This is a genomic window from Arthrobacter oryzae, from assembly GCF_030718995.1.
Classification (GTDB): domain Bacteria; phylum Actinomycetota; class Actinomycetes; order Actinomycetales; family Micrococcaceae; genus Arthrobacter; species Arthrobacter oryzae_C.
Genome location: NZ_CP132204.1, coordinates 4,548,231 through 4,603,449 on the forward strand (window position 1 = coordinate 4,548,231; position 55,219 = coordinate 4,603,449).

54 protein-coding genes (2 of these 54 only partly in view) are annotated in these 55,219 nt (G+C 66.1%); 14 read left to right on the forward strand and 40 right to left on the reverse strand.

Annotated features, from left to right (window positions below):
- The 3 genes from nadA to Q8Z05_RS20975 form a co-directional block, all read right to left on the reverse strand.
- A protein-coding gene (gene nadA / locus Q8Z05_RS20965) for a quinolinate synthase NadA (protein ID WP_305941435.1) crosses the window boundary here: on the reverse strand, positions 1–662 show its 5' portion. The gene continues 652 nt to the left of window position 1, outside the view; only the first 662 of its 1,314 coding nucleotides appear in the window; its start codon is at positions 660–662; its stop codon lies off the left edge, out of view.
- Positions 659–1,369 carry an NUDIX hydrolase gene (locus Q8Z05_RS20970; RefSeq protein WP_305941436.1) on the reverse strand — a complete coding sequence of 237 codons (711 nt, stop codon included), beginning with the start codon at positions 1,367–1,369 and terminating at the stop codon, positions 659–661. Before Q8Z05_RS20970 ends, nadA begins: the two co-directional genes overlap by 4 nt.
- Positions 1,370–1,515: 146 nt before the next feature.
- Complete coding sequence (locus tag Q8Z05_RS20975) at positions 1,516–1,986, reverse strand: Lrp/AsnC family transcriptional regulator (RefSeq protein ID WP_305941437.1); 471 nt, start codon at positions 1,984–1,986, stop codon at positions 1,516–1,518.
- A gap of 172 nt (positions 1,987–2,158) precedes the next feature.
- Between Q8Z05_RS20975 and Q8Z05_RS20980 the strand changes: the two genes are divergently transcribed.
- From Q8Z05_RS20980 to Q8Z05_RS21000, 5 genes are all read left to right on the forward strand, one after another.
- Positions 2,159–3,544 (forward strand): amino acid permease, encoded by a 1,386-nt coding sequence (locus Q8Z05_RS20980; RefSeq protein WP_305941438.1) that lies wholly within the window; start codon positions 2,159–2,161, stop codon positions 3,542–3,544.
- Between the two features lie 224 nt (positions 3,545–3,768).
- Positions 3,769–4,737, forward strand: coding sequence for a thiamine pyrophosphate-dependent enzyme (locus tag Q8Z05_RS20985; protein ID WP_371745991.1), 969 nt, complete (start codon positions 3,769–3,771; stop codon positions 4,735–4,737).
- On the forward strand, positions 4,730–5,782 hold the full coding sequence (locus Q8Z05_RS20990; protein WP_371745897.1) for an alpha-ketoacid dehydrogenase subunit beta: 1,053 nt from the start codon (positions 4,730–4,732) through the stop codon (positions 5,780–5,782). The genes Q8Z05_RS20985 and Q8Z05_RS20990 overlap by 8 nt, the downstream gene beginning before the upstream one ends.
- Complete coding sequence (locus tag Q8Z05_RS20995) at positions 5,775–6,104, forward strand: biotin/lipoyl-containing protein (RefSeq protein ID WP_043482513.1); 330 nt, start codon at positions 5,775–5,777, stop codon at positions 6,102–6,104. Before Q8Z05_RS20990 ends, Q8Z05_RS20995 begins: the two co-directional genes overlap by 8 nt.
- Before the next feature lie 4 nt (positions 6,105–6,108).
- Positions 6,109–6,936, forward strand: coding sequence for an alpha/beta fold hydrolase (locus Q8Z05_RS21000; protein ID WP_305941440.1), 828 nt, complete (start codon positions 6,109–6,111; stop codon positions 6,934–6,936).
- An 83-nt stretch (positions 6,937–7,019) separates the two neighbouring features.
- Here Q8Z05_RS21000 and Q8Z05_RS21005 read toward each other — a convergent pair whose 3' ends face one another.
- The 3 genes from Q8Z05_RS21005 to Q8Z05_RS21015 form a co-directional block, all read right to left on the reverse strand.
- Complete coding sequence (locus Q8Z05_RS21005) at positions 7,020–8,354, reverse strand: MFS transporter (RefSeq protein ID WP_305941441.1); 1,335 nt, start codon at positions 8,352–8,354, stop codon at positions 7,020–7,022.
- Between the two features lie 185 nt (positions 8,355–8,539).
- On the reverse strand, positions 8,540–9,994 hold the full coding sequence (hpaB, locus tag Q8Z05_RS21010) for a 4-hydroxyphenylacetate 3-monooxygenase, oxygenase component (protein ID WP_305941442.1): 1,455 nt from the start codon (positions 9,992–9,994) through the stop codon (positions 8,540–8,542).
- A gap of 55 nt (positions 9,995–10,049) precedes the next feature.
- Positions 10,050–10,586, reverse strand: a complete 537-nt coding sequence (locus tag Q8Z05_RS21015; protein ID WP_305941443.1) for a flavin reductase family protein — start codon at positions 10,584–10,586, stop codon at positions 10,050–10,052.
- Positions 10,587–10,748: 162 nt separating this feature from the next.
- On the opposite strand from Q8Z05_RS21015, the gene Q8Z05_RS21020 reads away from it, so the two are divergent.
- On the forward strand, positions 10,749–11,483 hold the full coding sequence (locus tag Q8Z05_RS21020; protein WP_305941444.1) for an IclR family transcriptional regulator: 735 nt from the start codon (positions 10,749–10,751) through the stop codon (positions 11,481–11,483).
- A gap of 8 nt (positions 11,484–11,491) precedes the next feature.
- Here Q8Z05_RS21020 and Q8Z05_RS21025 read toward each other — a convergent pair whose 3' ends face one another.
- The 4 genes from Q8Z05_RS21025 to Q8Z05_RS21040 form a co-directional block, all read right to left on the reverse strand.
- On the reverse strand, positions 11,492–12,880 hold the full coding sequence (locus Q8Z05_RS21025) for an MFS transporter (RefSeq protein ID WP_305941445.1): 1,389 nt from the start codon (positions 12,878–12,880) through the stop codon (positions 11,492–11,494).
- Positions 12,881–12,992: 112 nt separating this feature from the next.
- A complete protein-coding gene (locus Q8Z05_RS21030) occupies positions 12,993–16,079 on the reverse strand; it encodes an AAA family ATPase (protein ID WP_305941446.1) in 3,087 nt (1,028 codons plus the stop codon).
- Entirely contained in the window at positions 16,076–17,248 is a 1,173-nt protein-coding gene (locus tag Q8Z05_RS21035) for an exonuclease SbcCD subunit D (RefSeq protein ID WP_305941447.1), read from the reverse strand. The genes Q8Z05_RS21030 and Q8Z05_RS21035 overlap by 4 nt, the downstream gene beginning before the upstream one ends.
- Before the next feature lie 59 nt (positions 17,249–17,307).
- A complete protein-coding gene (locus tag Q8Z05_RS21040; RefSeq protein WP_305941448.1) occupies positions 17,308–18,267 on the reverse strand; it encodes an MIP/aquaporin family protein in 960 nt (319 codons plus the stop codon).
- A gap of 219 nt (positions 18,268–18,486) precedes the next feature.
- On the opposite strand from Q8Z05_RS21040, the gene Q8Z05_RS21045 reads away from it, so the two are divergent.
- Positions 18,487–19,620, forward strand: a complete 1,134-nt coding sequence (locus tag Q8Z05_RS21045; RefSeq protein ID WP_305941449.1) for an ADP-ribosylglycohydrolase family protein — start codon at positions 18,487–18,489, stop codon at positions 19,618–19,620.
- On the opposite strand, the gene Q8Z05_RS21050 is transcribed toward Q8Z05_RS21045, so the two are convergent.
- The gene (locus tag Q8Z05_RS21050; protein WP_305941450.1) at positions 19,607–20,191 is read right to left on the reverse strand and encodes a DUF4395 domain-containing protein; all 585 of its coding nucleotides are present in this window, start codon (positions 20,189–20,191) and stop codon (positions 19,607–19,609) included. The genes Q8Z05_RS21045 and Q8Z05_RS21050 overlap by 14 nt on opposite strands.
- A 290-nt stretch (positions 20,192–20,481) precedes the next feature.
- On the opposite strand from Q8Z05_RS21050, the gene Q8Z05_RS21055 reads away from it, so the two are divergent.
- A complete protein-coding gene (locus Q8Z05_RS21055) occupies positions 20,482–21,183 on the forward strand; it encodes an alpha/beta fold hydrolase (RefSeq protein ID WP_305941451.1) in 702 nt (233 codons plus the stop codon).
- A gap of 37 nt (positions 21,184–21,220) precedes the next feature.
- Here the strand turns inward: Q8Z05_RS21055 and Q8Z05_RS21060 are convergent, their stop codons facing one another.
- Both Q8Z05_RS21060 and Q8Z05_RS21065 read right to left on the reverse strand, forming a co-directional pair.
- Complete coding sequence (locus Q8Z05_RS21060) at positions 21,221–21,583, reverse strand: hypothetical protein (protein WP_305941452.1); 363 nt, start codon at positions 21,581–21,583, stop codon at positions 21,221–21,223.
- A gap of 117 nt (positions 21,584–21,700) precedes the next feature.
- Complete coding sequence (locus Q8Z05_RS21065; protein WP_305941453.1) at positions 21,701–22,717, reverse strand: exonuclease domain-containing protein; 1,017 nt, start codon at positions 22,715–22,717, stop codon at positions 21,701–21,703.
- Positions 22,718–22,857: 140 nt separating this feature from the next.
- On the opposite strand from Q8Z05_RS21065, the gene Q8Z05_RS21070 reads away from it, so the two are divergent.
- Complete coding sequence (locus Q8Z05_RS21070) at positions 22,858–23,628, forward strand: VTT domain-containing protein (RefSeq protein WP_305941454.1); 771 nt, start codon at positions 22,858–22,860, stop codon at positions 23,626–23,628.
- 56 nt (positions 23,629–23,684) lie between these two features.
- Here Q8Z05_RS21070 and rdgB read toward each other — a convergent pair whose 3' ends face one another.
- The 6 genes from rdgB to clpS all read right to left on the reverse strand — a co-directional run bounded on the left by rdgB (position 23,685) and on the right by clpS (position 28,107).
- Positions 23,685–24,371: an RdgB/HAM1 family non-canonical purine NTP pyrophosphatase gene (gene rdgB / locus Q8Z05_RS21075; RefSeq protein ID WP_305941455.1), complete on the reverse strand. Its 687-nt coding sequence runs from the start codon at positions 24,369–24,371 to the stop codon at positions 23,685–23,687.
- Positions 24,368–25,126, reverse strand: coding sequence for a ribonuclease PH (gene rph, locus Q8Z05_RS21080; RefSeq protein WP_104172370.1), 759 nt, complete (start codon positions 25,124–25,126; stop codon positions 24,368–24,370). Before rph ends, rdgB begins: the two co-directional genes overlap by 4 nt.
- A gap of 109 nt (positions 25,127–25,235) precedes the next feature.
- The gene (locus Q8Z05_RS21085) at positions 25,236–26,033 is read right to left on the reverse strand and encodes an MBL fold metallo-hydrolase (RefSeq protein ID WP_305941456.1); all 798 of its coding nucleotides are present in this window, start codon (positions 26,031–26,033) and stop codon (positions 25,236–25,238) included.
- A complete protein-coding gene (gene murI / locus Q8Z05_RS21090) occupies positions 26,030–27,085 on the reverse strand; it encodes a glutamate racemase (RefSeq protein WP_305941457.1) in 1,056 nt (351 codons plus the stop codon). The genes Q8Z05_RS21085 and murI overlap by 4 nt, the downstream gene beginning before the upstream one ends.
- A gap of 94 nt (positions 27,086–27,179) precedes the next feature.
- The gene (locus Q8Z05_RS21095; RefSeq protein WP_305941458.1) at positions 27,180–27,746 is read right to left on the reverse strand and encodes a DUF2017 domain-containing protein; all 567 of its coding nucleotides are present in this window, start codon (positions 27,744–27,746) and stop codon (positions 27,180–27,182) included.
- Complete coding sequence (gene clpS, locus Q8Z05_RS21100) at positions 27,739–28,107, reverse strand: ATP-dependent Clp protease adapter ClpS (protein ID WP_028270073.1); 369 nt, start codon at positions 28,105–28,107, stop codon at positions 27,739–27,741. Before clpS ends, Q8Z05_RS21095 begins: the two co-directional genes overlap by 8 nt.
- Before the next feature lie 94 nt (positions 28,108–28,201).
- On the opposite strand from clpS, the gene Q8Z05_RS21105 reads away from it, so the two are divergent.
- Positions 28,202–29,530 carry a nicotinate phosphoribosyltransferase gene (locus Q8Z05_RS21105; RefSeq protein WP_305941459.1) on the forward strand — a complete coding sequence of 443 codons (1,329 nt, stop codon included), beginning with the start codon at positions 28,202–28,204 and terminating at the stop codon, positions 29,528–29,530.
- On the forward strand, positions 29,530–30,180 hold the full coding sequence (locus Q8Z05_RS21110; protein WP_305941460.1) for an isochorismatase family protein: 651 nt from the start codon (positions 29,530–29,532) through the stop codon (positions 30,178–30,180). The genes Q8Z05_RS21105 and Q8Z05_RS21110 overlap by 1 nt, the downstream gene beginning before the upstream one ends.
- A 24-nt stretch (positions 30,181–30,204) precedes the next feature.
- Here the strand turns inward: Q8Z05_RS21110 and Q8Z05_RS21115 are convergent, their stop codons facing one another.
- The 8 genes from Q8Z05_RS21115 to Q8Z05_RS21150 all read right to left on the reverse strand — a co-directional run bounded on the left by Q8Z05_RS21115 (position 30,205) and on the right by Q8Z05_RS21150 (position 39,834).
- Positions 30,205–31,980, reverse strand: coding sequence for a DEAD/DEAH box helicase (locus Q8Z05_RS21115; protein WP_305941461.1), 1,776 nt, complete (start codon positions 31,978–31,980; stop codon positions 30,205–30,207).
- 215 nt (positions 31,981–32,195) lie between these two features.
- Positions 32,196–32,531 carry a DUF3039 domain-containing protein gene (locus Q8Z05_RS21120; protein ID WP_305941462.1) on the reverse strand — a complete coding sequence of 112 codons (336 nt, stop codon included), beginning with the start codon at positions 32,529–32,531 and terminating at the stop codon, positions 32,196–32,198.
- 38 nt (positions 32,532–32,569) lie between these two features.
- Complete coding sequence (gene nagB / locus Q8Z05_RS21125) at positions 32,570–33,352, reverse strand: glucosamine-6-phosphate deaminase (RefSeq protein ID WP_305941463.1); 783 nt, start codon at positions 33,350–33,352, stop codon at positions 32,570–32,572.
- A gap of 61 nt (positions 33,353–33,413) precedes the next feature.
- Positions 33,414–34,985, reverse strand: a complete 1,572-nt coding sequence (locus Q8Z05_RS21130; protein ID WP_305941464.1) for a transporter — start codon at positions 34,983–34,985, stop codon at positions 33,414–33,416.
- Complete coding sequence (locus Q8Z05_RS21135; protein WP_305941465.1) at positions 34,967–35,773, reverse strand: ABC transporter ATP-binding protein; 807 nt, start codon at positions 35,771–35,773, stop codon at positions 34,967–34,969. Before Q8Z05_RS21135 ends, Q8Z05_RS21130 begins: the two co-directional genes overlap by 19 nt.
- 74 nt (positions 35,774–35,847) lie before the next feature.
- Complete coding sequence (locus Q8Z05_RS21140) at positions 35,848–36,948, reverse strand: NADH:flavin oxidoreductase/NADH oxidase (RefSeq protein WP_305941466.1); 1,101 nt, start codon at positions 36,946–36,948, stop codon at positions 35,848–35,850.
- Positions 36,948–37,982: a tetratricopeptide repeat protein gene (locus Q8Z05_RS21145; RefSeq protein WP_305941467.1), complete on the reverse strand. Its 1,035-nt coding sequence runs from the start codon at positions 37,980–37,982 to the stop codon at positions 36,948–36,950. The genes Q8Z05_RS21140 and Q8Z05_RS21145 overlap by 1 nt, the downstream gene beginning before the upstream one ends.
- A gap of 49 nt (positions 37,983–38,031) precedes the next feature.
- Positions 38,032–39,834, reverse strand: coding sequence for a hypothetical protein (locus tag Q8Z05_RS21150; RefSeq protein WP_305941468.1), 1,803 nt, complete (start codon positions 39,832–39,834; stop codon positions 38,032–38,034).
- A gap of 235 nt (positions 39,835–40,069) precedes the next feature.
- Between Q8Z05_RS21150 and Q8Z05_RS21155 the strand changes: the two genes are divergently transcribed.
- A complete protein-coding gene (locus Q8Z05_RS21155) occupies positions 40,070–41,326 on the forward strand; it encodes an AI-2E family transporter (RefSeq protein ID WP_371745992.1) in 1,257 nt (418 codons plus the stop codon).
- A gap of 48 nt (positions 41,327–41,374) precedes the next feature.
- Here the strand turns inward: Q8Z05_RS21155 and Q8Z05_RS21160 are convergent, their stop codons facing one another.
- Both Q8Z05_RS21160 and Q8Z05_RS21165 read right to left on the reverse strand, forming a co-directional pair.
- Positions 41,375–42,175, reverse strand: a complete 801-nt coding sequence (locus tag Q8Z05_RS21160; protein ID WP_305941470.1) for an alpha/beta hydrolase — start codon at positions 42,173–42,175, stop codon at positions 41,375–41,377.
- Positions 42,176–42,185: 10 nt separating this feature from the next.
- Positions 42,186–42,530 (reverse strand): ATP/GTP-binding protein, encoded by a 345-nt coding sequence (locus tag Q8Z05_RS21165; protein ID WP_305941471.1) that lies wholly within the window; start codon positions 42,528–42,530, stop codon positions 42,186–42,188.
- Between the two features lie 71 nt (positions 42,531–42,601).
- Here Q8Z05_RS21165 and nucS point away from each other — a divergent pair, with 71 nt between their 5' ends.
- Complete coding sequence (gene nucS, locus Q8Z05_RS21170) at positions 42,602–43,297, forward strand: endonuclease NucS (RefSeq protein WP_305941472.1); 696 nt, start codon at positions 42,602–42,604, stop codon at positions 43,295–43,297.
- Positions 43,298–43,592: 295 nt separating this feature from the next.
- Positions 43,593–43,796 carry a cold-shock protein gene (locus Q8Z05_RS21175; RefSeq protein ID WP_011692441.1) on the forward strand — a complete coding sequence of 68 codons (204 nt, stop codon included), beginning with the start codon at positions 43,593–43,595 and terminating at the stop codon, positions 43,794–43,796.
- A gap of 177 nt (positions 43,797–43,973) precedes the next feature.
- Here Q8Z05_RS21175 and Q8Z05_RS21180 read toward each other — a convergent pair whose 3' ends face one another.
- From Q8Z05_RS21180 to atpB, 11 genes are all read right to left on the reverse strand, one after another.
- Positions 43,974–46,484: a bifunctional lysylphosphatidylglycerol flippase/synthetase MprF gene (locus Q8Z05_RS21180; protein ID WP_305943655.1), complete on the reverse strand. Its 2,511-nt coding sequence runs from the start codon at positions 46,482–46,484 to the stop codon at positions 43,974–43,976.
- 77 nt (positions 46,485–46,561) lie between these two features.
- Positions 46,562–47,950 (reverse strand): alpha/beta hydrolase, encoded by a 1,389-nt coding sequence (locus Q8Z05_RS21185; protein ID WP_305941473.1) that lies wholly within the window; start codon positions 47,948–47,950, stop codon positions 46,562–46,564.
- A gap of 5 nt (positions 47,951–47,955) precedes the next feature.
- Positions 47,956–48,387: a DUF2550 domain-containing protein gene (locus Q8Z05_RS21190; protein WP_305941474.1), complete on the reverse strand. Its 432-nt coding sequence runs from the start codon at positions 48,385–48,387 to the stop codon at positions 47,956–47,958.
- 10 nt (positions 48,388–48,397) lie between these two features.
- Positions 48,398–48,682: a F0F1 ATP synthase subunit epsilon gene (locus Q8Z05_RS21195; protein WP_011692445.1), complete on the reverse strand. Its 285-nt coding sequence runs from the start codon at positions 48,680–48,682 to the stop codon at positions 48,398–48,400.
- Position 48,683: 1 nt separating this feature from the next.
- Positions 48,684–50,138, reverse strand: a complete 1,455-nt coding sequence (gene atpD / locus Q8Z05_RS21200; RefSeq protein ID WP_305941475.1) for a F0F1 ATP synthase subunit beta — start codon at positions 50,136–50,138, stop codon at positions 48,684–48,686.
- Positions 50,139–50,220: 82 nt separating this feature from the next.
- On the reverse strand, positions 50,221–51,114 hold the full coding sequence (locus Q8Z05_RS21205) for a F0F1 ATP synthase subunit gamma (protein ID WP_305941476.1): 894 nt from the start codon (positions 51,112–51,114) through the stop codon (positions 50,221–50,223).
- Between the two features lie 76 nt (positions 51,115–51,190).
- Positions 51,191–52,828: a F0F1 ATP synthase subunit alpha gene (atpA, locus tag Q8Z05_RS21210; protein WP_305943656.1), complete on the reverse strand. Its 1,638-nt coding sequence runs from the start codon at positions 52,826–52,828 to the stop codon at positions 51,191–51,193.
- A gap of 82 nt (positions 52,829–52,910) precedes the next feature.
- Positions 52,911–53,738 carry a F0F1 ATP synthase subunit delta gene (locus Q8Z05_RS21215; protein WP_305941477.1) on the reverse strand — a complete coding sequence of 276 codons (828 nt, stop codon included), beginning with the start codon at positions 53,736–53,738 and terminating at the stop codon, positions 52,911–52,913.
- A complete protein-coding gene (locus Q8Z05_RS21220; RefSeq protein ID WP_305941478.1) occupies positions 53,738–54,286 on the reverse strand; it encodes a F0F1 ATP synthase subunit B in 549 nt (182 codons plus the stop codon). The genes Q8Z05_RS21215 and Q8Z05_RS21220 overlap by 1 nt, the downstream gene beginning before the upstream one ends.
- 53 nt (positions 54,287–54,339) lie before the next feature.
- Positions 54,340–54,558 (reverse strand): ATP synthase F0 subunit C, encoded by a 219-nt coding sequence (gene atpE, locus Q8Z05_RS21225; RefSeq protein ID WP_011692451.1) that lies wholly within the window; start codon positions 54,556–54,558, stop codon positions 54,340–54,342.
- A gap of 80 nt (positions 54,559–54,638) precedes the next feature.
- A protein-coding gene (gene atpB / locus Q8Z05_RS21230; protein WP_028270094.1) for a F0F1 ATP synthase subunit A crosses the window boundary here: on the reverse strand, positions 54,639–55,219 show its 3' portion. 220 nt of this gene lie beyond the right edge of the window; only the last 581 of its 801 coding nucleotides appear in the window; its start codon lies off the right edge, out of view; the stop codon is at positions 54,639–54,641.

Sequence of the window (55,219 nt, forward strand, 5' to 3'; positions counted from 1 at the left end):
TCCCCGCAGAAGCCCTTGAGCGCTGCGGAAGAGTTCATGTAGGTGACGGGGATGACCGGAACCCGGCCGTCGGCGTCGGGTTCTGTGCCGTAGAGCTCTTCCAGCTGCTCCCAGCATTCGGTCACGGAATCGATGTCGGCCATGTCCGCCATCGAGCAGCCGGCGGCGAGGTTCGGCAGGATGACGGCCTGGCCGGGGTTGGACAGGATGTCCGCGGTTTCCGCCATGAAGTGCACGCCGCAGAAGATGATGGCTTCGGCGTCCGGTTTGGTCAGTGCGGCATTGGCCAGCTGGAACGAGTCACCCACAAAATCGGCGTACTCAATGACCTCGTCGCGCTGGTAGAAGTGTCCCAGGATGACGGCTTTGTCCCCGAGGGCAGCTTTGGCCGCCCGGATGCGGACGTCCAGTTCGGCGTCCGTGGCCTTTTTGTATTCCTCGGGCAGCTGGCCCTGGCGCGGGGTGGCGGCAGGGGCGATATCTGCGCTGGACGCGCCCGGACCGTAAGCGGGCACACCGGCGAGGGCCTCTGCGAGGTCGTAGTCCCAGGGCCCGCGGGCCAGCGCCGGGCTGCAGGTCGAAGCGCCTGCCGCGATGGCTGTGGCACTGCTGGCGGCCTGTTCGCGAGTGATCAACTGGATTGCCGTGTTGACGCTGCTCATGGTGTGCTCCTGTTATCTGGGTCAAGGCCGGGGCGGCCGGTAAAGCGGTAGAGGCGGGGAGGGCGGTGTTTTCCGCCCTGCAGGTATTCGCCGGTTTCTTCGATTTCCGGCGTGGACTTGAGCTGGCGGCGGAAGTTCGCCGGATCCAGCTCGCGGTCAAGGACGGCTTCGTAGACCTCCCGGACCTGGGCCAGGGTGAAGTACTCCCCCAGCAGGTGGTAGGCCACCGAACCGTAGGCCAGCTTGTTCCGCAGGCGCCCGAGGGCGTAGTCCACGATGGCATTGTGGTCGAAGGCCAGGTCTCCCAGGCGGTCGGCCCGGAACCACTTGACGTTTTCGGACTCGTCGGCGAGCGCGGCTTCCGTGGGCTGGACCAGCGCCCAGTACACGATGGACACCACGCGCTGCGTCGGAGAGCGGTGCAGGCCGCCGAAGGCGTACAGCTGCTCCAGGTAGTTTGGCGCCAGTCCGGTGGTTTCCCGCAGGTTCCGCGATGCGGCGTCCTGCAGGGATTCAGCGTGGGTCAGCGGGCCTCCGGGCAGCGCCCACAGGTCCTTGAAGGGCTCCCGGATCCGTCGCACCAGCGGGAGCCAGAGCGTGGGCCGCCCGGTCTTCTCGCTGGGGCGGAGGGCGAAGATCACCGTGGAAATAGCGAGCGACGGCGGTGCGGACTGCCGCTCGGCAACGTTGAAAGAGCTCGTGTACACGGCGGTCCACCCCGCTTTCCTCGCGCCGAAGCGGCGCCCCTGGGCTTCAGCCTGTGGTCCCGCCCGCGGGCCCCTCCGGCTAGTTATAGTCAACATGACTAGAACTAATGGTACGGCTGCCGGCCGCCTGCGCAAAATGCGGCAGGTCACATTCCGGCGGCGGCCTCGAGCAACGGCAGCGTACGCCCCTGGAAGTGGGTGTTGAGGACGATCACGGACGAGGACCTCAGCACGGTCTTCGTGGCGATCATGGCGTCCAGGACCCGCTGCAGGTCCGGGTTGGACCGTGCCGCGATCCGGGCCATGAGGTCTGAACTTCCGGAAACCGTGTGGATCTCGATCAGTTCAGGGATGCGGGCCAGCGCCTCCACCACCGCGTCGTGGCCCAGGTCCTGGTTGATGGTGAGCGAGCAGAACGCCACCACGGGGTAGCCGAAGCGGGAGGGGTCCGGCTGCGGAACCCATGAACCGATCACGCCGGCGTCCGCCATCCGGTCGAGCCGCGACTGCACCGTGGCACGGGCGATCTTCAGGACCCGCGAGGCTTCGAGCACCGAGGCCCTGGGTGAATCGGTAAAGAATCGGACAATTTTGGCGTCCATTGCGTCCACATTCATCGAAGTCCCCCTCAGATCCGCCATCCGGCTTACAAATCGCCACAAAAAACGGAAATCAATCCGCAAACTGCCACCATATTCTCACGGAAGCTGCGCGGAAGGGCCGGCTCGGGACGGTAAATTCAATATGTCCCAAAAGGACCAACCACCGACCACAAGAAGGTTCGCAAGCATGACGATGAAGTCCACCGCAGAGCGCCCATCCACTTCGCTCGGCCACAGCATGAAACCCCGCCAGCTCACCATGATGGGGCTGGGAAGCGCCATCGGGGCCGGACTCTTCCTCGGCTCGGGAGCGGGCGTCCAGGCCGCCGGACCCGCCGTCCTGATCTCCTACCTCGTGGCCGGCACCCTCATCATCCTGGTGATGTGGGCGCTGGGCGAGATGGCCGCCGCCAATCCGAACAGCGGCGCGTTCTCCGTCTACGCGGAGAAGGCAATGGGCAGGACTGCGGGCGCCACAGTGGGGTGGTTGTGGTGGCTGCAACTGGTAGTGGTGATTGCGGCGGAGGCCCTCGGCGCGGCCGGCCTTCTGTTCACGGTCTGGCCGGTAGTGCCCGTCTGGGTCATGGCACTGGTGTTCATGGCCCTCTTCACCGCCATCAACCTGGCGGGCGTCAACAACTTCGGCGAATTCGAGTTCTGGTTCGCCATCCTCAAGGTGGCCGCAATCCTGATGTTCCTGGGCATCGGCACAGCCCTGCTCCTTGGCCTGCTGCCTGACGTAGCAAGCCCGGGCCTGGGCAACATCACCAACGACTTCGCCCCGGCAGGCCTCGGCGGAATCGCCACCGCGCTCTTCGTGGTCATCTTCGCCTTTGGCGGCACCGAGATCGTCAGCGTTGCCGCCGCCGAGACCGAGAACCCCCGCCACAGCGTGGGCCAGGCCATCCGCACGGTGCTGTGGCGGATCCTGGTGTTCTACATCGGCTCCGTCTTTGTCATTGCCGCCGTCCTGCCTGCGACCTCCGAATCCCTGGCCTCGCCGTTCGCCGGCGTCCTTGACGCCGCCCGGATCCCGGGAGCGGGCACCGCCATCACCCTGGTGGCCGTCATTGCGCTGCTGTCCGCCCTCAACGCAAACCTGTACGGCGCCTCCCGCATGATCTACTCCCTGGCCGGACGCGGCGAAGCACCGGGCTTCCTGTCGAGGCTGAACAAGGCCAGGGTGCCCGTGGTTGCCGTAGGAGTGTCAGTTGCCTTCGGCTTCCTGGCCGCCGTCCTGGAGCTCCTGTTCCCTGAACAGATCCTGCCGGCACTCTTCCAGCTGGTGGGCTCAACCTGCCTCATGGTGTGGGGCTCCGCCCTGGTCTCCCAGCTGATCCTGCGCCGCAGGGCGGACCGCGAGGGCACCGAGCTTCCGCTGCGGATGAAGGGTTTCCCGGGCCTGACAATCTTCGGGCTGGTCCTCCTGGCGCTGATCTTCGCCGTGGGCTTCAGCAGTGCCGAGAGCAGCCGCCAGCTGGTGAGCACCATCATCCTTGTCGCCGCCATTGCCGCGGCCTGCAGGATCGGCGCCAAGGTGTCGGCGTCACGCCAGGACAGGGCGGCGAGGTAGGCACCCCAGCTGGACAAACTGCTATGCGATGCAGCCACATCCTTGGCAGCTTTCGGCAATCTGCCCGGTCCAACCTGGGCTGATTGCCCAGCCTTCCGCCGGTGACTAGGGTCACAATCATGGATACCTCGCCTTCCCCGTTCAGCAGCAACGACGCCGGGCAGCTGTCGGGACCACTTCCCGAACCCCTGTCCGCCGAGCAGCTTCGCGAACTGTATTCGCTGATGGCGGCCGTCCGGCATCTGGACACCTCAGCCATCGCCTGGCAGCGCCAGGGGCTCATCCCGGGCTACGCCCCGGAACTTGGCCAGGAGGCCGCCCAGGTGGGCAGCGGCTACGCCGTGGACACCACCCGCGACTTCGTCTTCCCCACCTACCGCGAAATGGGCGTGGCCCGGGCCATGGGAGTGGACATGGTGGCGTACATGTCCACCCACAAGGCCACCTGGCACGGCGGACTCTACAACCCGCTGGAGTCCCGGCTGGCTCCGATCCAGGCCGTGGTTGGCGGGTCGGTGCTCCACGCCGTGGGCTGGGCCCACGGGCAGACGCTGGCCGGCAACGCCGACGGCAGGCTCGGCGTGGCCATGACGTACTTCGGCGACGGCGCGTCGTCCCAGGGCGATATCCATGAGGCCATGAACTTCGCGGCCGTCATGAAGGCTCCCGTCGTCTTCTTCGTACAGAACAACGGCTGGGCCATCTCGGTCCCCACGGAGCACCAGGTGGCCGGCGGATCCGTGGCGGCCCGCGCCGCCGGCTACGGCATCCCGGCCCAGCGGATTGACGGGAACGACGTCGTTGCCGTGGTCGAGGCGACCCGGCACGCGTTCGCGCACGCCCGCGCCGGCAACGGCCCGGCACTCATCGAGGCCATGACCTACCGCCGCGGCCCGCACTCCACCTCAGACGATCCGGGCCGGTACCGCTCGCTCAACGAAGAGCGCGACGACGCCGGGGAAGACCCTCTGGAGCGGTTCCGGAAGCGGCTGCTCGCCGACGGGGTCGCCGACGAGGCCTTCTTTGCCGAAGCCCTGGCAGCTGCCAAGGCTGAAGAAGAACTCCTCCGCGCCGGTGTCCAGGAACTCGGGTCCCGGCCCGGCAACGAAATGTTCGACCTGGTCTTCCAGGAAACCACCCCTGCGCTGCAGGCCCAGGCCGCTAACTGGCGCGAGGAGTCCGAACATGTCTAATGCAACCCTTGAGAGCGGGGCCGACATGGCCGACGGAACTGCACGCCACGGCGTTGAACAGCTTTCCATGCAGCAGGCACTCAACCGTGCCCTCGATGAGGTACTGGCTGAACACCCGAAAACGCTGGTCTTCGGTGAGGACTGCGGACGGCTGGGCGGCGTGTTCCGCGTTACGGACGGCCTCCAGGCGAAGCACGGCAGCGGCCGGGTGTTTGACACACCGCTGGCCGAGTCAGGAATCCTGGGTATGTCCGTGGGCCTGGCGATGGCCGGCTTCCACCCCATCCCGGAGGTCCAGTTCGACGGCTTCGCCTACCCGGCGATCAACCAGATCGTCTGCCAGATCGCACGGATGAACTACCGCAGCCGCGGCACCCTGCCGATGCCCATCACGCTGCGGGTTCCCAGCTTCGGCGGCATCCGAGCCCCCGAACACCACGGCGAAAGCCTGGAGGCGCTCTTCGCGCACGTCCCGGGACTCAAGGTGGTCTCGCCGTCGAACCCGCACGAGGCCTACCACCTGTTCAAGTACGCAGCCACGCGGCCGGACCCGGTGATCTTCATGGAGCCGAAGTCGCGGTACTGGCAAAAGGGCGAGGTGGACCTCGCCAATGCCGAGGCCGGCGGCGGCTCCCCCACCGACGCGAAGGTCATGCGTGAAGGCCGCCACCTGACGCTCGTGGCATGGGGGGCGATGGTGGCGCGGTGCCTGCAGGTGGCAGGGCTCGCCGCCGAGGACGGAATCGACGTCGAAGTCCTGGACCTTCGCTGGCTCAAGCCGATCGATGAAGCCGCCCTGGCGGCGTCCGTGCGGAAGACGCGGCGTGCCGTCGTCGTCCATGAGGCGCCACTGACCTCGGGCCTCGGCGCAGAGGTGGCCCAACTGATCACCCAGGCCTGCTTCGACACCCTCAAGGCTCCCGTGGAGCGAATCACCGGCTTCGACGTCCCGTATCCATCCGGGGACCTTGAAGACGAATACATCCCGAACGTTGACCGGATCCTCTTTGGCATCCAGCGAGTATTGGAGTACCGCCGTGGCTGAAATTTCCTTCCCGCTTCCCGACCTCGGCGAGGGCCTCATCGAGGCAACCGTGCTGGAATGGCTGGTTTCACCCGGTGACCAGGTGGAACGGAACCAGCCCCTCGTGGAGGTTGAAACCACCAAATCCGCTGTTGAACTGCCCAGTCCGCAGGCAGGTAAAGTGGTGCGTATCCACGGCGGGCCCGGTGACAAGATCAATGTCGGCGAGCCCTTGATTGTGTTTGAGGTGCCGGACAACACTGCCGGCATCGTGGGCACGGTCCCGAAGGAAGAGGCACCGAAGCGCCGGGTCCGCCTGAGCGCCGTACTTGATGAGGACTGACACCATGAGCGGCAGGCACACCGGCGAGCAGCACCACCACACCGTGGAGGGCACCGACCCCCAGCTTTACGTGGAGGTGCACGAGCCTGAGTCGGACGCCGGCCTCCGGCCCGTCCTGCTGCTGCACGGATTCTCCTCGTCCACCAAACTGAACTGGCAGGACACCGGCTGGCTGGCCGCCCTGCTGGAGGCCGGCCGCCGCGTCATCACCGTGGACCTGCCCGGCCACGGCCGCAGCGGAGCCCCGGAAGACATGGACTCATACAGCCCCAGCAGGATCCGCGCGGACCTCCTGCAAGTGGCGTTCGACGCCGGCGTCCGTCCTTTGCGGGACGGCGACCCTGCCAGCGGGCTCGATGTGATCGGCTACTCCCTGGGGTCCCGGCTCGCCTGGGAATTCGGCGCCACCCAGCCTGAACTGGTTCACCGGCTGGTGCTCGGCGGCCCCAACGTCGCAGACCCGCTGGCGGCCTTTGACCTGGTGGCGGCGCAGCGCTACCTGGCGGACGGCACGCCCATCGCTGACGAGTCCACCGCCGGCCTGCTGAAGATGGCGCAGGGATTGCCCAGCAACAATATCTTTGCACTGTTGTCGCTGGTGGAAGCGATCAAGGGCGAGCCCTTCGATCCGGCGGAAGCCGTCCCGCACATGCCCATGCTGCTGGTGGCCGGCGACAAGGATGACCGCGCCGCAACCATCCCGGAGCTCGCCGAACTGGGCGCAAAATCAGGGGCGCTCGTGGAGCAGCTGCTGATTCCCGGCCGGAACCACAGCAATGTGATCACCAGCAGGGCGTTCAAGCAGGCGGCAACGGAGTTCCTGGGCGTCTAGTTGGGGCGCAAAAAGGCGGGCACGGACCGAAGTGGTCCGTGCCCGCCGTCGAGCCTGTCAGGAAGGCTGCAGTCAGCCTGCCATTAGTGGTGGCTGCTGACGCCCAGGGGGCGGCCCTTGGTCTCCCCGGCCAGGAGTACACCGACCGCGGAAATGACACACAGGATCATGATGTAGATGCCGATGGAGCCGGTCCACTTGGTAGTCTGCATCAGCGACTCCGCGATGGTGGCCGCGAATGCACCACCCAGGATCGCACCGAACGCGTAGCCGATGGAAATGCCCGAGTACCGTACGTTGGCCGGGAACATCTCGGCATACATGGCGGACATCGGGCCGTAGGACAGCCCCAGGCCGATGGTCAGCACGAAGAGCGCCACGCCGTAGAGCATGATGTTCTTCGTGTCGATCAGGGCAAACATCGGGATCATCCAGGCGAACACAATGCCGTATCCGATAAGGAAGGTCTTGACCCGGCCGATCTTGTCGGAGAGCCAGCCGCCCACGAGCGTGAAGATCAGCCAGCCGAACGAAGCCAGGGTGGTGGCCAGCAGAATCTCGGCGACCGGCATCTTCAGCGTCTTCGTGGCGTAGGAGATGAAGAAGGCGATCAGCAGGTAGCCCGCCGCGTTGTTGCCGATGAAGATCATGGTGGAGTAGAGCACGGACTTCTTGTGGAACTTGATCAGCTGTCCGAGCGGAGCCTTGGCCTTCTCCTTACGCTCGATCATTTCCTTGAAGACCGGGCTTTCGGCCACCGCGCGGCGGATCAGGTAGCCCACCACAATCAGCACGATGGACAGCAGGAACGGTACGCGCCAGCCCCAGGCGCCGAAGGCTTCCTTGGACATGCTGGTGTTGAGGAAGTACAGGAGCCCGGTGGCCAGGATCATGCCGACGGGAACGCCGATCTGCGGGTAGGCGCCGAACAGGCCGCGCTTGCTCCTGGGAGCGTGCTCAACGGCCATCAGAGCCGCGCCGCCCCATTCGCCGCCGGCGGAGAAGCCCTGGATGATCCGGAGGGTGATCAGGAGGATCGGAGCCCAGACGCCGATGTCCTTATACGTCGGCAGCATACCGATCAGGGCAGTGGCCGCGCCCATCATGACGAGGGTGAAGACCAGCATGGCTTTGCGGCCCAGGCGGTCGCCCAGGTGGCCGGCGATGATTGCACCCAGCGGACGGAACAGGAAGCTGATGCCGATCAGCGCGAAGGACAGGATCTGCGCCAGGCCGGGATTGGAATCGTTCAGCGGGGCAAGGAACAGCGGGGACAGCAGCGTTGCTGTCAGCTGGGCGAAGATGAAGAAGTCGTACCACTCGATGGTGGTGCCGACCAGCGTTCCCGCGAGGACTTTGCGTTCCTCATGCTTGCTGCTGGGACCCGCCTCTGAATCGACGTGTGAAGTTGCGGTCATTGGAACTCCGTGGCTGTGGGCAGTACCGGGAAAGCTACTGCCGAATGTGGATTGACGTCGAACGAATTACCGATCGAACGGTCAGTTGGTATGAGGATACTCGAATGTGTGACAAAGCGCACTAAATCTTTGGATCGCGTTCCGTTGCCTCGTGGGCGGCGGCCGGACCCGGGCCGGCGGGACGGTCAGTCCTTCCGGTTCAGGAAATCGCGCACCCTCGCCCGGACCGGTTCGCGGTCATAGCTGTTGACGAGGGCACCGGCCATCCGGACGGGATCACCGAAGAAGAAATATTCATAGAGGGACTGCCTGCCCGAGAACCCCGAAATGGAGGCATCAAAGGCCAGCTTGAAGAGGCGCACGCGCTCCGGGCCGGTCAGGGTTTTGCCCTGCAGGTACATGTCAATGTCCGCCCGGGCCCCGCTGTTGACGTCAGCCTCCCCCGGAAGCGCCATCAACCCGGAGGCGGAGAACTTCCGGATGATCTGCGGGAAGCGCTGGGCGATCTTGGGATACCAGTTCCTGGCGGCATTCAGCGTGGTCCATTTGGGCAGCATCACGCCCGCCTCATTGGGGCCGGCGTCGGCTTCCGAGGCGCGGACCAGCGCCTTGCCGATCTCGACATCGATAATCAGCTCCGCAATATCCTCCTGGATGTGCTGGAAACCGTCGATCCCGATGGACTCCGCCAGTTCGGAGGCCAGGCCCAGGAAGAACTCGCTCTTGGCGATGGTCCGGGTGACCACCTGGTGCGTCATGAGCGCCCCCGCGCCCGTCTCCGCGTAGAAGCTGTTGCAGAGCTCCGGGTGTCCGAGCATGAAGATCCGCTCGCTCGGCACGAACACGTTGTCGAAGATGGCCACCGCATCCATCTCCTCGTAGCGCGACGCCAGGGGTTCGTCATGGGTACTGCCGCCGTTGTACAGCGACGTGCGGCAAAGGTACCTCAGGCCCGGAGCATCATTGGGAATGGCAAACGCATACGAATACGGAGCGTCATCCGGGGTGCCCCGCAGCACGGTGGAAGGGAACACCAGGAGTTCATCCGCAATGGGGGCGATGGTGGCCAGCATGCGGGCGCCGCTGATCACGATGCCGTCCGGCCGCTCCTCGACGATGTGCGCCGACAGCTGTCCGCCCATTTGTTCAGAGCCTGACACGGAGCGGTTGACCTGCGGCGGAATGAGCGTGTGCGTGGCCAGGACGTCATTCTCCCGGGCCCACTCGTAGTAGTTGCGGATGTTGTCGGCGAACCTGGGATCGGCCTGCGAGAACCATTTTTCGGCGGTACTGAGCGCGGTCAGGGAGGAGTTCATGTAGTCACCCGAGCGGCCCAGGAAGCCGTTGGAGGATTCGGCCCACGTGGAGATTGCCCGGCGCCGGCGCTGCAGGTCCTCGATGGTCCTCGGAACCAGGAAGGACGCGTTGACCAGGTCTCCGGTGGACGGCGAGGTGTACGTCAGCGCATCCTGGTACGCAGGGTCGTGCTGCATGTCGAAGAGCTTCGCGTAGGACCTGGCCACATTGCGGAACGCAGGGTGCTCCGCAATTTTTTGGCTGACCACTTCCCCGTCGATCACCACGTGCGGCGTCATGCCGTTGAGCTTGTCCAGGTACTGCTGTCCGGTTCGGATTCCCATTTTTGTTTCTCCAGTCATCGTTGAGCTGCAGTGGGTTTGCTCGGCTGCGGGCGGGCTACAGGAGGTCCTCCATGCCCAGCAAGCTCTCCGGAATGGTGGTGTAGGCGCCGTTGGCAAACGCCAGGGCGTCGCCGCTGCGGTAGTCGAAGTCCACCACCTCCCCGAGATACAGGGTGTGGTCCCCGCCGTCGTATTCGGCCCAGGGCGTGCACGCGAAGTACGCCAGGACGCCGGAGAGGCGCGGCGCCGTTGCACCTTCCACCCACCGGGGTTCCGGCCCTGGACGGCCTGCGAAATGCGTTGCCAGGTGCCGCTGTTCCGCGCCGAGGATGTTCACCGCGAATGGCCGGCCGGAGAGCTCATCGTGCGCCTTGGCGCTCCGGGCGATGCTGACCAGGACCAGCGGCGGCTCCATGGACACGGACGTGAAGGAATTGACGGTGATGCCGTGGCGCCTGGTGGCTCCGTCGAACGTCACGATGGCGACGCCGGTGGCAAACCTGCCGAGGCTCCCGCGGAAGTGGCGGGCCCTCGGCGCCGACGTCCGGCCGGTCACTGCGGGAGCTGCTCCCGAGCGGGGCTTGGCAATCATCGTTGATCCCTTGGATTGGCTTCTCTATCGACCGGAGGAGGATGCGGTAGCGAAATTCTATAATTGAACATATAGTTCTCATATGGAACGCTAGCCGAAAGTGGGGTGCAACACAAGACCCCGCGGGCGGAGCGCCACTGATCCCGGCCTAGGATGGACAGCATGACTCAGACCGCCGGCGCCGGCGCACCGGCCGCCACCGCCCAGGCTTCCCCGTCTCAGACGCTCTCGCGCGGAATCCGTGCGTTGGAAATCCTGGCGGAAGCCGAGCATCCGCTCACCATCGCGGAACTTGCGGACGCCATGGGCGTCCACCGTTCCGTGGCATACCGGATACTCCGCACCCTGGAGGATCACTCGCTGCTGGTCCGGGACGACTCCGGCAGGGTCCAGCCCGGTCCCGGCCTGGCCGTTCTGGCACGCGGGGTTTCACGTGATCTGCAGTCGGCGGCCCTCCCGGAACTCACGCAGCTTGCCAACTCCCTGAACATGACGGCCTTCGTCGCCGTGTGGGACCACCAGGACTGCATCACCCTGGTGAGCGTGGAGCCCAGGCACTCAGCGGCGACCGTGGTCCAGCACCCCGGCTCACGGCATCCGATCAGCGCCGGCGCGCCGGGCATCGCCATCCAGTCTGCGCTCACCGAACAGGAATGGAACGCGCTGGCTCCGGACATCCCGTACCGGGCCGTGGCGGCAGAGGCCCGGAAACTCGGTTACGCGGCGAGCCACGACGAAGTCATTGCAGGGGTTTCATCGCTGGCGGCCCCCATCAACGTGCCGGGCGGCCGGCCGGCCTCGATCGCCGTCGTCTATATCCGCTCAACGCAGGACCCGGCGGAAGTGGCGGCGGCCCTGACCTCAAGTGCCGCCCGCATCGAGAAGCAGCTGCTCTAAGGCGCCGGTCAGCGGCTGCCGGCGTCGGCAGGCTTGCGGCGCATTGCGCCGTTTCGCAGCACGACGGCTGCGGCCGCCCCCAGCACGAACAGCGCCGCTGCCGAGCAGACCGGCACCATAAACGCCGCGGAATACCCCTGGTGCTGCGCCAACTGCCCGGCGACGGAGGAACCCAGGGCGGTGCCGGCGACGATGCCGCTGGCGAGGGCCGTCATGACGGTTCCCAGGCGTCCGGCAGGGGCTATGGCCCCGCCGATGGCGAACACGGTGACCATCAGCGGCCCCACCGGCAGTCCCAGGACCAGCAGGACCAGCACCATGGGGAGCGCTGACGCCGGCAGCAACAAGAGCACCGCCAGGCCGGCCATCAGCACAGCGCTCACCATCCAGCGTGCCGACAGGGCAAAGCCCTGTGGCCAGTAGGCGACGCTCAGTGCAGCCGCGGCGGAGCTCAGTCCCATCACCGCGTACAGCAACCCGGCAATTTCCGCGGTGGCGAAGCTGGCTGAGAAGGAGCTCAGGCCGGTCTGGGTTGAACCAAAGAATGTTCCCATGCACACCATGGCCAGGAAGGGCAGCGCCACGGCAGCCATGCCGGTGCCGTCTGCACCCCTCGGGCCGGCGTCAGAGACGGCGCGCCGGCGCACCCTCAAAGGTACGGCCAGGTGGGTGCGGTGCACGGCGAACGCTGGAACCAGGGTGAGCGTCAGGGCCGCGGCGAGGGCCAGCGGGAGCCAGGGCGTGATCAGGCTTGCCAGGATGCCCACCAGCGCAGGGCCGAGCACGAAGGTCAGCTCATCCGCGGTGCTTTCGTAGGACAATGCCGCGTCCAGATCGCGTGCAGTTCCCGCTTTCCCGGCCCCGGAAGTCAGCGCCATCCAGCGGACACGGGCCAGCGGGCCCACCTGGGGGCAGCTCGCGCCGGCCACGAACGCCGCGGCGAACACGGGCACAGCGGCGGCAAGGTCCTGGGCTGCAGGAACGAGATACGCCGTGAGGATCAGGGCCACCACGGCGGCGGTGTTGAAGATGGCGGCGAACAGCAGCACCGGTCGCTGGCCGAGCCGGTCCGCCCACGCGCCGAGGACCGGTGCTCCCAGCGCCGAGCCGATGCCCACGGCCCCCGCTGCTGCTCCGCCAACGGCGTACGAACCGGTCACGGCCGTGACGAGAGTCAGGGCGCCCACGGTCAGCATGGCCAGCGGAAGCCGGGCGAAGAGCCCCAGCGGAATAAAGCCTTTGCCGGCCAGGAGGGGCAGCCTGGCGTAGCGGCCGCCTGGCCCTGATGGAGGGACGGGATTGGCGGTGTGTGCGGCAGCGGTTGCTGCAGTGTGTGCGGCTGTGGTTGCGGCAACGGAGGGTGCGGCGGATGCCTGCGAAGAGGTTGAGGTGCTCATTATTCCGGGTTCACTCAAAGGTGCGCATCGTCCCTCCTCCCGATGCGCGCGACCCGGTAACTGTTCAATTGTAGCCGAGGCAACGTGCGTCGGGCCGGGCCCAGCGCGGGAATCAGGCCGGGATGTCGTCCGAAATGTGGAGGGTGGAGCCGTTCCGCCCCTTGACCACCTGAAGCTGGGTGCTGATGCGCTGCTTCATTTCCTGCACATGGCTCACGAGGCCCACCACGCGGCCGCCGTCCCGAAGCCCTTCCAGGGCATCCATCACCTGTTCAAGTGCCTGCTCGTCGAGGCTCCCGAAGCCCTCGTCCACAAAGAGCGTCTCGATGTCCACTCCGCCGGACTCCTGCTGCACCACGTCCGCGAGGCCCAGCGCCAGGGCCAGCGAGGCCATGAATGATTCGCCGCCGGACAGCGTGGCCGTATCCCTGCGGTGGCCCGTCCACTGGTCCACAACTTCCAGGCCGAGGCCGGACTTGGCTCCGCGGGCGGCCTTGGCGTCCGTGTGCTGCAGGGTATAGCGGCCATCGCTCATGCCGACGAGCCGTTCCGAGGCAGCGATGGCCACCTGCTCAAGCCGGGCCGCGAGCACGTAGCTGTTCAGGCTCATGCGGTAGGTGTTGTCGCCGGCGCCCCGGGCGGCCTCAGCCACCGCGGTGAGCAGCGCCGCGCGCTCCCGGGGAGCCTTGCCCGAAGCCGCAAGCCGGGCGTAATCCCCCGCGATCCGGCGGACGGTCAGTACCGACTTCTCCGCGAGTCCCGCCGCGACAACGGCCTGCCTGGCGAGCCGTTCGGCGGCGGCATCCTCGGCCCGGAGCCGGTCGAGGACAGCGGCCTGCACCGGGCCGTCCGCTTCAAGCTCGCGGGCGGCCAGGACGAGTTCCTCGCTGGCAAAGAGCTCACCCACGCGGGCGGCCTCATCCTGGCCGGCCCGGATTGCGGCTTCGAGCATGGCTGCATCCGGCTCCGGAAGAAGGACGGACCGCGCCGCCGCAGCGGATTCGAACCCGGACGCCGGGAGCGCCTCATCCAGCTGCTGGCGGGCGTCTTTGCTCCGCAGTTCGGCCTGCTCGAGGGTGGTCCGGGCGGCGTCCGTTCGTTCCAGGAGCGCCGTGGAATTCTTGAGGGAGGTGATCCGCTGGCCAAGCGTGGAGTAGCCCGCCCGGAGTTTGCGCAGCGCACCCTCCAAAGCATCCGCCTGGTCCTGGACCTCCGTGAGCGTGGACTCCGTCTTCGCAATGCTGGAATCGGTGGCTGCCTGCGTGGACTCGGCGGCTGTGATGTGTTCGTCCAGTTCCGACTGGCGCGCACGGCTGAGAGCGAGGTCCGCAGCAGCCCGGAGTGCCTTGTCCGCTCGTTCCTTCGCCCGGGCGGCGTCCGCGCGGGCTTCCTCCGGCGGGGTGTCGCCGCCCTGAGCCGCCAAAACGGCAACCTGCTGCCGGGCTTCGGCTAGTTCCTTCTCCAGCGCCGCAAGGACCGCCTCTGCTGCCTCACAGTCTTCCTGGGCGGCCCGCTCCGCTTCAACGACGGCCAGTGCGGCAGTGGCCGCCGGTGCCGGAGAGGGGTGCCCGGGGCTGCCGCACACGGGGCAGGGCTCGTCCGGCCGGAGCTGGGAAGCGAGCTCAGCAGCGGCGTTGGCGAGCCGTTCCTCCCTCAGGTCCAGCCACCGCTGGCGATGGTTCTGGTGGTGGCCCCTGGCCACCAAGTGCCGTTCAGCAACGCCCGAACTGACCCGCGCCGCTGTGGCGTAGCGACCGACGACGGCGACCAGTTCCTCCGCCGCTGCGGCCTCTTTGGTCCGCAGTCGGGCTTCGGCGGCGAGTTCTTCAAGGGGCTTCACGCCCGCAAGCAGCCCGGCCGCCTCCGCGCGCAGTGCATCAAGGGCGGCTGCACCGGCCCGCTTCGCCTCATTCAGCTGATCGAGCGTTTGCCCAAGGTCGGTGCGGCGGGCCACCAGCCCGGCGAGTCCGGCCTCGTCCGGCAGCCGTTCCTCGAGTACGGCGCGGAGGGACCGCAGGCGGCTCAGCTCGCTGCGCAGGACTCCTGCGTCGAAAGATGGCTCGCCCGTGCTGCCGCTGCCTTGACGGCCGCCGGCCGCCCCGTTGCTGGCAGACAGGGCGGCAAGCTCGGGGTCCAGAAGTACCGCCGCGTGCAGTTCACTGGCTGCCGCGGCCATAGCACGGGCGGCCCGTCCTTCGGCGTCCTCCGCTTTGTCGACGGCCTGCAGCTGGCCGCCGAGTACTTCGGCCTTGCGGTGCAGGCCAAGCTGCCGGGCCTTGTCCCGGAGTGCGGGCGCCGCAGCCTCGGCAGCTGATCGCCGCAGTTCCGCCGCGGCGAGCTTCGCCTGCCGGGCCGCACGCGCCGCGGCTGACTCGAGGCGGTGGACAGCCTCATCCCGCCCTGCTGCCGCCTGGTCTGCCGCGTCCTGTAACATGCCGGCCCTCGCCGCTGCGGTATCCTGCAGCCGATCCAGAAGGTCGTCGGGGTCATCGGGCAGTGGCGGGGCGTCCGGCACGTCCTCTTCCGGCGGTATCGCCTCAGACCGCGCCTGCGCCAGCAGAAGGTCCAGCTGGTTGTTGAGGCCGGCCACCTCCGTGCGGGCATCCGCGGCCCGCCGGGCGAGTTCCTGTTCAACGGCCTCGAACCGCTGCGTGCCAAACAGGCTTTGAAGCAGTTCCAGCCGATCGGCGGGCTTGGAGCGGAGGAAAGCAGCGAAGTCGCCCTGGGGCAGCATGACGACCCGGGTGAACTGGTCGCGGTCCATGCCCAGCACTGAACTGATTTCCGCTCCGGCTTCATCGTTCCGCCCGGACTTTTCGATCCATTGCCCGTTAATGCGTTCCCGAAGGAGGGTATTGGCCTTCTGCTCGGTGAAACCGTTCTTGCCCCTGGCGCTGGGTCTGTTCCACGCCGGGATCCTGGAGACTTCGAAGTGCCGCCCCTTGGCGGAAAACCCGCAGGTCACGCGGGGTTCGGCGGCGGCCTCGGCGTGGTCGCTTCGGAGGCGCTTGCCGTCCTGGCGTGCGCCGGGCACCGAGCCGTAAAGGGCGAAGCAGATGGCATCCAGCACGCTCGTCTTACCGGCGCCGGTGGCGCCGTTGAGCAGGAACAGCCCATGGGCGCTGAGCCGGTCAAAGTCGATGTGTTCAGTGCCGGCGAAGGGGCCGAACGCGGAAATTTCGAGCCGGTGGATCCTCATTGTGACATCTCTTCCAGGCGCACGGCTTCGAGGGCTTCCCGTAAGACAACCGCTTCGGCATCGGCAGTGGTGCGGCCGCGAACGTGCTCCAGGAAGCCGCAGCAGATGGACAGGTCGTCCTCGGCCTCGGCGAGCCTGCTGCTGTAGCTGGTCCCGGCATCAGGGGCGGCGCCTTCCGGTTCGAAGCCCAGCACCAGCGTGTCCGGAAAGCGTGCACGCAGTTTGTCCATGGCCTGGGCGGGGCGCTGGCGGTCCGTCAGGGTGATCTGGCAATAGGCTGCCTCAGCCCAGGCGTATTCTTCGGCTGCAAGGAGGTGATCCAGCGTGCCCCGCAGCACGGCCAGGGCCCGCGGAGCCTTCCAGTGGATTTCCCTGACGTCGGTGATGCCCGTGGTGTCCGCTTCGACCAGCCAGCCGCCTTTCCGGTGCTTGGCTTCGGAGAAGGAATAAGCCAGGGGCGATCCGGAGTAGCGGACTGCCGGTGACAGCGCCTGCCGGCCGTGCAGGTGGCCCAGCGCAGCGTAGCTGAAGCCGTCAAAGAGGTCCAGCGGGACGGCGCCGACACCACCGATGCTCAGGTCCCGTTCACTGTCCGAGCTGATCCCGCCGCTCGCGAAAGTATGCGCGAGCACCACGGAATGTACAGCCCTGTCCTTGGCCCGGGCGCCGACATCGGCACGGATCCTGTCCGTGGCCGCGCGCGTCACTTCGAAGTGGCTGGCAGGTTCAACGCCCAGCTGCTCCGCGACGAGCCGGGGCTCAAGCCACGGAATGCCGTAGATGGCCAGCACCGGGCCGTCCGCCGCCGAGTCCAGCGGAAGCAGCACCGGCACGTCCAGTTCGGCGAGCCGCGTGCGCAGGTGCACTCCGCCGCGTTCGAGCAGCCTTGAGGCGAAGCCGAGGCGGATGGCGGAGTCGTGGTTTCCGCTGGTGAGGACCACCTGCGCTCCCGCGTCCGTCAGGCGGACCAGGGCATCGTCCAGCAGCCGGACCACGTCAACACCGGGGAGGGCGCGATCGTAGACATCGCCGGCAATCAGGACGACGTCCACCTTCTCCGCGCGGACGAATTCGACCAGCTGGTCAATGAAGTCCTGCTGGGCATCCAGCATGCCGACGCCGTGGAACGACCTGCCCAGGTGCCAATCGGAAGTGTGCAATAACCGCATGTTCTTAAGTTATCCGCGGGTACCGACAGTTTTGCGGGACAGACACGGCAGGGACCGCACTAGCGTCCGCGCTTGCCGTCAAAGAAGTCGCGTGCATCGTCGTCAGGGGAGCTGGCGGCGCCGTCCTGCGGGGCACCGGCAGTGCCGGCCGCTGCATCGCCGTAAACGTCGTCGTCGGAATTCCCGTCGTCGAGATCGTCGTCGGACCCGAGTTCAGCGTCGTCGCCGGCGCCGTGCGCCCGGGCCGGCACCGCCGCCGGAGTTTCGGCGAACCCGCGGAACACCAGGCCGGCGATGGCGGCACCTACCAGCGGAGCGACCCAGAAGAGCCAGAGCTGTTCAAGTGACCAGGAGTTGCTGAAGATAGCCGACGCCGTGGCGCGGGCCGGGTTGAAGGGCGTGTTGCCCACTGCCTGGCCCAGCTGGAGCAGGACGGCGAGCGTAAGTCCCACGGCGAAGGGCGCGGCGGCTTTGTTGGTGTTGCGGGAAGCCGTGGTGCCCAGGAAGACGGCCACCAGGATGGCAGCGCCAAGTACTTCCACGAGGAGGACGCCGGCCATGGGCGCCTGGATGATGGAATGCTCGCCAAAGCCGGCTGTCACGGTGTCAAAGGCGGCCCGGGTGTCTTCGATCTTGGGAACAGTCCGCAGGATTCCGAACAGTGCCAGCGTCCCTGCGATGGCGCCGACCAGCTGCGCACCAAGGTATGCCGCAGCTTCCGCCAGCCTGATGCGGCCGGCGATGGCGTTGCCCAGGGTCACTGCCGGATTAAAGTGGCCGCCGGAAACGTAGGCGAAGGCGAGCATGGCGGCGGTGACGGCAAGTCCGGCTGCCAGCGAGGCGGACAGAGGGTTGGACTGGGGAATGGTGAACAGCGGGACGCCAAGCCCGGCAATCACGAGGAACAGGGTTCCGAAGGCCTCCGCTGACAAACGTGCCACGAGCCCAGGTGTGAAAGCCTCCGGAGCGGCGTGCAAATCGGGACTTGAGGTCTGGCGTGCAGGCACAGGGGAGGTCATGTTCTGGAAATCCTTTGCTTTGTTGCCCGGCCGGCGATTCCGGCGCGTGCGGGCGTCGGTGCGCCCGGCAATGTTCTGTCCGACCTATTCTGCCAACTGAGTCTGGACGCTTGCTGGATTCGAGCTTAGCGGGCGGCCTGCCCTGGCAGCGACCGGGTTACCTGCCCGGGGACTCCGCCTGTCCGCTCCGGCCACAAGGATCGGGGTAAATTTACAGTTATGAGCACCGAATCTTCCCCCGGTACGACGCCGACGCCCCAGTCCCGGATCCATGGCTGCCTGCTGGGCGGCGCCCTGGGCGATTCCCTCGGCTACGCCGTGGAATTCGATGATATTTCCACCATCCGTGGCCGTTTCGGCCCCGCGGGCCTGCTGGATTTTTCAGCGCTCGACGGCGGCAGCAACTTTTCGGACGACACCCAGATGACGCTGTATACGGTGGACGGCCTCGTGGAGGCATTGGAATGGGCGAATGACGGTACTGCTGCCGACGCAAACGCCTGCGTGTGGCTCGCCTACCTGCGGTGGCTTGCAACGCAGGGGGTGCCGGTTCCGCCATCGGCTCCTGCTCCGCAACCCCGCTGGATAGACGGCCAGGCAGCCCTCAAGCACCGCCGCGCACCCGGAAATGCCTGCCTCAGCGGCCTGGCCACCGGTGAGATGGGCACCGTGTACCGCCCGGTCAACCCCGAGTCGAAGGGATGCGGGACGGTGATGCGTTCGGCGCCGTTCGGGCTCGTTCCGCATATTCCTGCCGAAGCCGTGTACAAGCTGAGCTCGGATGCGGCTTCACTGACCCACGGCCACCGTTCGGCTCGGCAGAGTGCCGGAACGTTCAGCCTGCTGATCCACGCACTCATGGGCGGGCAAAGCCTCCATGAAGCGGCCGAATACGCGCTCGACCATGCGCGGGGACAGGCCGACGCCGAGCCGGCACTCATTGAACGGCTGGAGCGGGCAGTGCAGCTCGCGTCAGTTTCCGGGCCGAAGGCGGCCACCGGCCGCCTCCTCAGTCCCGAAGACCTGGTGCGGGAGCTTGGAGAGGGCTGGGTTGCCGAGGAAGCACTCGCCATCGCCCTGTACGCGGTCCTCGCCACAGCGGCCCCGCGGGACACGGCAGCGGAAGCTGCCGGCGTCCTCGCCAGTGCCGCCGGCGTTGCGCACTTCCGCGAGGCCATTGCCCTGGCCGTGAACCACAGCGGAGACAGCGATTCCACCGGTTCGATCGCCGGGAACATCCTGGGTGCCTACTACGGGGAGGAGGGCCTGCCGGCGGAATGGCTGGAGTCTCTGGAAGCCCCTGAGGTCATCCGGGAAATGGCCGGTCAGCTGGTGGCGGTTACGATCGCCTGAGGGTGATGTTGTTGCAGGCTTCGCAGATGTCCTCGGGAATGACTCCGCGGCGCTGAAGGAAACCGAAGATCACGCACCCCAGGCAGAACCCGGCGAAAGCCTCGAGCGAGGCCGCCAGGACCAGCAGGGCCAGGAGGGTCCAGGCCGCGGGAGCGAGTCCTGCCGCGAACAGCAGCGCCGCGGCAGTCGAGATGGCCGCTCCGATACCCTGCGCGAAGCGCTTGGGCGGGCCCGGGACCAGCTTGACCCGGCCCAGGCGAGGCGCCAGGACCTTGACGGAGAGCTGGGCCAGTGGTGAAATCCTGGGGCCGAACAGCACGCGGAGCCAGAAGCCGGCGGCAATGAGGGCAAGTCCCCAGCCCCAACCCGTCAGCAGCGTGACGGCGGCAAGCACCACCACCAGGCCCGCCGTGATCCGGGCGGCATACTCGTTGACCGGATTGGGGAATTCGAACAGCTTGCGCCAGTCGACGCCGGCCTGCCTGCCACCCGCCGCCGGTTCAGCACCTGCTGCCGGAATGGAATCAACCGTGGTGACAGTGGCGGAGTCGGTGACCTGAAGTTTGCCCATGGTGCAAGGCTAGGAGTCCGCCGGCAGCACCGAAAGGATTGTTGCGCCGTATGACCGCGGGCCCGGGAGCGGATCACAGCGCTGAGAAGGCACCGCGTCGCCCAGTAGCATCCCGCCCAGCGAACCCTTGTCGTCCGGGCCGAGGAATCGGATCTCGCTGCCCTTTGTCCAATCGCCCACGAAATAGGAGCCCACTCCGACTTTACTGCCGGCCACCGGCCCGGGACAGGCTTGCCGTCTTGGCGTCGGGAAGGGCCTTCGTTGTCGGCCCCGCGGAGTAGGGTACCTCCATGGACATCATCCTGGTTCCCGGATTCTGGTTGGACGCCTCGTCATGGTCCGACGTCACGCCGCCGCTGGTGGCCGCAGGCCACCGCGCTGTTCCGCTCACGCTGCCCGGCCTTGAAGCCCGGGACGCGCCGCGGGCCGGCATTGGCCTGCGTGACCACATCAACGCCGTCGTCGCGGCAGTCGATGGCATCGATCAGCCGGTGGTCCTCGTGGGGCATTCGGGCGGCGGCGCCATTATCCACGGGGCCGTTGATGCGCGGCCGGACCGCATTGCGCGCGCCATCTATGTGGACAGCGGCCCGTTGGGCGAGGGCGGCGTCATTAACGATGAACTTCCGGCGGACGGCGACGACGTGCCGCTTCCGCCCTGGGAGGGCTTTGAAGATGCCGATCTGACCGACCTGGATGACGGCTTGCGCGCCATGTTCAGGGCGCGCGCCGTCCCTGAGCCAAAGGGCGTGGCTTACGACGCCCAGCACCTTCACGATGAGCGCCGCTACGGCGTTCCCGCCACTGTGATCGCCTGCGAGTTCCCCTCGGCAGTGCTGAAGGAGTGGATCGACGCCGGGCACCCTTATGTGGCGGAGCTCGCGCGCATCCGCGACGTGGAATACGTTGACCTGCCCACGGGACACTGGCCCCAGTTCACGAGGCCGGCCGACCTCGGCGCGGCGATCCTCGCCGCCGTCGACCGTCAGTGAACGCAGGCCGTCAAACGCGAGCCGTCAAGAGGGCGTGCTACGCGAGCGGCGTGAGGACGGCGATCTGGTACCCGCCGGCCCTTTCGGCGAGCTGGTAGCAAAAACGTTCCCGCGGTTCGCCGCCGGCATAGCTCCAGGTGACATCTGCCCAGACGAATCCCGGTGCTTCAGCCATGATGTCGACTCTCTTCTCCACTGAGTCAATACCCTCATATTGTCCCCACGACGACGCAAAGAACGCCTCGGTCTGGCTGGCGTCAGTGACGGAGACGGACTGCCCGGGGAACAGAATGAGGGAGGGAACGGCATACATTCCCGCGATTGCCTTCGCGTCCCGTGCCAGCAGCGCGGCGGCGTAGCGGTCGAAAAAACGGTCAACGTTGTCCGTGGCTTCTGTCATGCCTGAATTATAGGAGGCCCGGAACCGGAACTCAGGGCAGTCGCTTCATGCCCGCCTTGCTCGACGCTGCCCCCGGACACCGCTTCTCCGCAGTGTTTCGCTGACCGCCGCCGGGACCTAGACCAGGGACGCGGTTGCGGGCACCTGCCCGCCCACCATCTGCAGGAATTCGCCTTCGGACAGCACCTCGATGCGCTGGCCACGCTCATGCAGTTCGAGGACCCGCCGGGCTTTGCCCGTCAGGCGGCCGGAACGCAGGTCGGAGGCCACAAAGCCGTCGCCGACCACCAGCACCGTGGTCCGGCCAGTCACCCTGCTTTCGGGCTGTGCGCCAAACTCCGCGGACAGGACCTTGGCTTCGGGCCGGGGCATGGCGAGCTCCCCGGTGAACACGACGGTCTGGCCGAACAGCGGATGGCCGGGCTCGGCGCCCGAATTCGGCGCGGGGTTGGGCCCCTCCTCCGGCCAGCCGGGTTTGAAGGTCCGCGCCGCCCCGGCCACTGCGCCGCCGGCCGCCCCCAGGGCGGTGAGCGTGGCCTTGGAAAGTCCGTCGCGGGCGGGATCAAACGCCTGTTGGTGCGGCAGCGAAAGTCCCAGGGACAAGTAGAGTTCTGCGACGCTGGCGGCGCCGTTCCGCTTCGCGATGTCGATCAGGATTCCCGCGCACGCCCTTGCGTCCGCGGCCGCGTCGTGGTGGTTGACCAGCGGGACGCCGGCTTCCTCGGCCGCATAAGGCAGCGAGTTGGAGACCAGCGAGTAGCACCGGCGGGACAGCATCACCGTGCACACATAGTCATAGGCCGGACCCGGCAGACCGGACACTTCCAGTCCGGACCGGATCACCCCCAAATCGAACGCCGCGTTGTGGGCGGCCAGGACGTCCCCGCCGATGAACGCTCCGATCTCGGGAAAAAGTTCGCCGAAGCGCGGGAGCCCGGCCACATCCTCGGGTCTGATGCCATGAATCCGCACGTTGTGGTAATCGAACCGGTCGTGGTTTTCGGGCGGGCGCATCAGCCAGGAGGCCTCCTCCACCACCACCCCGCCGCGGACCTTGCTCAGGCCAACGGCGCACGGCGAACCGCGGAAGCCGTTGGCTGTCTCGAAGTCGATCGCCGTAAAGTCCAAACCCACGGGTCAAACTTTACCGCCGGCCGGGTCGGGGCCCGGCACCATACGTCCGCCTGTCGCTGGTGTCGATGGTCACGCAAGCGCGCTGCGGGACAGGTCCACCACCGGGGGTCCAGTAACCTTGAGGAGTGAACCTACATGCGATGAGTGACTTTGCCGTGTCCACCCTCGGCGGTGCGGGACCGGTGCAGCCGCACCTGGCCTCGTTCCTCCCCGACTGGCTCAACCCGCAGATCTTCCTGGCCGACCCGGCTCTTGCGCCCTGGGTCGTGCTGCTGGTCTGCGGCATCATCTTCGCCGAGACGGGTCTGCTGGTCGGGTTCTTCCTCCCCGGCGACTCCATGTTGTTTACCGCCGGCCTGCTGGTGGCCACGGACACCATCAAGTTCAACATCTGGCTGTTTTCCGCCCTGATCATCGTTGCGGCCATCGTTGGCAACCAGACCGGCTACTTCATCGGTTCCAAAGCCGGTCCGGCCATCTTCAACAAGCCGGATTCCAAGTTGTTCAAGCGTGAAAACGTCGAAAGCGCCCACGCCTTCTTCGAAAAGCACGGCGGCAAGGCGCTGATCCTGGCCCGCTTCGTTCCCATCATCCGCACCTTCGTGCCGGTCATCGTCGGCGTCGCGCAAATGAGCAAGCGCAAGTTCTTCCTTTTTAACGTCATCGGCGCCGTGCTTTGGGGCGGCGGCGTCACGCTGCTCGGCTACCTGCTGGGCGACCGCGTGCCGTGGGTCCGCGACAACCTGGACGTGATCTTCATCATCATCGTGCTGGTCTCGGTGATCCCCATTGGGATCGAAGTCCTGCGGGGGCTGTCTGCGAAGCGCCAGGCCGCACACTTCGGTACGGACGTGGTGGACGAGTTCATCGAAGAGCACGAACCGGAAGAAGAACGCAAGACCAACATGTAGCCGTAAAACTGAGGGCGCCCCGCTGTGCGGGGCGCCCTCAGTGTTTAACCGGCCGCTTATGACCCGGCGTGCGGGCGGCGTTCCGCCAGCGCCTCGACAATGGACGGCAGCAGCGCCCTGAATGCCTGTCCCCGGTGGCTGATGGCGTTCTTCTCCTCCGGGGTCAACTCGGCGCAGCTTCGGTCCAGGCCGCTCGGCTGGAGTACGGGATCGTAGCCGAACCCTCCCTCGCCCCGGGGTTCGCGGAGCAGCGATCCCTCCAGCTGTCCGTACTCCACCACCTCGCGCCCGGCATCCGCTGCAGCGGCAGGCACGGCAAGTGCCGCGGCACAGACGAAGGCGGCGCCGCGGTATTCGTCAGGAACATCCGACAGCTGGTCCAGCAGGAGCCGCAGGTTGGCGGCATCGTCACCGTGGCGGCCGCTCCACCGGGCGGAAAAGATTCCGGGTGCCCCGCCGAGGACATCCACCGAAAGGCCCGAATCATCGGCAATCGCCACCAGCCCGGTAGCTTCTGCCACGGCGCGTGCCTTCAGCAGGGAGTTCTCCGCAAACGTCACGCCGGTCTCAGCCACGTCCGGCGCGCCGACGGCACCGGCGTCCACCACCTGGGTGTCGACGTCGAGCCCTGGAACCTGTCCCCGCAGCAGCTCCCGCAGTTCGCGGAGCTTGCCTTTATTGTGCGTCGCGAGGACCAGGACGGGAACGGCGGCCTCCGTCAGCGGCCCGGCGGGCCGGGTCACGGGGCCTCCGCCAGCGTTTCGCGCTGGATGGCTGCAAGCTGCTCGGTGCCCAGCAGGGCAAGGTCCAGCAACTGGTTCAATTCGTCGCGATCGAACGGAGCGCCCTCGGCAGTGCCCTGGACCTCCACGAACTTGCCCGATCCGGTGACAACAACGTTCATGTCGGTCTCGGCGCGGACATCCTCGACATACGGGAGGTCCAGCATGGGGATTCCGTCGATAATGCCGACGGACACGGCTGCGATCGTATCAATGAGGGGCTGCGCGTTCTTGGAGATCATCTTGTTCTCGCGGGCAAAGCGGATGGCCTCGGCGAGCGCCACGTAGGCGCCGGTGATGGCGGCGGTGCGGGTGCCGCCGTCGGCCTGCAGTACATCGCAGTCCAGCACAATGGTGTTCTCGCCGAGCGCCTTGGTGTCGATGATGGAGCGGAGCGAGCGGCCGATCAGCCGGGAAATTTCGTGGGTCCGTCCGCCGATTTTGCCTTTGACGGACTCCCGGTCGGAGCGGGTGTTCGTTGCGCGGGGAAGCATGGCGTATTCGGCCGTGACCCAGCCACGGCCCTCCCCCTTGAGCCAGCGCGGCACCCCTTCGGTCAGGGAGGCAGTGCACAGCACCCGGGTGTTGCCGAACTCGATCAGGGCCGAACCCTCGGCCTGCTTGGACCAGCCGCGGGTGATGCTGATCGGGCGGAGCTGATCAGGGGTACGGCCGTCGGCACGGATCACAGGGGTGGCAATTGCTTCAGAAGTCATGCCTTTAGCTTATCGACCCGCGCCCGCGTGCCCGGACCGGGCAGCGTTCAGACCGCGCAGCGTTCAGACTGAGCAGCGTTCAGACTGAGCAGTGCTGGACCGGGCAGGGCTAGACCGTGTAGTGGACGCCGGCCACGGCAACCGCGACGTCGCCGCTGAACACGGGCTTGGCTTCGGCCATCACCTTGGTCTGCGAGGTCCACACCGGAATGTGGGTAAGCAGCAGCCGGCGGGCACCGGCTGCCGCGGCGGCTTCACCTGCGCGTTTGCCGGTCAGGTGCACGTCCTTGATGGCGTCGTCGCGGCCTTCTTCGAAGGCGGCCTCGCACAAGAACAGGTCGGCGTCCTTGGCCGCCTCCTCCAGCCCGGCGCACGAGTCCGTGTCCCCCGAGTACGTGAGAACGCGGGTGACAGGCAGGCCGTTGGCGGACGGTTCCGTGACCTCGACGCGGAGGGCGTACGCCTCCTCCACGGGGTGGTTCACCGCAAACGGGGTCACGGTGTACGGCCCCACGGTGACGGACTGCCGTTCAGTCCAGTTGGTGAAGTCGAATTCCTCGTGCATGCCGGGGTCCAGCTCCAGCCCGTAGGCGGTGGCCATCCGGTCGGCCGTGGCGGCAGGGCCCCACACCGGAATCCGGTCACGCCCCCAGCCGCCCGGCTTCCAGCGCACGGCCACGTGGAGGCCGCACAGGTCCATGCAATGGTCCGGGTGCAGGTGCGTGAGGAAGATCGCGTCGATGTCCTCGAGGTCCGTGTACCGCTGGATCGCGCCGAGGGCCCCGCTGCCGAGGTCCATCACGATCTTCCAGGTCCGCTCGCCGTCGTGGGCTGTCAGCAGGTAGCACGACGCCGGGGAGCCCGGCCCCGGGAAGGAACCGGTGCAGCCCACAATGGTCAGTTTCACAGGCGTGACCCTCCGGCCGCGGATCCGCCGACGAAGTTGGAAATCCGCGGCCGGGCAGCTCCGGCCTGCGCGGCGGCGATCATCTCCGGCGTGATTTTTGCCAGGCTGCCCGTGGGGTACTGGGCGGCGACGTGGTCCACGTGCCGCACGCTGAGCACCTCGGGACCCAGGAAGCGCCTGGCCAGGGTTTCGAACTGGCTTGCTTCGCCGGTGGCGATGAAGTGGTGCTGGGGCGGCGCCTCGACCGTCCGCTGCAGATCGTGCGATACGAGCGCCCGGTAAACGTCCTTGGCCGTTTCCTCAGCGCTGGAGACGAGGGTGACGTCCTCGCCCATGACATAGGAGATCACACCGGTGAGCAGGGGGTAGTGCGTGCAGCCGAGGACAACGGTATCCACGCCGGCGGTGCGCAGCGGCTCGAGGTACTCCCGGGCCACGGCCAGCAGTTCCGGACCCGTGGTGATGCCAGCCTCCACGTAGCTGACGAACGCCGGGCAGGCCACGGAGGTGATTTGCAGGTCCGGGGCGGCGGCGAACGTGTCCTCGTAGGCGCGGGAGCCGACTGTTGCCGAAGTCCCGATGACGCCCACCCGGCCGCTCCGGGTGGCGGCGACGGCCCGCCGGACGGCCGGCTGGATCACTTCGATGACGGGAATCCCGTAGCGCGCCGTGTACCGTTCACGGGCATCGCGCAGGACGGCGGCCGAGGCGGAGTTGCACGCGATGGTCAGCAGCTTGACGCCGGAATCGACCAGCTCATCCATCACCCCGAGGGCGTTGGCGCGGACCTCGGCGATGGGCAGCGGACCGTAGGGGCCGTTGGCCGTATCGCCCACGTAGAGGATCGATTCGTTGGGCAGCTGGTCGATGATGGACCGTGCCACGGTCAGTCCGCCGACGCCGGAGTCGAAGATGCCGATGGGCCGCGAGCCCACGGGGCTGCTGTCCGTGCTGATCGCTGGGGAATCCGCCACAGCGCCCGCTGCCGGTTCCATGCTCGATGCTGAAGTCATGATTATTCGAGGATAGGGCTTCCCTGTTGGTGCGGCCATCACATTGTGTCGTCCGACTCATGTCGGATGGGTCACACTTTCGCGGCAGGCCGTCGGCGCCGTGAGTGGCCCGGACCGGCGGGCACCGGTTCGGTCAGGCGCTCGGTTCCATGGACTGCAGCATGGCCTGCACCAGCGATTCCTGCAGCCACGTGGTGAAGTTGTACACCAGCGCCAGGTAGCTCTCCACGTCCTCCGCCTGGGACCAGTCCTGCATGGCGTGGACATGTTCGGCGTCGGCGTCGTCCCGGATGTCGAGCCGTTCGGCCAGGACAAGCCGGACGTCATTGAGCGCCTGGGACCAGTGCCTGGCGTCGGCGGGCGAAAGAACCAGCTCGTTCGTGTCCAGCCCCAGTGCCGCGGCCCGCAGGGCGCCGATCTTGTTCTCCCGCAGGGAGCGTTCGGTGAGCTGCCGGAACTCCAGCGAGGCGGCGTCGTCGTCCTTCGCCACGTTGGGCAGCAGCCGCCGGAGCGCCCGGTCCGACGGTTCCTGGACATTCATGTCCAGTCCGATCAGGGCGGTCAGCGGATCTTCGCTGGCGCTTTCCGCCGGCTGGAGCATGGAGATGACGTCATCGATCAGGCTGCGCAGCAGTTCCCGTTCCGCAGGTTCCAGGTAGCCGGTGATGCCCTTGAGCCCGTATTTGAATGCCTTAGCCACGTTTGCCCTTGCCCTTGCCGGATCCGCCGTCTTTGCCGCCGCCGGTGGCTTTTTCCACCGTGGCCCACAGGCCGAAGCCGTGCATGGCGACGGCGTGCTGCTCCACCTGCTCCTTGCTGCCGTGCGCCACGATGGAGCGCCCCTTCTTGTGGACCTCCATCATGAGCTTGTTGGCCTTGGGCTCCGAATAGCCGAAGTAGCTCTGGAAGACGTAGCTCACGTAGCTCATCAGGTTGACGGGATCGTTCCAGATCACCAGGTTCCAGGGAATGTCCGGGGCCGTCAGGGCGTCGGTGGACGTCACGGTTCCGGTCTGGGTGCTCTCCTGGGTGTCAGGGCCGAGCGCAACGCTTAAGGTCATCTGTCCATTCTAGGGCGATGATGGGCCCACGCCGGCGAGGGCCCGCGGCGAAGCGAAGCGAGACGTGGGAGCCGGTGGGGACTAGAGTGAATTCGTGAGTACCTCTGCTGGCTGGGACCATCCCCGCACGTCCTTGTACACCGACCATTACGAGCTGACCATGCTCCAGGCCGCGCTGCACTCCGGTGCCGCGCACCGGAAGTCGGTGTTTGAGGCGTTCGCCCGCCGGCTCCCCGACGGGCGCCGCTACGGGATCGTGGCCGGTACGGGCAGGCTGCTCGAGGGTATCGCGGACTTCCGGTTCGGCGGACCCGAGCTGGACTTCCTGCGCAGCTCCGGAGTGGTTAACGCCGAAACCCTGGACTACCTGGCCGGATTCCGCTTCACCGGCGACATCTGGGGTTACGCGGAGGGCGAAGCATACTTCCCTCACTCCCCCATCCTGATTGTGGAATCCACGTTCGCAGAGGCCTGCATCCTGGAGACGTACATCCTCTCGGTGCTCAATCACGACAGCGCCATCGCCTCCGCAGCGTCCCGGATGATCACCGCGGCCGGCAATCGGCCCTGCATCGAAATGGGCTCCCGGCGGACCCAGGAGGAATCAGCGGCCGCTGCCGCGCGTGCAGCCGTGATCGCCGGCTTTGACAGCACCTCCAACCTCGAGGCAGGACGGCGCTACGGTATAAAGACGGTGGGCACCGCTGCCCACTCCTTTACGCTTCTCCACGACACCGAACGGGAAGCGTTCGAAGCGCAGATCGCCTCGCTCGGCGCCGGAACGTCGCTGCTGGTGGACACGTACGACGTCGAAGCGGCCGTCCGCACGGCCGTTGACCTTGCGGGCCCCAAGCTGGGGGCGGTCAGGCTGGACTCCGGGGACCTCGTGGCACAGGCCCAGTGGGTCCGGCAGTTGCTGGACGACCTCGGCAATGAGAACACCAAGATCGTGGTCACCTCGGACCTGGATGAATACGCCATCGCCGCCTTGCAGTCGGCACCGGTTGACTCCTACGGGGTGGGCACATCGCTGGTCACCGGTTCAGGGGCCCCCACCGCGAGCATGGTCTACAAACTCGTCACCCGCACGGACGATTCCGGGGAGTTCGTGTCCGTGGCCAAAGCCGCCAAAAACAAGACGAGCAAGGGCGGGCGGAAGTATGCGTTGCGCAAGCTCAATGAGCGGGGCGTCGCCACCCAGGAGATCGTCGGTGTGGGCCACCGCCCCGAAGACGACGGCAACGACCGCCAGTTGCTGCAGCAATTCATCAAGAACGGCGAATTGCTCCCCGGCTGGACCGGGACCGAGGGCGTCTTCCGCGCCCGCCAGCGGCACATGGATTCGATGGCTGAACTGCCCGCCGTCGTCAACCGGCTGCAACGCGGCGAGCCGGCCATCCCGACTGTCTACGAGGAGAACTGATGTCACGCGCCCTGATCATTGTTGATGTGCAGAACGATTTCTGCGAGGGCGGATCCCTGGCCGTCAAGGGCGGGGCCGAAGTGGCCGCCGCCATCAGCGAGTATGTGGACGCCCACCACGGGCAGTTCGACCACATCGTGGCCACGCAGGACTGGCACATCGAGCCCGGACCCCATTTCTCCGAAAACCCCGACTTTGTTGACAGCTGGCCTCCGCACTGCGTTGCCGGCACCCCCGGCGCCGAGCTGCATCCGGACCTCGATACCGAGTACATCCAGGCGTACTTCCGGAAGGGCCAGTTCACTGCCGCCTATTCCGGCTTCGAGGGCATCCTGGCACCCGAGGACGAGGTGCCCACCGGCGACCGGAAACCCGGCGCCCTTCAGTTGCCGGAGGACGCGGAGGCCTCCACCGCCGGTTCATTCGCCGACGAGGACGCGATCGGCCTGGATGACTGGCTGCAGAGCCACGATGTGGAGGACGTGGTGATCATGGGCCTTGCCACCGATTACTGCGTGATGGCCACTGCCCTGGACGCCGTCCAGGCCGGCTATTCCGTGACCGTCGTCAAGAACCTGACGGCCGGGATCGCCCCCGATCTGGAGGACGCTTACGCCGAAATGGAGCTCGGCGGGGTGGACCTCGCCTGAGCCGGCTCCGCCGGGTAACCGCTCCTACTTACGGCCGATAAACCAGTCCTGAAGCTTTCGGAGCCTTGCTTGCAGCTGCTCCTCGTTGGCCTGCGCCACCGGGGGCCCGCCGCACACGGTGCGGAGTTTCGTGTGCACCACCCCGTGCGGCGTTCCGGTCCGCGCGGACCAGGCAGCCACGTTCTTGGCCAGTTCGTTGCGCAGCTCCATCAGCATCCGGTGGTCCGGCACGGCCGGTGCCGGGGCACTCTCCGGAGCCCTCAGCTTTTTGCGGCTCTGCTGTTCGTGCTGGCGCTGGCGCAGCAGGGTGCCCACCTGCTCGGCATCCAGGAGACCCGGGATTCCCAGGAAGTCCAGCTCATCATCGGAGCCGATGTCGCCGCCCGTGCCGAACTCGCCGCCGTCGAACAGGACGCGATCGAATGACGCCTGCGAGTCAAGGGCCTCGAACTTGCCCTTGGTGAGGCTGTCCGAGGCCTTCTCCTCGCGGTTGGCCTCATCCATGAGCGAGTCCTCCGGATTGAACAGGCCGTCACCGTCCTCTTTCTCCGGCCGGTCCAAGGCATGGTCCCGCTCAGCCTCCATCGAGTTCGCCAGCGCTGTCAGCTGGGGAACGGACGGCAGGAACACCGACGCCGTTTCGCCCCGCTTCCGCGCACGCACGAAGCGGCCCACGGCCTGGGCGAAGAACAGGGGCGTCGATGTGGACGTGGCGTAGACCCCGACCGAAAGCCGCGGGACGTCAACGCCTTCGGACACCATGCGGACGGCCACCATCCAGCGTTTCTCGCTGGCTGTGAATTCTTCGATCTTGCTGGATGCCTTGGCGTCATCGGAAAGGATCACTGTGGGAGATTCACCGGTGATTTTCTTCAGCTGGCCAGCGTAGGCGCGGGCGTCCTCGTGATCGGTGGCGATGACCAGGCCGCCGGCGTCGGGCACGGTGCGGCGGACTTCACTGAGGCGCTTGTCCGCCCCGGCCAGGACGGCCGGGATCCACTCACCGGCCGGGTTGAGCGCTGTCCGCCAGGCGTGCGCGATGATGTCCTTGGTGACGGCCGACTCGCCAAGGGAAGCCGCCATCTCCTCCCCGCCGCTGGTGCGCCAGCGCATCTGTCCCGAGTACGCCATGAACATCACGGGGCGGACCACATGGTCACGGAGGGCGTTGCCGTAGCCGTAGGTGTAGTCGGCTTTGGACCGGCGGATGCCGTCCCGGTCCTCGGCATACTCCACGAACGGAATGGGAGACGTGTCAGAGCGGAACGGCGTTCCCGTAAGCGATAGCCGCCGCGCGGCCGGGTCGAAGGCCTCGCGCAGCCCGTCACCCCAGGACAGGGCTTCGCCGCCGTGGTGGATCTCGTCGAGGATCACCAAGGTGCGGGCCGCTTCAGTCTTCGCACGGTGCAGCATGGGTTTGCTGGCCACCTGGGCATAGGTCACCGCGACGCCGATGAAGCCGCGGCCGTGCTGCCCGTCCGAGTTCTTGAAGTTGGGGTCGATCGCGATGCCCACGCGCGCCGCCGCATCAGCCCACTGGCGCTTGAGGTGATCCGTGGGCGCCACGATGGTCACGCGGTTCACGGTGCCGGCTTCGATCAGCATCGAAGCCACCCGCAGGGCGAAGGTGGTCTTGCCTGCCCCGGGCGTCGCCACCGCCAGGAAGTCCCTGGGACCGGACGCAAAATAGCGGTCGAGCGCTTCCTGCTGCCACGCGCGGAGCTTCGGCGCGGTTCCCCACGCTGCCCGTTCGGGGTACGCCGGCGGCAGCGTTGGCCCGCCAAAGAGTGTCTCCGTCACGCAGAGCCCTCAATTCCCCGCATTGCGGCAGCCGTGAGCGAAAGACACATAAACATAAACACCAATCTGTTCCGGAGGAGCCGCATCGCTCCGGTCAATAAAATCATCGTGGTCACGGGACGCGCGCAGCAGAGATCTGCGCCCCGTTGTTGTATTGCCCCGCCCCGTCCGGACGGGCCGGGCGCCCCGTTAATCAGGCGCCCGGTGAAACGGCCCTATTTGGCGGAGTCGCCGTCGGAACCCTTGCCGCCGTCCTTGCCGGGGCGCAGGCCTTCGTAGACCTCTTTGCACTGCGGGCAGACCGGGAACTTCTGCGGATCGCGGCCGGGGGTCCACACCTTGCCGCACAGTGCGATGACCGGCTCGCCCGTCATGGCCGATTCCATGATCTTCTCTTTGCGCACGTAGTGCGAGAACCGTTCCCGGTCACCGGGTTCCACTTCCTGGCGCAGTTCCTCGCGCTCGATAGTGGCAGTGGACGTTCCTGCTCCGGAAAGCTCACGCATCGGGTCGTTTTCGAGGGGGTCCGTCATGCTAGTCATGGCATCCATCTTAGCCGTTGTGCCGGACAAAAAACCGGAGCACCAAACTACAGGCCCTGCCACGCAGGCTTGTTGTCATAGGTGTGGCGGTAGTAGTCGGCCAGCCGGAGCGAGGACGCGGCGGCCTCGTCCACCAGGACCGTGACATGGGGGTGCAGCTGCAGGACAGAGGCCGGGCAGATGGCGGCAACGGGCCCTTCAACGAGGTCCCGGACAACCTGCGCTTTCTGGGCGCCGGTGGCAAGCAGGATCACATGGTTGGCGTCCAGGATGGTGCCGAGCCCCTGCGTCACCACATGGTGGGGAACATCATGGATGCTGTTGAAGAACCGGGCGTTGTCCCGGCGTGTCTGCTCGATGAGGCTCTTGATCCGCGTCCGCGACGCGAGCGACGAGCCGGGCTCGTTGAATGCGATGTGGCCGTCCGTGCCGACTCCCAGAAGTTGGAGGTCAACTCCTCCGGCGTCCTTGATGGCGTCCTCGTAGGCCCGACAGGCCGCGGGGATGTCCGCCGCCGAGCCGTCGGGACTGTACACGTTCCCGGGTGCAATATTCACGCGGTCCGTGAACTCCCGGCGGATGACCTCGCGGTAGCACTGGGGATGTCCCGGCTCCAGTCCGACATATTCGTCCAGGGTAAACCCGCGGACCCGGCTGAAGTCGAGGCGGCCCTCCTCCTGCCGGCGGGCCAGTTCGCCGTAGACCGGCAGCGGCGAGGATCCTGTGGCAAGGCCGAGAACCGCATCGGGTTTTCGGCGCAGCAGGGCCTCGACGGCGTCTGCCGCCAGGGACCCGATCTGTTTGCTCCCCGGAAGAATTACCACTTCCATGGCCTACCGCCTTTCCGCGTATTTCGTCCCATCATGTCCCAGATCATGCCCCTGACAAGGCCTAGCGGTTGACTGAGAGTTGTGCCAGCAATTCGGGGCCGCGCGCGTCAAGCCATTTCCCGCCGAGGCGGACCCCTGTCACGAACAAGGCAACGCCCAGGACCGGGCCCAGCACCAGGTTGATCCATCCGGCCGCCGCATTCCCGGTGATGGACTGTGTGAGGACCAGGGCCGCCTCCGGCAGCACCAGGACCAACAGCACGCCCATCCCGCCGAACTGGACCGCCATGGTCTGGGCCACGTTGCCCGGCGGCTTCTTGAACGGGCTGTCGCCGGGGAGCGGGACCGCCACGGTATACCGTGCCGAAATGACGGATGCCAGTCCCAGCCCGGTGAACAGGACGCCAAGAGACAGACCGAGCAGCGCCGGCAGCCATTCCCACTGCCCGGTGAAGAAGAACGGGCCGACGCTGAAGACCAGCACGATCGGAAGGGCGAACGCCAGGCACGCCAGTGCCCGCCCCAGCCTGTCATGCACGCCGCGCACACCGCTGGCGAGGTGGAGGGCGAACGCGGTGTTGTCGTAGGACACATCCGCGGAAATGGACCAGGCCAGCAGGAAGGCGGCCAGCGGGCCGATGATTGACAGTGCATCGTAGTCGCCGGTCTGGCTCGCCTGGAAGAACATCAGGACGGGCAGCAACGGAATGACCACGAGGGACCCTGAGTACCGGGGATCCCTGATCCAGTACGTGAGGGCGCGGGCCGTAATGGCGCCTGTAGGCGTGGCCGGCAGCACCGCGAAGAGACCCATCCGGCCGCCGCGCTTCCTGCCGCCCCCTGCATAGGGCGGCGTGACCAGCGCACGCTGCAGGAGGATCTTCCAGCACCAGGCGAGACCCGCAAGGGTGGCCAGCGCGATCACGAGCTTCACCGCGGCGGGACCGTAGTGGCCCCCCGCGGTATCTCCGCCCAGCGACCAGGCGGCACCGGCCGGGGTCCACGCCAGCACCCTGGCAAGGTCGGCCAGGAAGCCGGCCGAGCCCGCCGTCCCCTGGACCACGAACGCCACGATCGGCCCCATCAGCATGAGCGGCACCATGAAGGCGAGCGCACTGACGTCCTTGAACCTCCGGGAGGATGCCAGGCCGGCAGTCGCCGTCGTCACCACCTTGGAAAGGACGATGCACGTCAGCACACCCAGGACGGCTCCCGCCGCGGCAGCCCCCACGGCCGGCACTCCCCTGCTCCAGGTGCCCACCGTTGCCAGGGCTACGAGGAGTGTGGCGATGCCGGGAATCCCGATCAAGCCACCGAGGGCGAGGCCGGTCAGCAGCTGCGGCATCGGTACCGCTGCCGTGGTGAAGCGGGCCGGATCCAGGGTCATGTCAGCCGAGGACGCGATCACAGGGACCACGCCCCAGCCCAGCAGGGCTGCCGAACCGCCCAGTACCACCACGGTGTGGGCGAATTCCAGGTCTGCAGTCCGGAGCAGCACCAGCGCCGCGCCGAAGAAACCGGCTATCCCGACGGCGTACAGTCCGCCGATGATCAGCCCCAGCAGCTGCCAGGGGCTGCGCCGGAGGCTGTTGCGCAGGAGCGTCAGCTTGAGCCTTAGAAGGTGCGCAACCATTCCAGGCCTTCCGTCTGGCTCCGGCCGCCCACCAGTTGGACAAAGCGGTCCTCCAGGGACGCGCCGGCCCGGACGTCCGCCACCGTGCCGGCCGCCAGGAGCCTGCCTGCCGCCACCACGGCCACGTGGTCGCACATCCGCTGTACGAGGTCCATGACGTGGCTGGAAACAATCACTGTTCCGCCGGATTCAACGTAGCGGTCCAGGATGTCGCGGATGTTGGCCGCGGAGACCGGGTCCACCGACTCGAAAGGTTCATCCAGCACCAGCAACCTTGGTGCATGGATGAGGGCGGAGGCAAGCGCGATCTTCTTGGTCATTCCTGCTGAATAATCCACCACCAGGGTTCCGGCGTCGGCGCTCAGATCAAGCGCGGCCAGGAGCTCCGCCACCCTGGTGGACACCACATCCTTGTCCATCCCCCGCAGCAGGCCCGCATAGCTCACCAGCTGCTCCCCCGTCAGGCGGTCGAACAGCCGCACGCCGTCGGTGAGGATGCCCATGAGCTTCTTGGCTTCGAGCGGCCGTGCCCAGACGTCGGTGCCGTGCACCAGGGCAGTGCCGAAGTCCGGCCGGAGCAGGCCCGTGGCCATGGAGAGCGTGGTGGTCTTCCCTGCGCCGTTGGGACCCACTATCCCGTAGAAGGACCCGGCCGGAACGTCCATGCTGATGCCGTCCACAGCGATCTTCCCGCCGAAACGTTTGGCGAGGCCGCGGATGGACAGCGCCGGAACCGGGTGGTCCCGGGAGCCGGCGGACGGGTGCAGGCCGGGTTGCGGTTCAGTCATGGTGCCAGCGTAGCCTTCTCCCCGTGCGGGGAGGGTCCTCCGAAAGAGTTACTTTCCTACCGAAAGGGATACTCCTAGAAAGAGTGGCGGGGAACGGCCCGTTCGTATTGCGGGGCCCACGGAAGCTCGTGTCCGAGTTCGAAGGCGGCGCGCAGCCACCAGTGCGGGTCCCGGAGAGCCGCGCGGGCAATGAAGACCCCGTCAGCCTGGCCGGTAGCAACGGCGTGTTCTGCCTGCCCGGCAGCGGTCAGGAGCCCCACGGTGCCGGTCCGGACTCCTGCCTCGCGTCGGATCCTGGCCGCGAAACCTGTCTGGTAGCCGGGGCCGGCCGGGATCTGCTGATGTGCGACGGCCCCGCCGCTGGACACGTCCACCAGGTCCACTCCGTGCTCGGCTGCAGCGCCGGCCAGCCGGACCGACGCGGCGGCGTCGATCCCGCCTTCGGCCCAGTCCGAGGCGGAGATCCGCAGCAGCAGCGGCATCGAATCCGGGATGACGTTCCGCACGGCGTCCACCACGGCCAGCGTCAGCCGGTTCCGTCCGGACTCGTCGCCGCCCCAGGCATCGGTGCGGTCGTTGATGAGCGGGCTCTGGAACTGGTGCAGGAGGTAGCCGTGCGCGCCATGAATCTCGATCGTGTCGAACCCCGCGTCAACGGCCCGAACAGCGGCCGCAGCGAAGTCTGCAATGACGCCGTCTATCTCCGCCGCTGTCATGGCAGCGGGGGCGGCATAGCCGTCAAACGCCCCGGTGCCGGGCCCCACGGTCTGCCAGCCGCCGTCGGACGCCGGGACCGAGCCGCGTTCGCCGGAAAAGGGCCAGTACGTTGAGGCCTTCCGGCCGGCGTGCGCCAACTGGGTGCCGATCTTGGCGTCAGCGGCGCCGTAACGGTGCACGAACGCCGTAATCCGCTCCCACGCCGCGGCCTGCTGGTCGTTGTAAATGCCGGCGTCACGCGGGCTGATGCGGCCCGCCGCGTTCACCGCCGCCGCCTCGGTGAGGATCAGTGCCGCTCCCCCGGCGGCGAAGGAACCCAGGTGCATGAGGTGCCAGTCGTGCGGCACGCCTTCGCCGGTCTCGGGGCCGCAGCTGTACTGGCACATGGGCGAAACCCAGCCGCGGTGGCGGAGCGTGAGGGAGCGCAGCTCCAGCGGCGAAAAGAGCGCCGAGTGCATTAAAACAGCACCCGTGCCAGCCCCTGCCGCGCCTTGGCGACGCGTTCGTCGGACGGGCCCACCACTTCGAAGAGTTCAAGGAGGCGTACCCGGGCGGTCTCGCGCTCCGGGCCGAAATTCCGGCCGATGAAGCTGACGATCCGGCCCAGGGCGTCCTCGATGTGGCCGCCCGCGATGTCCAGGTCCGCCACGCCCAGCTGGGCTTCAAGGTTGTCCGGCTGGTCGGCAGCGAGCTGGCGCAGCGCGTCGCCGTCCGGACCGGTCAGGGATTGCAGGCGATCCATCAGCTCCACCTGGGCGAGTCCGGCCTTGGCCTCGGCATCCGCCGGCATTTCCAGCAGTGCCTGCCGGTAGGCTGCGGCCGCGGCGGCGAAGTCGCCGGCTTCAATGGCATCGTAGGCGGCCTGGTGCAGCGGCGGCAGCGGGGCCGGTTCGGGCTCGGCAGCGGTTGCGCCGGCACCGCCCAGGCTGCCGGTGACGCCGTTCGCAGCAGCCACCTTGAGCAGCTCATCCAGCAGGTTGCGCACCTGCTGTTCGTCGGCTCCACCCTGGAACAGTGGCACCGGCTGCCCCTTCACCACGGCCACTGCGGTGGGGACGGCCTGGACCTGGAAAGCCTGGGCAAGCTGCGGGAAGGCGTCGATGTCGGCGGCCCCCAGGACAAGGCGTCCGCCGTAGCTGTTGATAATGCCTTCAAGGACGTTGAGCAGTTCACCGGAGGCCGGCGAATAGCTTGCCCACAGCCCGAAGACGACCGGAACCTGTGCGGACAGTTCAACAAGCTGTTGGAAGTTCGCCTCAGTAACGTCCACCCGAAGGGGCTGTCCGCCGGTATCCGGAGACACTCCCTGGGCAGGTCCTGCCGTCGCACCGCCGCCCGGCTGGCCCGGAGCAGGCTGTCCGGGACCCGCGGCGGGTGACTGGCCGGCCGGCGGTGCGGGGCGCTGCTTGAGGCTGGAAAGGTCGACGGCGCCGCGCAGGTTGAGCTGGCTGGCAGCGGCTGGAGGGACTGGTCGGGAGGCTGGCGAACTCATAGCCTCCACTCTAGCCACTCCGGCCGCTGCCGGTCATACCCGGTGCGGGCTACTTGAAGCTGGCTCCGACCAGCCCGCGGGTGGCGGCCACAAGCTTCATCGGGTCCTTGGATCCGGTCGGCGGGATGTACACCGCCATGGACTCGGCAAAGTTGAGCACCATGCCGGAGCTCGTTTCCTTGCCGCCGGCCAGCACCGCAGCGTCGTCTCCGATGGCCAGCTTGTCACCTTCGGCCTTGGGCGTTCCGTCGAAGGCGAAGTTCAGGCGGCCGAGTACCAGGGCGCCGCCGTCGGCGGTGCGGAACACCACGGTCTCTTCGGGGACTACTTTATGCGTGAAGCTGAAGTTGCCGTTGACGCCGGTCTTGGCCACGTCTGCCTGGTACGCCAGGGTGTCCGCGATGTACGGCGAGGACTGGCCCTCCACCAGTTTGTCCTTGAACGTCGAGTCGGACTTGGTCAGGCGGTCCCCCAGCCCGGCAAGGGCTTCGGCACCGCTGTAGAGCAGACCCGACTTGTCGTCGGCGGCCAGGGTCTCGGTGCCGGTGCGTCCGATGGCCGGGAAGGTGGTGCCCGGCTGCAGCGGGGTGGTTTCGACGAGCTTGTAGTTCTCGCGCGGGGACTTCTGCACGAGGGTCAGGAGCTGGGGCACCACATTGCCTTCACCCTGGGTGACGGCAAGCACCGAGCGGGGCCACGCGCGCTTGCTGGTCACGACCGTTGTCAGCAGTTTGGTGGCGCGGACAGGCATGCGCGCCTCGTAGGCGCCCACCTGCGAGCGGATCTTGTAGTTCTGTGTGCGGACCTCGAGTTCGGTGCGGTCCACGCGTGACTTAAGCTTCGCAGCGTCCTTGGCGGCGTCGCCCGCGTCCACGGTGCTGGAGACCTGTTCCAGGATGCGGCGGAACTGGGCATCGAGGAGCACCGGCGAGTCCGCGGCGGTGTCGGCCGCGGCAGTTTCGCTGGTGGACGGCGACGGGGCAGGCGTCGTGGTTGCCTGGGCTGCCACGCCGGTTCCTGCCACGATGGTGGCGGCAAGCGCAACCATCGCCACGCCGGCCCGGCGGGGGGCGAAGGCGGCGTTTGAATTGGCGGTGCCGGGCTGCTTGTCGACGGGCTTTCCAACAGGCGCGGGACCAGCGGGTACCGGCTTACCGGCCGGACGTGCTGCGCGGGCACGGCGGACAAGCTTGTCCTTCATGGATTCGCCGGTTTCGTCCCCGCCGTCTCCGGCAGGCTTGCCGCCCTTTGGCTTGAACACCAGCAGGGCCAGACCGGCCAGCATCAGGAGGCCGCCAAGGACCATCAACGGCACAGCCCACGGCGTGGACGTGTCATTGGGGAACGTCATGGAGATGGACGACGGCGCCGGCTTGGTGCCGTCGGAGGCCAGCAGCAGCGACCACTCGCCGTCTGCCGGAGCACTCCAGGTGTAGTTCAGTTCGCCGCTGGCGTTCTCGGTGGTGACCCACAGATCGGAGCCGGCGGGCGACGGGGCGGCCGCTTCGCCGTCAGTATGGTTCAGCTGAAGCGCCTTGTTGTCTTCGGATACTCCGGTGACGGTGTTGTGGGCTGTCTTGCCAACCCAGGCGTCAACGTCATCGGGACGGCCTGCCGCCAGCATGAAGCTGCCTTCGCCCTTGACGTTGATCTTGACCGTACCCCCGTGAAGGGTCCGCAATTTCTGGTCGATAACGGTCAGCGGAGCGGCGGTGCCGTCGGCGGGCGCCGTGGCGGTTACGGTCTCGGCCGGGGCCCAGATGGTCTTCTGTCCTACGCCGGCCAGCAGTGTCAGGAGGCCGAGCAGCACTAGTGCAACTGCAGTCTTGAAACGCAAAGGGATACCTATCATCAGCGGGGGTTTACCTTCAATAGTAACCGTTTTGTTACCAAGGAGTCAGATCGGGGCTCGGTTCACAGCCTAGGGCAAGCGGCGGGGGCCCCGGGAAAACAGGGCGCTGACAGGCCTGCTGATAGTGTTTGCGATGATCATCACACGGCCCCGCAGCAGCGGCGCCACGGACGGTAAAGGGCCCCAAAACGCAGTGACTGAACACACGGATTCGTCCACCCCGGAACAGGAAACAATGCCTGGATCCGGCGCCCGGGAAAGCGCGACGGCGGGTGCGCAGCACCCGCGCAAACCGTTCCTGCCCGGCCTGGCCGCTGCGGTGGTGCGCAGGCTGCAGACACCCCTTCCCGGCGCGCAGCCCAGGCTCCGTTTCGAAATGCCGCCGGAGTCCGCCGAGGATTCCACCACGCCTGTTACGGAGACCAGCACCCGCTTCGGACATCCCGGCCCCCGCATGTCATCCCAGCATCCCCTATATATGGGCTTCATGGGCACCGTGGGCGTCGGCCTGGCTTTGCTCGTCTACTGGATCGGGTCCAACACCACGCAGCTCCTGCTCTGGATTGTGACTGCGCTCTTCATCGCCCTGGGCCTGGACCCGGTGGTGCGCTGGCTGGAGGGACGCAAACTGCCGCGTCCCGTCGGCATCCTGGTGTCAGTGACAGTCCTGGTCTCCGCCGTCGCCGGCTTCTTTGCCACCTTGATCCCCACGATCGTCCAGCAGGTGACCCAGATTGTTGAGGAGGCGCCCCGGTGGATCACGGACTTCATCAATTCGGAGTTCTTCCGCAACGTGGACGACCAGTTCGGCGTTCGGGAGCGCATTACGCAGGAGCTGGAAAAATTCGTTAACGATCCGGACGCCATGGGCGGCATCTTCGGCGGGGTGGTCGGCTTCGGCTCCACGGTGGCCAACGGCCTTTTCGGAACGCTCATTGTCCTCGTGCTCAGCCTGTACTTCCTGGCGGCCCTTCCCGCCATGAAAAAGTGGGGCTACAGGCTGGCTCCGCGCTCCCGGCGGCAGCGGGTGGAAGCACTGTCGGAGGAGATCACCGGCTCCGTCGGCAACTATGTCATCGGCCAGGCCTGCGTGGCGCTGCTGAATGCGACCTTCGCGTTCATCGTGATGTCAATCGCCGGCGTCCCCTTTGCCGTCCTGCTGGCGTTCGTGGTGGCCCTGCTGGCGTTCATCCCCCTGGTCGGCGGAATGATCGCAGGCGTCCTCGTGACACTGATCTCCCTGACCGCCGGCTGGCAGACCGCCGTTGTCTACGCCATCTGCTACTTCGCCTACCTGCAGTTCGAGGCCTACTTCATCTCGCCCCGCATCATGCAGAAGGCGGTGGCTGTGCCCGGCGCCGTGGCCGTGATCTCCGTGATCGCCGGCGGCAGCCTCCTGGGCGTCCTTGGCGCCCTCATAGCGATTCCCACCGCTGCGGCGGTCATGCTGCTGGTCAAGGAAATCTTCATCGTCCGCCAGGACAAGCACTAGCTGGCGGACGCTGCAGCCTCCGGCACAACACCCGCCGGGCCGATGCGCCTAGGGGGCGGCCGACGCTACGGGCCCGTTCCATTCCTGCGGCAGGCCCTCGGGACCCGCGCCACGTTCCGTGACTTCGTCGACGATTTCGTTCAGTACGCGGGCGGCATATTTCTCGCCCACCCATAGGTGCTTGGCGCCGTCGACCCCCACAACCTCAGCCTGCGGAACCAGGCTGAAGCGCTCCGCGGCGGCAGCCGGCCGGAGGTAATCATCATGTTCGGGAACCAGTACTTTCAGGGGCTTGCCCGCGGCTGCCCACGCCTTGAGGTGTTCATCCGTTGCACGGTGCAGCGGCGGCGACAGCAGGACGGCTCCTTCCACCTGTGAGGCCACCGGCTCCGCCGCCCCGTACATCAGTGCCAGTTCCGTGCCAAACGACCAGCCCACCAGCCAGCGGTTGGGCAGGTTCCGGGACGATGCAAAACGGACGGCAGCTTCAACGTCGAGCCGTTCGCCGATTCCCTCTTCGAAGCGGCCTCCGCTCGTGCCGCGGGGGGAACTGGTCCCCCGGGTGTTGAACCTGAGGACGGCCACGCCGGCCAGGGCGGGCAACCGGTACGAGGCCTTGCGGTACACGTGCGAATCCATGAAGCCGCCGTGCGTCGGCAGCGGATGGAGCGTAATCAGCGTGGCGGCAACGTCGCCCGACTCCGGCAGGGCGAGCTCGCCGACGAGGACGTGGCCGTCCTCCGTCTGCAACTCCACATTCTCCCGGCGCGCCGGAAGGACTGTCGACGCCCGGATGGCGGTTGTTTCGGAAGGCTGGCTGAAAACGAACGACGCCGGGTCAAAAGTCATGACTAACAGCTTAGCGATAGCGGTACGTGCGTGACGCCCAGCAGTTGGAGTGCCAGTGGCGCCGCTCCGATAGGCCCGCGGCCGCGCCGAACAGGTGGTCCTCCGCCCAGACCACCAGGTGCTCCACACCTGGGAGGACCGCTGTTGAGCAACCCGGGCAGATATAGGCCTTTTCAGCCCGCTTGGCCGTCATGGTGCGGACCATCCACTCGCCGTCAGGGGCGCTTTCCCGCCGAGCGATCCCGGACCGGGCGCGCTCGAGGTCCAGCTCCGGCACGGGACCGGTGGCGTGCTTGCGGCTGGCCTGTCCCAGTCTTCCGGAGGCGGCACGGCGGGGGCGGTTGGAACGGGGCATGCCTCCATTCTGCCCCAGGCTCCGACCCCCGCGCTGTCCCTCCCCGGGGCGCAGACGGTAGTGTTGACCGGGTGCGTTTAGTCATAGCCCGTTGTTCTGTTGATTATGTTGGCCGGCTCAAGGCCCATCTCCCCCTTGCCACCCGGCTCCTGCTGGTGAAGGCGGACGGCTCCGTCCTGGTGCACTCTGACGGCGGCTCGTACAAGCCGCTGAACTGGATGAGTCCTCCGGCCAGCCTGAGGGTCTCCACCCCCGACGAAGTGGACCTTGAACTCGGTGTCACCGAGCAGTGGACCGTCCAGTCCGCCAAGACCGACGACCGGCTCATCATCAACATCCACGAGCAGCTGCACGACACCTCCCATGAACTGGGCCTGGACCCCGGCCTCATCAAGGACGGGGTGGAAGCGGACCTGCAGCGGCTGCTGGCCGATCAGATCGAACGGCTCGGCACCGGGTTCTCACTGATCCGGCGCGAGTACTTCACCGCCATCGGCCCGGTGGACATCCTGGCCAGGGATGCGGACGGCGCCACGGTCGCCATCGAGCTCAAACGACGCGGTGATATTGACGGCGTCGAACAGCTGACCCGGTATCTGGAACTGCTCAACCGGGACCCACTGCTGGCGCCGGTCCGCGGCATCTTCGCCGCCCAGCAGATCAAGCCGCAGGCCAAGGTCCTGGCCAACGACCGGGGCATCGACTGCGTCACCCTGGACTACGACGCCATGCGCGGCGTTGACGACAGCGAATCGCGCCTCTTCTAATGGGCCGCCGGGCATTCTGCCGGGCTGATGTCATCACGAAGCGGTTCACATGGGCTTTACGCAAAATTTATCGAATTCCCCCTTTTACCCGTTGACCAGACGGACCCCACATGAAATTCTTATCTAAGTCTTTGTGTAGGTGTTTTTCATGCTCGCAAGACATGTTGCGAGCGCGAAGCTTCGTCAGCTAGTGTCCGGTTCCACCGGGCGGCAAGCCAGGATTCTTCTCGCGGAGTGACCAAGTACGGCACGAAGTGTGCCGCGCTTAAGCAAGTTCCACAATGAGGAGATATACATGGCACAGGGAACCGTCAAGTGGTTCAACGCTGAAAAGGGCTTCGGCTTCATTACCCCGGATGACTCCGATGGTGATGTCTTCGTTCACTACTCGGAGATCCAGACCGGCGGGTTCAAGACCCTCGACGAGAACCAGCGCGTTCAGTTCGAGATCGGCCAGGGCGCCAAGGGCCCCCAGGCCACCGGTGTAACTCTGGTCTAGTCCCTCGTCGGCGCGCCGCCCACGGGCGGCATCCTGCGAATCAATGATCCTCGGCATTAGTGCCGGGGATCATTTTTTTGCGTGATATCCATTCACGCGCAACGCATTGTTCCCTGTCATAAATGTTTTAGGAATCTGAAAACATAGTGCGGATAATGCACCGCCCGCGTTACGTAATTAGCGGACCAGCGTCCTGAGCAGCCGGGCGCTCTGGCGGACGGAAAGCCCGGGAAGGTAGGCGCGGCTCAGGGCCCGGCCTATGGCAGGCAGCTGCAGGGGGTCCTGGTAATAGAGGTACAGCGTGCGGTAATCAGGTTTGAACCGGGATTTGAAGGTGGCCAGGGAGCGGAACCCGTATACCGGCTCCAGTGCCCGCCCCACCACATCAAGGATCGCCGTGAGGGCCTCGGGCTCCTGCCCTGTCCCCTGCTCCCGCGGCGCGCCGGCCGTTGCCGTTTCGGGAGGCTCTTTGGCCAACGGTGAGCCGGACAGGGAAATGACTTCCACCGAATTCCTCAACTCCAGCACCGCTGACGCGATCAGGAACTCCATGACCCCGGGGAATCCATCATCGCGCCGTCGCATGAAATCAAGGGTCCAGCTGACCACGCGGCCTTCCTCGTAGACCGGCAGCCAGCTCGTGACGCCGTGCACCAGGCCGTCGGCGTCAACCGCGACGCAGCACAGCACGTCGTCGTCCATCAGTTCATCCATGCCGCCGAGCGTAAAACCCATTTCCGGAACGCTTTTCTGCGCTGCCCATTCCTCGGAGACCTCAAGGAGCTGGGCACGCAACGCCGCCGGGAACCCGCTATACCGTCCCCAGAGGGCTTCGACCCCGGTCTTGCGCGCGCGGTTCAAAGCGGTGCGGACGTTCTGCCATTCCTTGCCTTTGAATTCGAGCTCCCTGACCGCCAGCCGGGTCTCCTGGGCCACGGCTACCCTGCTGAAGCCGCGGGTGCGGAGCAACGGCCACAGCCCGTCGGTGCAGGAATAAAAACAGGGCACCAGCGCGTGCTCAGCGCAGTACCGGATGAATCCGGTGGCGGCTTCCTCCCGCAATGCGGGGTCACCGAACGGGCCACCCAGTGTCAGGGCCACACTGCCATGCTGCTGGTAGGCAACACCGGCGTCAGCGGCAGGAGTGAACCAGTACTTGTTCGGTTCCCACAGCGTCATCCAGGACAGCGAATCTCCGCCCCGGCGCACCAGCCGGCGGGCCACCTCCCTCGCCTCAGCGCCTGCGCCGGCACCGTGGTGATGCCCGAGCAACACCACCCACACACCCGCCAGTGCGACAGCCCAGAAGAGGATCCCGGAGTAGGCGAACAGGAACGCCTCTACCGTTTGCCGGTCCCGGAAGACCCTGGAATACAGGCTGGGGATGGGCACCGGGAGGTATTGGCGGGCCAGTTCGGACACGAGCCCGGACAGCCCGCCGTCGCGCTCCATTCCGCCGGCCCCCAGCCAGGCAATGGTGTAGGTCCCGGCAAGTGCAGCCCAGGTGCCGGCAAGGACCCGGGTCAGGGTGCGCCGTGCTCCTGCCGGTGCCTCCACACGGAACTGCCGCCGGTTGATCCACAGCAGGACAACGAGCAGCAGCGGAACTGCCACGAGCGGGAGCACGTGGACAAATCCCGAGCCCATAACAGCGGTGTGGGGCCGCGGCGGATAGTGCGGAATCCGGGCAAACAGCGTGAGGTAGACGGCTGACAGCGCCGTGACCGCCAGCTGGACCCCGATGGTGATCCGCCAGGCAAGCCGGCGCCCGCGCCTCAGCCCGTCCGCGCAGATCAGCAGGAGCAGCACGGGCACCACAGCCTGGGCAAGGCCCAGTGGACCGGCGAATCCCGAACGTCCGAGTTCCAGGCAGTTCACGTCAACGGTGCCGCCGCAGTTCTGCTCCAGCTGGCTGAGGGTTGGCAGCGGGTTCAGCACCACGTCCCGCAGCAGCGCCAGCGGACCCGTGGGGCTCCGGACAGCGGCCGTCAGGATGGGCCCGACAGCGAAGATCCCCACGATCAGGGCCAGGAGGTTCCTCGTCTCGCGACCGGTGGAACGGTGCCGGTGGAGGGTCCCGTGGTCGCTCTGGATCCACCACCCGGCGGCAAGCCCGGCCAAAGCGCCGAGGAACCCGACTACCGTCTCCGGATGCCCTACGTACAGGACGAGGAGCAGCGACGCCGACATGATTCCCGTGCGAAGGCGCCGCTGCCACAGGGTGGGCACGAGTCCGCTTGCCCCCAGCACGGCGGCCAGGACGGCGGCATACGGCCCGATAAGCCCGGCGTCCACCATCAGGCCCATCCAGCCGTCCCCGGCGTAGCGGGCGAGCTGGGTGAACAGCAGGAACAGCGAGACGGCCGCGAACTGGCCGCCGAAGAAGAACGCAGCCGTCCGCAGCGTGCCCAGCCTGCGCTCGGCAAGTCCGAGCAACAGCAGGATCATGAGGGCGGCGGTGAGATACGCAGCGGGATTCGTGGCGAAGAAGAGAGAGGTGAACATGGACCACCAGCGCCCGTCCTTCAGCGCGGCCACATGTACTGATGCGACGTCCAGGAGGGCTTCCGGCGGCCCGGACAGGAAACTGTTGGTGGCCGCGCCCGTGCCAAGGAACAAGCCAAGGACAACGAGGGTAAACGGCACTGCCGTGAAATGTTCCCGAAGGCGGCGCAGGGCCCGCAGCATCACGACAGCCCAGGTGACGCTGCCGTCGGCCCCGGGCGCGTTCCTGCCGATGTCGCGGAGGGTCTCCCGCTGGTTGGTCACGGCTGTATTCCCCAGCGCTCGGCCACAAAGTCCAGCGCTGCGGGGAGGCCCCTGGAAGCGGCCTCCCAGGAGTGTCCGGTGTTGGCTACCGGCTGCGCCTGCACAGAAAAGCCTGCCTGGCGCGCCGCTGCGGACAGTTCGTCCATGTAGGCAAGGAATTCCGGGTCCTTCGAACCGGCACCGAAGTATACGGAGTGCCCCTCGAACCGCCTACCCCGCATGATGGTCAAAGGGGTCTGTCGATCAAAAGCTTCCACGTCGCCGCCGAATGCTGCGTCAATCGTCTTCTGCCGTTCCTTTGCCAGCGCCGGCTCCCGCTCGCTCGAGAAGGCCAGGACCGACGTGTAGACGTCAGGATGGCGGGTGCCCATCTGCAGGGCGCAGGTGGCCCCGAAGGAGAATCCCCCCGCTGCCCAGTGCCGGTGGTTCGGGTCAACGTCAAGTGTCTGCTCGATCCAACGCGGGACATCTACGGCAAGGAATGTATCGGCCTTGGCAAGGCGGCTGTCCATGCAGAGCGTATTGGCCGAGGCGGTGCCGTTCGGATCCACCACCACGACAACCGGAGCGACGCCGTCGTGATCCTGGGCGAAACGGTCCATCCGGCTGCGCAGGGCGCCTCCGGTGAGCCAGTCAGAGGGACTGCCGGGCTGACCGGAAAAGAGGACAAGGACCGGCAGCGCGGGGCGGGGTGTGGCCTGGTACGCGGGAGGCAGGTAGATGTAGGCATCGCGGCTGCTGAAACCCGAGGCGGTGCCGGGGATGATTGCCTTCCTCAGGACACCGGCCGAGGGCAGCCCCTCCGGCGCGCGCCAGGAGGTGAGGGCGGTGGGGGCGGCGGCTGCAGGCTGGCGCTGCAGTCCGGCTTCGAGGGGCTGGATCCTGGCCACGGCCGTGCCCATGACGTCGCTGACCGTATGGTTGAGGCCGAAGTAGGCGTTGATCTGGACTGCGGCAAGCAGGAAGACTCCCAGCATGGCAGCCGTTGCGGCCGTCCTCCCCCGCCACACGGACCGTCCCGCCGGACGAGGGCCCGCCGGACGAGGGCCCGCAGGACGAGGGCCCGCAGGAGGAGAACCAGCCGGAGAAGAAGGCTGCCGGAGTTTCCACAGCCGCAGCAGATACAGGAAGAGAGCGAACACCACTGCCACAAACCACGCAAGCACTTCGCGCGGGAGGCTCTCAGGCAGGGCGGAAAAGGCGTATATCAGCAGCCAGTGCACGGCGGCCACAACGCCTGCGGCGAGCAGCAGTGCACCGGCAGCAGTCACGAGCCAGCGGCGTCCGCGGGCCCACAGCAGCCAGCCGAAGCCAACAGCACCGGCGGCCCAGGCAAACCACATTACGGGTCCATCGGTGAGATGGACATCAGCGAGGAAATCCACCGGCGTTAGCGCCAGGTGCCCACACCGATGACCGGCCCGGCTTCCAGCCACGACGACAGTCCGGTGTAGGCATCGAACTTCATGGCCAGCAGGACTTCCTGGCCCTCGTAGTGAAGTTCCACAATGACGGAGTCAGGCTGGACCTTCACGAGTTCCGCTTCCGTGGGCTGGCGGCGCCCCACCAGTTCCAGCGAACTGCGCCGGAACGTGTATTTGGGGCGGACACTGAGCGAGAGCAGCTTGAACCACTCAAGGTCGTTGTCCTGATAACGACAAACCCCCATCTGCCAGCCTTTTCCGGCCGTGCAAATGGAGGCGTCCACTGTGCCCAGGGCACGCCGCAGGTTAAAGCGGCGTACCCCGGACAGGCACAGTGCAAAAATCAGCAACGCAAAGACAGTTGCCAATGCGATGAACGGAAAACCGGGATCGTTCATCAAGGTAGTGCTAGCGGATCCCCGCGGTAGCCGCTTCACCCATTTGGGCGTTGTCAGCAACAATGACCACCCTGTTGTTGTCGACGGAGAAGAATCCGCCGTCGACAACTACAGCAATGCGCTCACCGGAAACCGGCTCAATGGCCAGCTCACCTTCGGCCAGAATCGCCAGCAGGGGCGAGTGGCCGGGCAGGATTCCGATTTCACCATCGCTGGTGCGGGCCTTGACCATCTTGGCCGCTCCGGACCACACGAAGTGATCCGCTGCGACAATCTCAACCTCAAGCTCAGCCATATTACTTGGTCTGTTCCTGGATCTTGGCCCACTGGCGCTCAACGTCATCCAGGCCGCCGACGTTGAAGAACGCCTGCTCTGCCACGTGGTCAAGCTCGCCGTCGCAGATGGCGGTGAAGCCTTCAACCGTGTCCTTGATGGAAACGGTGGAGCCTTCGACGCCGGTGAACTGCTTGGCGGTGTAGGTGTTCTGGGAGAGGAACTGCTGGATGCGGCGTGCACGCGACACGACGATCTTGTCCTCTTCAGACAGTTCGTCAACGCCGAGGATGGCGATGATGTCCTGGAGTTCCTTGTTCTTCTGCAGGATCTGCTTCACACGGACAGCCGTGTTGTAGTGGTCCTTGCCGATGTACTGGGGGTCCAGGATTCGGGAAGTCGACGTCAGCGGATCCACAGCCGGGTACAGGCCACGCGAAGCGATTTCACGGGAAAGTTCCGTGGTTGCGTCGAGGTGGGCGAAGGTAGTGGCCGGTGCCGGGTCGGTGTAGTCATCTGCGGGAACGTAGATGGCCTGCATCGAGGTGATGGAGTGGCCCTTGGTGGACGTAATGCGCTCCTGGAGGAGACCCATCTCGTCTGCAAGGTTCGGCTGGTAACCCACGGCGGACGGCATGCGGCCGAGAAGGGTGGAAACCTCGGAACCTGCCTGCGTGAAGCGGAAGATGTTGTCGATGAAGAGCAGCACGTCCTGGTTCTGCACATCGCGGAAGTACTCCGCCATGGTCAGTGCGGACAGTGCTACGCGCAGACGCGTTCCCGGCGGCTCATCCATCTGGCCGAAGACAAGGGCGGTGTCCTTGAGGACGCCTGCCTCTTCCATTTCAACCCAGAGGTCGTTACCTTCACGGGTACGCTCGCCAACGCCGGCGAACACCGAGGTGCCGCCGAAGTTGCGGGCAACACGGGTGATCATTTCCTGGATCAGCACGGTCTTGCCCACGCCGGCGCCGCCGAACAGGCCGATCTTTCCACCCTTGATGTACGGGGTGAGGAGGTCGATCACCTTGATGCCGGTTTCCAGCATCTCGGTGGAGCCTTCGAGGGTCGCGAAGGCCGGGGCCTTGCGGTGGATGGCCCAGTGGTCCGAAGCCTGGATCTCGGACTCGTCAACGTCAAGCGGCTTGCCGAGGACGTTGAAGATGTGGCCCTTGACGCCGTCCCCGACGGGTACGGTGATGGGCGAGCCGGTGTCTACGACGCTGGTACCGCGGACAAGTCCGTCGGTGGCCTGCAGGGAGATGGCGCGGATGAGGTTGTCGCCCAGGTGCAGGGCTACCTCGAACGTGATGGTCTTGGTCTCACCGTTGAGAGTAATCTCCGTGGTGAGTGCGTTGTAAATCGAGGGGATTGCGTCAGCCGGGAATTCGACGTCGACAACCGGGCCAATAACACGTGCAATACGGCCGGTAGCACCGGACGTTGCGGCTACGTGTTCGGTAGCGGTGGCAGTCATCTCTCTCACTTCACTCAGTAGATGGCGTGGGGGTTAAGTTTATCTTTTGGTGCAGGTACAGCTGGATCCGTAACCGTGGTGGCTAGGACGCGTTCAAGGCGTCGGCACCGGCCACGATTTCGGAAAGCTCCTGCGTAATTTCAGCCTGGCGGGCAGTGTTGCGCAGACGCGTGTACTTCTTGATGAGGTCCGTGGCGTTGTCGCCGGCAGACTTCATCGCCCGCTGGCGGGCTGCGAGCTCGGAAGCTGCTGCCTGCAACATCGCGGCGAAGATACGTGATTCGATGTAGCGCGGCAGCAGAGCGTCGAGAACCTGCTCCGTTTCCGGCTCGAATTCGTAGAGCGGCAGGAGGTCCGACTCGGACGCAGCCTGCTCTTCGACAACCTCGAGGGGAAGCAGGCGGATGACCGTCGGTTCCTGCGTCACCATGGACTTGAAGCGGGTGTAGACGACGTGGATTTCGTCCACGCCATCCTCTTCGTACGCAGTGGCAAAATCTTCCAGCAGCGCTGCGCCGATTTCCTGCGCAGTCGCAAACTCCGGTGAATCCGTGTTGCCGGTCCATACCCGTGCGTAGGGACGGTTGCGGAAGTCGAAGTACGCCTGGGCCTTGCGGCCGACAACGTACGTCTTGACTTCTTTGCCTTCCTCACGGAGCAGCTCGGTGAGGCCTTCCGCCTGCTTGAGCACACTTGCCGAGTAGGAACCTGCGAGGCCACGGTCCGAGGTGATGACCAGGACGGCGGCACGGCGGATCTGCTCGGGCTCGGTGACCAGCGGGTGGTCGATTTCACTCTGGCTTGCGACAGCAGAAACGGCACGCGTGATCGCGTTTGCGTAAGGCAGTGAAGCCGCTACGCGTGCGCGGGCCTTGCCGATGCGCGAGGTAGCGATCAGTTCCATCGCCTTGAAGATCTTGCGCATCGACGTCGTCGAGCTGATCTTCTGGCGGTAGACCCGAATCTGGGCTCCCATACTTATCCTTTCCTAAGATCCCGGTGGCCGGGACTGCCGGAACCCGTGGGGGTCCCGGCAGTCCCTGCCAGCGAAACTAGCGCTTCTGCTTGACGATTTTTTCCTGGTCGACCTGCGCCTCGTCGATGGGGGCGTATTCCTCGTGCCCCGCACCAACCAGGAGGTTGTCGCCCTCGCCGAAGAAGCCCTTCTTGAAGGCCACGATCGAGGTCTTCAGTGCTTCTGCGGTGTCATCGTCCATGACGTTGGTCTGAGCCAGCGTCGTCAGGATGGAGGACTTGTGCTTCAGGTGCTCCAGGAACTCGGTCTCGAAGCGGTTGATGTCCTCAACCGGAACGTCGTCCAGGTAGCCGTTGGTACCGGCCCAGATGGAGACGACCTGGTTCTCGACCGGGAACGGCGAGTACTGGCCCTGCTTGAGCAGTTCCATCAGGCGTGCACCACGGGTCAGCTGCTGGCGCGATGCGGCGTCGAGGTCCGACGCGAACATTGCGAAGGCCTGCATGTCGCGGTACTGGGCCAGTTCCAGCTTCAAGGTACCGGAGACCTTCTTCATGGACTTGACCTGCGCTGCGCCACCCACGCGGGAAACGGAGACGCCCACGTCGACGGCGGGACGCTGGTTGGCGTTGAAGAGGTCCGACTGCAGGAAGATCTGGCCATCGGTGATGGAGATCACGTTGGTCGGGATGTATGCGGAGACGTCGTTTGCCTTGGTCTCGATGAGCGGCAGGCCGGTCATCGAGCCTGCGCCCAGCTCGTCGGAGAGCTTGGCACAACGCTCCAGGAGGCGGGAGTGCAAGTAGAAGACGTCGCCCGGGTAGGCTTCGCGTCCCGGCGGGCGGCGGAGCAGCAGCGACACTGCACGGTAGGCCTCAGCCTGCTTGGACAGGTCATCAAACACGATGAGGACGTGCTTGCCGCCGTACATCCAGTGCTGGCCGATGGCCGAACCGGCGTAAGGGGCCAGGTACTTGAAGCCTGCGGGGTCGGACGCGGGGGAAGCCACGATGGTGGTGTATTCCAGTGCGCCGTTGTCCTCGAGGGTCTGGCGAACAGCCGCGATGGTGGACGCCTTCTGGCCGATGGCCACGTAGATGCAGCGCACCTGCTTGGTGACGTCCCCGGAAGCCCAGTTGGCCTTCTGGTTGATGATCGTGTCGATGGCAATTGCCGACTTGCCGGTCTGGCGGTCGCCGATGATCAGCTGACGCTGGCCGCGGCCGATCGGAATCATGGCGTCGATAGCCTTCAGACCGGTCTGCATCGGCTCGTGAACCGACTTGCGCTGGGTCACGCCGGGCGCCTGGAGTTCCAGGGCACGGGTGGTTTCAGCCTTGATTTCGCCGAGGTCGTCGATCGGCTGACCCAGCGGGTCAACCACGCGGCCGAGGAAGGCATCGCCAACCGGCACGGACAGAACCTGTCCCGTGCGGTGGACTTCCTGGCCCTCTTCGATCCCGGTGAAGTCACCGAGGATAATGACACCGATTTCGCGGACGTCAAGGTTCTGGGCCAGGCCCAGCGTGCCGTCTTCGAAACGAAGCAACTCGTTCGCCATGACCGAGGGAAGGCCCTCAACACGGGCGATGCCGTCACCTGCGGTGGTCACACGGCCGACCTCTACGCGCTCTGCGTTTCCGGGTTCGTAGGACGCCGCGAACTCGTTCAACGCAATACGGACGTCGTCGGCGTTGATGGTCAATTCGGCCATCTGCAGTCCCTGCTCTCCTGTTTTCGTGATCATCGTTGTCACGATGACCGGGGTTTCTATCAGTTAAGTTGTGCTTGTCCGGTTAGCCGGCAAGCTGACGCTGGAGCTGGCCCAGGCGGTTCAGTACAGAAGCGTCAAGCACTTCATCACCAACCTGGATCCGGATGCCACCGATCAGTGCCGGGTCAACGTTCATGTTGATCTTGAGCTCGCGCCCGTACAGGGCGTTCAGCCCTGCCTGCAGTCGGCTGGTCTGTGTCTCCGTCAGCGGACGGGTGACGCTGACCGTTGCGATCCAGCGCTGCTGGCGCTTGGCTGCAAGTTCTGCGAAACGACGCACAAGTTTGGTCACCTTGAGGCCACGGGGCTGCGAAACTGCCTGTCCGATGAGGACTTTCGCTTCCTCGCTTGCATGGGGAACGAGCTTTTCGGCGAGGGCAATCTTGGCAGCCGGGTTCGCCTGCGGCTCGGACAGAGCACGCTGTACCTCGTGGCTGGAACCAACAGTCTGGTTGAAGGCGAACAGATCGTTCTCCAGCGTTTCCAGTCCGGTGATTCCTGAGGCAGAGACGGCCGACTTGTTCTCAGCAACGGCAATTACCACCGAGGCGGCAAGAGTCTCGAGTGCATCGCCGATATCCCGAGCCGACGCCCAGCGTGAACCGGCCAGTCCGCTCGCGATGTCCGCAGCATCAGTGGAGACTTTCCCACTGAAGAGCTGCTTGACCAGTGCCGACTTTTCGTCACCGCTGCGGGACGGGTCAGTCAGGGCGCGGCGCAAGCCAGCCGAGCTGTCCACCGTTTCAAGGATTCCGAAGAGTTCCTTTGCCAACTGCAGCGAAGCGAAGGGAAGCTTGGCTTCCAATGCCACCAGCGCCGCGGTCAGCGATTCGCTCGATACACCTGCCATTACTTAGCTACACCTGCGTTCTGGTTCTCCAGATCTGCCAGGAAACGGTCAACCACACGGGCTGCACGTGCATCATCGCTGAGTGACTCGCCGACGATGCGGCTTGCCAGCGTGGTTGCCAGCGTGCCGACCTCGGAGCGAAGCGACACAACGGCCGCCTGGCGCTCGGATTCGATCTGGGCGTGCGCGTGTGCGGTGATGCGGGCAGACTCTGCAGCTGCCTTTTCCTTCAGGTCCGCCAGGATCTGGGCGCCTTCGGCACGGGCTTCCTCGCGGATGCGGTTGGCTTCTGCACGGGCGTCGGTGAGCTGCTGCTTGTACTCTTCGAGTGCAGCAGAAGCCTCTGCCTGGGCCTTTTCAGCCTTGGCGATGCCACCTTCAATAGCCTCGGCACGCTCCGCGAACGTCTTCTCGAACATCGGGACAACGAACTTGACCACGATGTAAAAGAGGACAGCAAAGCCGGCCAGGACTACGCCCATTTCCCAGGGATTGGGAACGAGCGGATTAGTGCCTTCGGTGGCGGCTGAGATGATCGTCTGATTCATGTTTCACCCGTCCTTATCTACTCGGTTTCTGGATGTTCGCTAAGTTCTAACGCTTAGGAGAGAACGAAAGCGAAGACCAGGCCGAGGATGGCGAGTGCTTCAGTCAGCGCAAGGCCGAGGAATGCGATCGGCTGCAGGACGCGCTGGGCTTCCGGCTGACGTGCCACACCATTGATGTAAGCCGCGAACACGAGACCCACACCGATACCACCGCCGATAGCGGAGAGGCCGTAGCCGATGAGGTTGAGGGAGCCGTTGATGGAGCCTTCCATTTTTCTTCCTTTCAAGATGCCACCCGTGTGGCAGGTTGTTTGGGTTGCTTCATCCCCGCGAAGGGGAAGTTTGTGGGTGCCTAGTGGCTGTCCGCGTGCAGTGCGCCTTCAATGTAGATGGCAGTCAGCAGCGTGAAAACGTAAGCCTGCAGCGCCATGATCAGCGCTTCCAGCATGTACATGGCGATGGCGCCGACGAGCACCAGTACAGAGGTGCCCTTGAGGAGGATGTTCTCCTGCATGACCAGGTACTCGATGCCGGATCCGGCAATCATCACGATCAGGTGTCCGGCCAGCATGGTGGCGAACAGACGGAGGCTGTGCGTGACCGGGCGGACCAGGAAGTTGGAGATGATCTCGATCGGAATAACGATCGGAAGGATGTAGACCGGCACGCCCGAGGGAACGGTGGCCAGCTTGAAGTACTTGAGGCCGTTCTTCTTGACGCCGATGCCGATCCAGGTCAGGTAGACGATGGCTGCGAGCACATAGGCGCCGCCGACGTGCGAGAAGCTCGGAAGCTGGATCAGCGGGATGGCGCCGTAGATGTTGTTCACCAGGATGAAGAAGAAGAGGCTGAACAACAGCGGGACGTACTTGATGAAGTCCTTGCCGCCAATGATGTCCTTGGCGATGCTGTTGCGGACGAAGCCGTAGGCGG

Bases quoted from the DNA above. Each gene is read 5' to 3' on its own strand.
- Q8Z05_RS21150 (WP_305941468.1), bottom strand. From the start codon at position 39,834: ATGATAGGTATCCCTTTGCGTTTCAAGACTGCAGTTGCACTAGTGCTG.
- Q8Z05_RS21015 (WP_305941443.1), bottom strand. From the start codon at position 10,586: ATGATTGCCAAGCCCCGCTCGGGAGCAGCTCCCGCAGTGACCGGCCGG.
- Q8Z05_RS21025 (WP_305941445.1), bottom strand. From the start codon at position 12,880: ATGAGCACCTCAACCTCTTCGCAGGCATCCGCCGCACCCTCCGTTGCC.
- hpaB (WP_305941442.1), bottom strand. From the start codon at position 9,994: ATGGGAATCCGAACCGGACAGCAGTACCTGGACAAGCTCAACGGCATG.
- Q8Z05_RS21070 (WP_305941454.1), top strand. From the start codon at position 22,858: ATGAGTGACTTTGCCGTGTCCACCCTCGGCGGTGCGGGACCGGTGCAG.
- nagB (WP_305941463.1), bottom strand. From the start codon at position 33,352: ATGGAAGTGGTAATTCTTCCGGGGAGCAAACAGATCGGGTCCCTGGCG.
- Q8Z05_RS21190 (WP_305941474.1), bottom strand. From the start codon at position 48,387: ATGAACGATCCCGGTTTTCCGTTCATCGCATTGGCAACTGTCTTTGCG.
- atpE (WP_011692451.1), bottom strand. From the start codon at position 54,558: ATGGAAGGCTCCATCAACGGCTCCCTCAACCTCATCGGCTACGGCCTC.
- Q8Z05_RS21205 (WP_305941476.1), bottom strand. From the start codon at position 51,114: ATGGGAGCCCAGATTCGGGTCTACCGCCAGAAGATCAGCTCGACGACG.
- Q8Z05_RS21035 (WP_305941447.1), bottom strand. From the start codon at position 17,248: ATGCGGTTATTGCACACTTCCGATTGGCACCTGGGCAGGTCGTTCCAC.
- Q8Z05_RS21130 (WP_305941464.1), bottom strand. From the start codon at position 34,985: ATGGTTGCGCACCTTCTAAGGCTCAAGCTGACGCTCCTGCGCAACAGC.
- atpD (WP_305941475.1), bottom strand. From the start codon at position 50,138: ATGACTGCCACCGCTACCGAACACGTAGCCGCAACGTCCGGTGCTACC.
- Q8Z05_RS21135 (WP_305941465.1), bottom strand. From the start codon at position 35,773: ATGACTGAACCGCAACCCGGCCTGCACCCGTCCGCCGGCTCCCGGGAC.
- Q8Z05_RS21165 (WP_305941471.1), bottom strand. From the start codon at position 42,530: ATGCCCCGTTCCAACCGCCCCCGCCGTGCCGCCTCCGGAAGACTGGGA.
- Q8Z05_RS20990 (WP_371745897.1), top strand. From the start codon at position 4,730: ATGTCTAATGCAACCCTTGAGAGCGGGGCCGACATGGCCGACGGAACT.
- clpS (WP_028270073.1), bottom strand. From the start codon at position 28,107: ATGACCTTAAGCGTTGCGCTCGGCCCTGACACCCAGGAGAGCACCCAG.
- Q8Z05_RS21000 (WP_305941440.1), top strand. From the start codon at position 6,109: ATGAGCGGCAGGCACACCGGCGAGCAGCACCACCACACCGTGGAGGGC.
- atpA (WP_305943656.1), bottom strand. From the start codon at position 52,828: ATGGCCGAATTGACCATCAACGCCGACGACGTCCGTATTGCGTTGAAC.
- Q8Z05_RS21040 (WP_305941448.1), bottom strand. From the start codon at position 18,267: ATGACCTCCCCTGTGCCTGCACGCCAGACCTCAAGTCCCGATTTGCAC.
- Q8Z05_RS21140 (WP_305941466.1), bottom strand. From the start codon at position 36,948: ATGCACTCGGCGCTCTTTTCGCCGCTGGAGCTGCGCTCCCTCACGCTC.
- Q8Z05_RS21060 (WP_305941452.1), bottom strand. From the start codon at position 21,583: ATGACAGAAGCCACGGACAACGTTGACCGTTTTTTCGACCGCTACGCC.
- Q8Z05_RS21110 (WP_305941460.1), top strand. From the start codon at position 29,530: ATGTCACGCGCCCTGATCATTGTTGATGTGCAGAACGATTTCTGCGAG.
- Q8Z05_RS21155 (WP_371745992.1), top strand. From the start codon at position 40,070: ATGCCTGGATCCGGCGCCCGGGAAAGCGCGACGGCGGGTGCGCAGCAC.
- Q8Z05_RS20980 (WP_305941438.1), top strand. From the start codon at position 2,159: ATGACGATGAAGTCCACCGCAGAGCGCCCATCCACTTCGCTCGGCCAC.
- Q8Z05_RS21160 (WP_305941470.1), bottom strand. From the start codon at position 42,175: ATGACTTTTGACCCGGCGTCGTTCGTTTTCAGCCAGCCTTCCGAAACA.
- Q8Z05_RS21180 (WP_305943655.1), bottom strand. From the start codon at position 46,484: ATGCTGCGGGCCCTGCGCCGCCTTCGGGAACATTTCACGGCAGTGCCG.
- Q8Z05_RS21175 (WP_011692441.1), top strand. From the start codon at position 43,593: ATGGCACAGGGAACCGTCAAGTGGTTCAACGCTGAAAAGGGCTTCGGC.
- Q8Z05_RS21215 (WP_305941477.1), bottom strand. From the start codon at position 53,738: ATGGCAGGTGTATCGAGCGAATCGCTGACCGCGGCGCTGGTGGCATTG.
- Q8Z05_RS21055 (WP_305941451.1), top strand. From the start codon at position 20,482: ATGGACATCATCCTGGTTCCCGGATTCTGGTTGGACGCCTCGTCATGG.
- Q8Z05_RS21145 (WP_305941467.1), bottom strand. From the start codon at position 37,982: ATGAGTTCGCCAGCCTCCCGACCAGTCCCTCCAGCCGCTGCCAGCCAG.
- Q8Z05_RS21005 (WP_305941441.1), bottom strand. From the start codon at position 8,354: ATGACCGCAACTTCACACGTCGATTCAGAGGCGGGTCCCAGCAGCAAG.
- Q8Z05_RS21195 (WP_011692445.1), bottom strand. From the start codon at position 48,682: ATGGCTGAGCTTGAGGTTGAGATTGTCGCAGCGGATCACTTCGTGTGG.
- murI (WP_305941457.1), bottom strand. From the start codon at position 27,085: ATGGCCGCACCAACAGGGAAGCCCTATCCTCGAATAATCATGACTTCA.
- Q8Z05_RS21220 (WP_305941478.1), bottom strand. From the start codon at position 54,286: ATGAATCAGACGATCATCTCAGCCGCCACCGAAGGCACTAATCCGCTC.
- Q8Z05_RS20975 (WP_305941437.1), bottom strand. From the start codon at position 1,986: ATGAATGTGGACGCAATGGACGCCAAAATTGTCCGATTCTTTACCGAT.
- Q8Z05_RS21120 (WP_305941462.1), bottom strand. From the start codon at position 32,531: ATGGATGCCATGACTAGCATGACGGACCCCCTCGAAAACGACCCGATG.
- Q8Z05_RS20985 (WP_371745991.1), top strand. From the start codon at position 3,769: ATGGCGGCCGTCCGGCATCTGGACACCTCAGCCATCGCCTGGCAGCGC.
- Q8Z05_RS21050 (WP_305941450.1), bottom strand. From the start codon at position 20,191: ATGGGCAAACTTCAGGTCACCGACTCCGCCACTGTCACCACGGTTGAT.
- Q8Z05_RS21030 (WP_305941446.1), bottom strand. From the start codon at position 16,079: ATGAGGATCCACCGGCTCGAAATTTCCGCGTTCGGCCCCTTCGCCGGC.
- Q8Z05_RS21020 (WP_305941444.1), top strand. From the start codon at position 10,749: ATGACTCAGACCGCCGGCGCCGGCGCACCGGCCGCCACCGCCCAGGCT.
- rph (WP_104172370.1), bottom strand. From the start codon at position 25,126: ATGACTTCTGAAGCAATTGCCACCCCTGTGATCCGTGCCGACGGCCGT.
- Q8Z05_RS21045 (WP_305941449.1), top strand. From the start codon at position 18,487: ATGAGCACCGAATCTTCCCCCGGTACGACGCCGACGCCCCAGTCCCGG.